This window comes from Streptomyces sp. NPDC002845 (assembly GCF_053591955.1).
Genome location: NZ_JBSFUU010000008.1, coordinates 114,361 through 171,384, shown reverse-complemented (window position 1 = coordinate 171,384; position 57,024 = coordinate 114,361). Strand labels below are relative to the sequence as shown.

Annotated in this window: 53 protein-coding genes (2 of these 53 cut by a window edge); 39 read left to right on the top strand and 14 right to left on the bottom strand. The window is 70.2% G+C overall.

Features of this window, described 5'->3' with window-relative positions:
• From ACWD3C_RS08305 to pgi, 14 genes are all read left to right on the top strand, one after another.
• Positions 1–711, top strand: the 3' end of a protein-coding gene (locus tag ACWD3C_RS08305; RefSeq protein ID WP_451141394.1) for a PAS domain S-box protein. Its footprint begins 1,983 nt before the window's first position; only the last 711 of its 2,694 coding nucleotides appear in the window; its start codon lies off the left edge, out of view; its stop codon occupies positions 709–711.
• A gap of 446 nt (positions 712–1,157) precedes the next feature.
• Positions 1,158–1,829: a response regulator transcription factor gene (locus ACWD3C_RS08300; RefSeq protein WP_451141392.1), complete on the top strand. Its 672-nt coding sequence runs from the start codon at positions 1,158–1,160 to the stop codon at positions 1,827–1,829.
• Positions 1,830–1,900: 71 nt separating this feature from the next.
• Positions 1,901–3,946, top strand: coding sequence for an excinuclease ABC subunit UvrC (gene uvrC / locus ACWD3C_RS08295; protein WP_451141390.1), 2,046 nt, complete (start codon positions 1,901–1,903; stop codon positions 3,944–3,946).
• Positions 3,943–4,959: an RNase adapter RapZ gene (rapZ, locus tag ACWD3C_RS08290; protein WP_451141388.1), complete on the top strand. Its 1,017-nt coding sequence runs from the start codon at positions 3,943–3,945 to the stop codon at positions 4,957–4,959. Before uvrC ends, rapZ begins: the two co-directional genes overlap by 4 nt.
• The gene (locus ACWD3C_RS08285; protein WP_451141386.1) at positions 4,956–6,023 is read left to right on the top strand and encodes a gluconeogenesis factor YvcK family protein; all 1,068 of its coding nucleotides are present in this window, start codon (positions 4,956–4,958) and stop codon (positions 6,021–6,023) included. The genes rapZ and ACWD3C_RS08285 overlap by 4 nt, the downstream gene beginning before the upstream one ends.
• Complete coding sequence (whiA, locus tag ACWD3C_RS08280) at positions 6,014–7,003, top strand: DNA-binding protein WhiA (protein WP_451141384.1); 990 nt, start codon at positions 6,014–6,016, stop codon at positions 7,001–7,003. The genes ACWD3C_RS08285 and whiA overlap by 10 nt, the downstream gene beginning before the upstream one ends.
• Positions 7,004–7,168: 165 nt before the next feature.
• Entirely contained in the window at positions 7,169–10,126 is a 2,958-nt protein-coding gene (locus ACWD3C_RS08275; protein ID WP_451141382.1) for a M14 family zinc carboxypeptidase, read from the top strand.
• 225 nt (positions 10,127–10,351) lie between these two features.
• On the top strand, positions 10,352–11,356 hold the full coding sequence (gap, locus tag ACWD3C_RS08270) for a type I glyceraldehyde-3-phosphate dehydrogenase (RefSeq protein ID WP_451141380.1): 1,005 nt from the start codon (positions 10,352–10,354) through the stop codon (positions 11,354–11,356).
• Between the two features lie 227 nt (positions 11,357–11,583).
• Positions 11,584–12,795: a phosphoglycerate kinase gene (locus ACWD3C_RS08265; protein WP_451141378.1), complete on the top strand. Its 1,212-nt coding sequence runs from the start codon at positions 11,584–11,586 to the stop codon at positions 12,793–12,795.
• A 6-nt stretch (positions 12,796–12,801) separates the two neighbouring features.
• A complete protein-coding gene (gene tpiA / locus ACWD3C_RS08260; protein WP_451141376.1) occupies positions 12,802–13,578 on the top strand; it encodes a triose-phosphate isomerase in 777 nt (258 codons plus the stop codon).
• A 102-nt stretch (positions 13,579–13,680) separates the two neighbouring features.
• Positions 13,681–13,911 (top strand): preprotein translocase subunit SecG, encoded by a 231-nt coding sequence (secG, locus tag ACWD3C_RS08255; protein ID WP_451141374.1) that lies wholly within the window; start codon positions 13,681–13,683, stop codon positions 13,909–13,911.
• Between the two features lie 233 nt (positions 13,912–14,144).
• Positions 14,145–14,480, top strand: coding sequence for an RNA polymerase-binding protein RbpA (locus ACWD3C_RS08250; protein WP_078066843.1), 336 nt, complete (start codon positions 14,145–14,147; stop codon positions 14,478–14,480).
• 158 nt (positions 14,481–14,638) lie between these two features.
• Complete coding sequence (locus ACWD3C_RS08245; RefSeq protein ID WP_451141372.1) at positions 14,639–15,883, top strand: MFS transporter; 1,245 nt, start codon at positions 14,639–14,641, stop codon at positions 15,881–15,883.
• A 72-nt stretch (positions 15,884–15,955) separates the two neighbouring features.
• Positions 15,956–17,662 carry a glucose-6-phosphate isomerase gene (gene pgi / locus ACWD3C_RS08240; RefSeq protein WP_451141370.1) on the top strand — a complete coding sequence of 569 codons (1,707 nt, stop codon included), beginning with the start codon at positions 15,956–15,958 and terminating at the stop codon, positions 17,660–17,662.
• Positions 17,663–17,760: 98 nt separating this feature from the next.
• Here the strand turns inward: pgi and pgl are convergent, their stop codons facing one another.
• From pgl to tkt, 5 genes are read right to left on the bottom strand one after another with little or no spacing between them, the layout of a single operon-like run.
• Positions 17,761–18,543, bottom strand: a complete 783-nt coding sequence (gene pgl / locus ACWD3C_RS08235) for a 6-phosphogluconolactonase (protein ID WP_451141368.1) — start codon at positions 18,541–18,543, stop codon at positions 17,761–17,763.
• Positions 18,540–19,877, bottom strand: a complete 1,338-nt coding sequence (opcA, locus tag ACWD3C_RS08230) for a glucose-6-phosphate dehydrogenase assembly protein OpcA (RefSeq protein WP_451141366.1) — start codon at positions 19,875–19,877, stop codon at positions 18,540–18,542. Before opcA ends, pgl begins: the two co-directional genes overlap by 4 nt.
• Entirely contained in the window at positions 19,874–21,397 is a 1,524-nt protein-coding gene (zwf, locus tag ACWD3C_RS08225; protein ID WP_451141364.1) for a glucose-6-phosphate dehydrogenase, read from the bottom strand. The genes opcA and zwf overlap by 4 nt, the downstream gene beginning before the upstream one ends.
• A gap of 6 nt (positions 21,398–21,403) precedes the next feature.
• Positions 21,404–22,522 carry a transaldolase gene (gene tal / locus ACWD3C_RS08220; RefSeq protein WP_451141362.1) on the bottom strand — a complete coding sequence of 373 codons (1,119 nt, stop codon included), beginning with the start codon at positions 22,520–22,522 and terminating at the stop codon, positions 21,404–21,406.
• A gap of 34 nt (positions 22,523–22,556) precedes the next feature.
• The gene (gene tkt, locus ACWD3C_RS08215; RefSeq protein ID WP_451141360.1) at positions 22,557–24,644 is read right to left on the bottom strand and encodes a transketolase; all 2,088 of its coding nucleotides are present in this window, start codon (positions 24,642–24,644) and stop codon (positions 22,557–22,559) included.
• A gap of 410 nt (positions 24,645–25,054) precedes the next feature.
• On the opposite strand from tkt, the gene ACWD3C_RS08210 reads away from it, so the two are divergent.
• From ACWD3C_RS08210 to ACWD3C_RS08195, 4 genes are all read left to right on the top strand, one after another.
• Positions 25,055–26,017, top strand: a complete 963-nt coding sequence (locus tag ACWD3C_RS08210) for a heme o synthase (RefSeq protein WP_451141434.1) — start codon at positions 25,055–25,057, stop codon at positions 26,015–26,017.
• A gap of 104 nt (positions 26,018–26,121) precedes the next feature.
• Positions 26,122–26,481 carry a hypothetical protein gene (locus ACWD3C_RS08205; protein WP_451141358.1) on the top strand — a complete coding sequence of 120 codons (360 nt, stop codon included), beginning with the start codon at positions 26,122–26,124 and terminating at the stop codon, positions 26,479–26,481.
• A gap of 151 nt (positions 26,482–26,632) precedes the next feature.
• Positions 26,633–27,739, top strand: coding sequence for an amidohydrolase family protein (locus tag ACWD3C_RS08200; RefSeq protein ID WP_451141356.1), 1,107 nt, complete (start codon positions 26,633–26,635; stop codon positions 27,737–27,739).
• A gap of 40 nt (positions 27,740–27,779) precedes the next feature.
• Entirely contained in the window at positions 27,780–28,532 is a 753-nt protein-coding gene (locus ACWD3C_RS08195; RefSeq protein WP_451141354.1) for a nucleotidyltransferase domain-containing protein, read from the top strand.
• A 1-nt stretch (position 28,533) separates the two neighbouring features.
• Here ACWD3C_RS08195 and ACWD3C_RS08190 read toward each other — a convergent pair whose 3' ends face one another.
• The 4 genes from ACWD3C_RS08190 to ACWD3C_RS08175 all read right to left on the bottom strand — a co-directional run bounded on the left by ACWD3C_RS08190 (position 28,534) and on the right by ACWD3C_RS08175 (position 32,157).
• Complete coding sequence (locus tag ACWD3C_RS08190; protein ID WP_451141432.1) at positions 28,534–29,526, bottom strand: COX15/CtaA family protein; 993 nt, start codon at positions 29,524–29,526, stop codon at positions 28,534–28,536.
• A gap of 87 nt (positions 29,527–29,613) precedes the next feature.
• A complete protein-coding gene (locus ACWD3C_RS08185) occupies positions 29,614–30,381 on the bottom strand; it encodes an ABC transporter permease (RefSeq protein WP_451141352.1) in 768 nt (255 codons plus the stop codon).
• Entirely contained in the window at positions 30,378–31,301 is a 924-nt protein-coding gene (locus ACWD3C_RS08180; RefSeq protein ID WP_451141350.1) for an ABC transporter ATP-binding protein, read from the bottom strand. The genes ACWD3C_RS08185 and ACWD3C_RS08180 overlap by 4 nt, the downstream gene beginning before the upstream one ends.
• Positions 31,302–31,311: 10 nt before the next feature.
• Positions 31,312–32,157 (bottom strand): aminoglycoside N(3)-acetyltransferase, encoded by an 846-nt coding sequence (locus ACWD3C_RS08175; RefSeq protein ID WP_451141348.1) that lies wholly within the window; start codon positions 32,155–32,157, stop codon positions 31,312–31,314.
• A 161-nt stretch (positions 32,158–32,318) separates the two neighbouring features.
• Here ACWD3C_RS08175 and ACWD3C_RS08170 point away from each other — a divergent pair, with 161 nt between their 5' ends.
• The 8 genes from ACWD3C_RS08170 to ACWD3C_RS08135 all read left to right on the top strand — a co-directional run bounded on the left by ACWD3C_RS08170 (position 32,319) and on the right by ACWD3C_RS08135 (position 38,982).
• A complete protein-coding gene (locus ACWD3C_RS08170) occupies positions 32,319–33,092 on the top strand; it encodes a helix-turn-helix transcriptional regulator (RefSeq protein ID WP_451141346.1) in 774 nt (257 codons plus the stop codon).
• Entirely contained in the window at positions 33,089–34,510 is a 1,422-nt protein-coding gene (gene sufB / locus ACWD3C_RS08165) for a Fe-S cluster assembly protein SufB (RefSeq protein WP_451141344.1), read from the top strand. Before ACWD3C_RS08170 ends, sufB begins: the two co-directional genes overlap by 4 nt.
• 87 nt (positions 34,511–34,597) lie before the next feature.
• Positions 34,598–35,815: a Fe-S cluster assembly protein SufD gene (sufD, locus tag ACWD3C_RS08160; RefSeq protein ID WP_451141342.1), complete on the top strand. Its 1,218-nt coding sequence runs from the start codon at positions 34,598–34,600 to the stop codon at positions 35,813–35,815.
• Positions 35,815–36,135, top strand: coding sequence for a non-heme iron oxygenase ferredoxin subunit (locus ACWD3C_RS08155; protein ID WP_451141340.1), 321 nt, complete (start codon positions 35,815–35,817; stop codon positions 36,133–36,135). Before sufD ends, ACWD3C_RS08155 begins: the two co-directional genes overlap by 1 nt.
• Before the next feature lie 7 nt (positions 36,136–36,142).
• Positions 36,143–36,907, top strand: coding sequence for a Fe-S cluster assembly ATPase SufC (gene sufC / locus ACWD3C_RS08150; protein ID WP_451141338.1), 765 nt, complete (start codon positions 36,143–36,145; stop codon positions 36,905–36,907).
• Entirely contained in the window at positions 36,904–38,160 is a 1,257-nt protein-coding gene (locus ACWD3C_RS08145; RefSeq protein ID WP_451141335.1) for a cysteine desulfurase, read from the top strand. The genes sufC and ACWD3C_RS08145 overlap by 4 nt, the downstream gene beginning before the upstream one ends.
• A 13-nt stretch (positions 38,161–38,173) precedes the next feature.
• Positions 38,174–38,653 carry a Fe-S cluster assembly sulfur transfer protein SufU gene (gene sufU, locus ACWD3C_RS08140; protein ID WP_451141333.1) on the top strand — a complete coding sequence of 160 codons (480 nt, stop codon included), beginning with the start codon at positions 38,174–38,176 and terminating at the stop codon, positions 38,651–38,653.
• Entirely contained in the window at positions 38,650–38,982 is a 333-nt protein-coding gene (locus ACWD3C_RS08135) for a metal-sulfur cluster assembly factor (RefSeq protein ID WP_451141331.1), read from the top strand. Before sufU ends, ACWD3C_RS08135 begins: the two co-directional genes overlap by 4 nt.
• Before the next feature lie 131 nt (positions 38,983–39,113).
• Here ACWD3C_RS08135 and ACWD3C_RS08130 read toward each other — a convergent pair whose 3' ends face one another.
• Positions 39,114–39,914, bottom strand: a complete 801-nt coding sequence (locus ACWD3C_RS08130) for an AbfB domain-containing protein (RefSeq protein ID WP_451141329.1) — start codon at positions 39,912–39,914, stop codon at positions 39,114–39,116.
• A 539-nt stretch (positions 39,915–40,453) separates the two neighbouring features.
• Between ACWD3C_RS08130 and ACWD3C_RS08125 the strand changes: the two genes are divergently transcribed.
• The 5 genes from ACWD3C_RS08125 to dapD all read left to right on the top strand — a co-directional run bounded on the left by ACWD3C_RS08125 (position 40,454) and on the right by dapD (position 44,149).
• Positions 40,454–40,774 (top strand): DMT family transporter, encoded by a 321-nt coding sequence (locus ACWD3C_RS08125; RefSeq protein ID WP_451141327.1) that lies wholly within the window; start codon positions 40,454–40,456, stop codon positions 40,772–40,774.
• Positions 40,774–41,331 carry a TetR/AcrR family transcriptional regulator gene (locus tag ACWD3C_RS08120; protein ID WP_451141325.1) on the top strand — a complete coding sequence of 186 codons (558 nt, stop codon included), beginning with the start codon at positions 40,774–40,776 and terminating at the stop codon, positions 41,329–41,331. Before ACWD3C_RS08125 ends, ACWD3C_RS08120 begins: the two co-directional genes overlap by 1 nt.
• A 107-nt stretch (positions 41,332–41,438) precedes the next feature.
• The gene (locus ACWD3C_RS08115) at positions 41,439–42,029 is read left to right on the top strand and encodes an RNA polymerase sigma factor (protein WP_451141323.1); all 591 of its coding nucleotides are present in this window, start codon (positions 41,439–41,441) and stop codon (positions 42,027–42,029) included.
• A 1-nt stretch (position 42,030) separates the two neighbouring features.
• Positions 42,031–42,996: a CU044_5270 family protein gene (locus ACWD3C_RS08110; RefSeq protein WP_451141321.1), complete on the top strand. Its 966-nt coding sequence runs from the start codon at positions 42,031–42,033 to the stop codon at positions 42,994–42,996.
• Between the two features lie 163 nt (positions 42,997–43,159).
• Positions 43,160–44,149, top strand: a complete 990-nt coding sequence (gene dapD / locus ACWD3C_RS08105) for a 2,3,4,5-tetrahydropyridine-2,6-dicarboxylate N-succinyltransferase (RefSeq protein ID WP_451141319.1) — start codon at positions 43,160–43,162, stop codon at positions 44,147–44,149.
• Between the two features lie 153 nt (positions 44,150–44,302).
• Here the strand turns inward: dapD and helR are convergent, their stop codons facing one another.
• A complete protein-coding gene (gene helR, locus ACWD3C_RS08100; protein ID WP_451141317.1) occupies positions 44,303–46,492 on the bottom strand; it encodes an RNA polymerase recycling motor ATPase HelR in 2,190 nt (729 codons plus the stop codon).
• A 129-nt stretch (positions 46,493–46,621) separates the two neighbouring features.
• Positions 46,622–47,857 (bottom strand): glycosyltransferase, encoded by a 1,236-nt coding sequence (locus tag ACWD3C_RS08095; protein WP_451141315.1) that lies wholly within the window; start codon positions 47,855–47,857, stop codon positions 46,622–46,624.
• 378 nt (positions 47,858–48,235) lie between these two features.
• On the opposite strand from ACWD3C_RS08095, the gene ACWD3C_RS08090 reads away from it, so the two are divergent.
• A complete protein-coding gene (locus ACWD3C_RS08090; protein WP_451141313.1) occupies positions 48,236–48,823 on the top strand; it encodes a SigE family RNA polymerase sigma factor in 588 nt (195 codons plus the stop codon).
• The gene (locus ACWD3C_RS08085) at positions 48,820–50,037 is read left to right on the top strand and encodes a WD40 repeat domain-containing protein (RefSeq protein WP_451141311.1); all 1,218 of its coding nucleotides are present in this window, start codon (positions 48,820–48,822) and stop codon (positions 50,035–50,037) included. Before ACWD3C_RS08090 ends, ACWD3C_RS08085 begins: the two co-directional genes overlap by 4 nt.
• Before the next feature lie 25 nt (positions 50,038–50,062).
• On the opposite strand, the gene dapA is transcribed toward ACWD3C_RS08085, so the two are convergent.
• Positions 50,063–50,980 carry a 4-hydroxy-tetrahydrodipicolinate synthase gene (gene dapA, locus ACWD3C_RS08080; RefSeq protein WP_451141309.1) on the bottom strand — a complete coding sequence of 306 codons (918 nt, stop codon included), beginning with the start codon at positions 50,978–50,980 and terminating at the stop codon, positions 50,063–50,065.
• Between the two features lie 174 nt (positions 50,981–51,154).
• Between dapA and ACWD3C_RS08075 the strand changes: the two genes are divergently transcribed.
• The 5 genes from ACWD3C_RS08075 to ACWD3C_RS08055 all read left to right on the top strand — a co-directional run bounded on the left by ACWD3C_RS08075 (position 51,155) and on the right by ACWD3C_RS08055 (position 54,338).
• Positions 51,155–51,307 carry a hypothetical protein gene (locus ACWD3C_RS08075; protein WP_451141307.1) on the top strand — a complete coding sequence of 51 codons (153 nt, stop codon included), beginning with the start codon at positions 51,155–51,157 and terminating at the stop codon, positions 51,305–51,307.
• Positions 51,304–51,993 carry a hypothetical protein gene (locus ACWD3C_RS08070; protein WP_451141305.1) on the top strand — a complete coding sequence of 230 codons (690 nt, stop codon included), beginning with the start codon at positions 51,304–51,306 and terminating at the stop codon, positions 51,991–51,993. The genes ACWD3C_RS08075 and ACWD3C_RS08070 overlap by 4 nt, the downstream gene beginning before the upstream one ends.
• A gap of 104 nt (positions 51,994–52,097) precedes the next feature.
• Positions 52,098–52,802: an antibiotic biosynthesis monooxygenase gene (locus ACWD3C_RS08065; RefSeq protein ID WP_451141303.1), complete on the top strand. Its 705-nt coding sequence runs from the start codon at positions 52,098–52,100 to the stop codon at positions 52,800–52,802.
• Between the two features lie 77 nt (positions 52,803–52,879).
• Positions 52,880–53,539 carry an ArsR/SmtB family transcription factor gene (locus ACWD3C_RS08060; RefSeq protein ID WP_451141301.1) on the top strand — a complete coding sequence of 220 codons (660 nt, stop codon included), beginning with the start codon at positions 52,880–52,882 and terminating at the stop codon, positions 53,537–53,539.
• A gap of 49 nt (positions 53,540–53,588) precedes the next feature.
• Entirely contained in the window at positions 53,589–54,338 is a 750-nt protein-coding gene (locus ACWD3C_RS08055) for an SRPBCC family protein (protein ID WP_451141299.1), read from the top strand.
• A 113-nt stretch (positions 54,339–54,451) separates the two neighbouring features.
• Here the strand turns inward: ACWD3C_RS08055 and ACWD3C_RS08050 are convergent, their stop codons facing one another.
• On the bottom strand, positions 54,452–56,275 hold the full coding sequence (locus ACWD3C_RS08050; RefSeq protein WP_451141297.1) for an endonuclease/exonuclease/phosphatase family protein: 1,824 nt from the start codon (positions 56,273–56,275) through the stop codon (positions 54,452–54,454).
• 521 nt (positions 56,276–56,796) lie between these two features.
• Here ACWD3C_RS08050 and ACWD3C_RS08045 point away from each other — a divergent pair.
• Positions 56,797–57,024 carry the 5' portion of a hypothetical protein gene (locus ACWD3C_RS08045; protein WP_451141295.1) on the top strand. 1,221 nt of this gene lie beyond the right edge of the window, so 228 of the gene's 1,449 nt are visible here — the first part of the coding sequence; the start codon lies at positions 56,797–56,799; its stop codon lies off the right edge, out of view.

Genomic DNA, 57,024 nt, shown 5'->3' with positions numbered 1-57,024 from the left:
GGAACCGAGTCGCGGCTCGCCGCCTTCACCGAACTCATCGCGACGGCCATCGCCAACGCCGACAGCCGCGCCCAGCTGACGGCTTCACGCGCGCGCGTGGTGGCCGCCGGGGATGCCTCCCGGCGCCGGATCGAACGCGATCTCCACGACGGTGTGCAGCAGCGCCTCGTCTCCCTCCGGCTCGACCTGCGGACGGCCGAGTCGATGCTGGAGGACCGCTCCTGCGAACTCGCCCAGCAGCTCACCCACGTCGGCAAGGGCCTCGACGACGCCTTCCAGGACCTGCTCCAGGTGGCGCGCGGCATCCACCCGGCCATCCTCTCCAGAGGCGGCCTGGGCCCCGCCCTGCGCGCCCTGGCCCGCCGTTCCTCCGTCCCCGTCGACCTCGACCTGCGGCTGTCCTCGGGCCGCCTGCCGGAACAGCTGGAGGTCGCCGCGTACTACGTGACCTCCGAGTGCCTCACCAACGCCGTCAAGCACGCGCGCGCGAGCGTGGTGAGCGTCGAGGCACGGGAACACGGCGGCACCGTGGAACTGACCATCCGCGACGACGGTGTCGGGGGAGCGGAACCGGGCAAGGGCTCGGGCCTGATCGGCCTCATCGACCGCGTCGAGGCGATCGGGGGCCGGCTGAGCGTCACCAGCCCACCGGGCAGCGGTACCACGCTGAAGGTACGCCTTCCGGTGACACCGCCCTCCACGCGCGCGTGAGGAGAGCTACGAAGTACGACGCGTTGAAGGTAGGAGGAGCCCGCCCTCCACGCGCGCGTGAGGAGCGCGTGGGAGGAGGCGCGCCCGGACACACCCGCCCGGGCAGACTCGTCCGTCCGGAGACGCCCGGACGTGCGGCGGGCCGCCCGGGGCGTACGCGGTGGCAGTCCATTCAAGGGGGGAGTCATGGACTTGGTGACGTTGCGTACGTTCCGGGCGGCCGGTTCGGACGGAGAGGCATCCGTCCGGCTCCAGGGGCGGCGGTTCCGTCGTGCGGTGTGCGCCGCGGCTGTTGCGTCTGCACTGGGTTCGAGCATCCCGCCGAAACGTTTCCGTGTCGTCAGGGCCACCCCCCAACCCTTCTTCCTGCTAGCCGTAAGTGGCCGGTTACGGCAGGCTGTTGCCGGCGCACCGCAGCGGATCGGGCAGAGCGGACGGGGGGCGACATGGACGCAGAGCAGCGGCCCATACGCAGGCGGGTGGTTCTCGCGGACGACGACGTCCTGCTGAGGGAGGGACTGGCCAGTCTGTGCGAGCGGGTCGGGTACGAGGTGACCGGCCAGGCAGGTGACGCCGTCCGCCTCCTGGAGCTGGTCGACAACGAGCCCCCCGACCTGGCGATCATCGACATCAGGATGCCGCCGAGCCAGTCCACCGAGGGACTGAAGGCGGCCCGCGTCATCCGCGAGTGCCACCCGGACCTGGGCATCCTCGTGCTGTCCGCGTACGTCGAGGTCGACGACGCCCTGGAACTGCTGGCCGGCGGCCGCGGCGTCGGCTATCTCCTCAAGAGCCGGATCACGGTGGTCGACGAGTTCATCGAGACCCTGGAGCGCATCCTGAGGGGCGGCTCGGTCGTCGACCCGTCCCTGGTGCAGGAGCTGGTCGCCGCCCAGCGCCGCGACGACCCGCTGAGCGTCCTCAGCAACCGCGAGCGCGAGGTCCTCGCCCTCATGGCCGAGGGCCGCTCCAACGCGGGCATCGCCAAGCGGCTGTGGGTCACCGAGGGCACCGTCGAGAAGCATGTGCGCAGCATTCTGGGCAAGCTGCGGCTGCCGGAGGACACCGACGATCACCGCCGCGTTCTCGCCGTGCTGACTTTCCTGGAGTCCCGCTGAGCGCTCCGTGAAGACCGCGGTCCCTCCACAGCCCCGCCGCGCTGTCACACCTCGCCAGTAGGGTGTGAGACATGGCCGACCCCTCCAGCTACCGCCCCAGGCCGGGACAGATCCCGGACTCACCCGGGGTCTACAAATTCCGTGACGAGCACCGCCGGGTGATCTACGTCGGGAAGGCGAAGAGCCTGCGCCAGCGCCTGGCCAACTACTTCCAGGACCTGGCGGGCCTCCACCCCCGTACGCGCTCGATGGTCACCACAGCCGCGTCCGTGGAGTGGACGGTGGTGTCCACGGAGGTCGAGGCGCTGCAGCTGGAGTACTCCTGGATCAAGGAGTTCGACCCCCGGTTCAACGTCAAGTACCGCGACGACAAGAGCTACCCGTACCTCGCGGTCACCCTGAACGAACAGTTCCCGCGCGTGCAGGTGATGCGCGGTCACAAGAAGAAGGGCGTGCGCTACTTCGGGCCGTACGCGCACGCGTGGGCGATCCGCGACACCGTCGACCTGCTGCTGCGCGTCTTCCCCGTGCGCACCTGCTCGGCCGGTGTCTTCAAGAACGCGGCCCGCACCGGCCGCCCCTGCCTCCTCGGCTACATCGGCAAGTGCTCGGCCCCCTGCGTCGAGCGGATCTCCCCCGAGGACCACCGCGAACTCGCCGAGGAGTTCTGCGACTTCATGGCCGGCCGCACGGGGACGTACCTGCGCCGCCTGGAGCAGCGGATGACGGCCGCGGCCGAGGAGATGGAGTACGAGCGGGCCGCGCGCCTGCGCGACGACATCGAGGCCCTGAAGAAAGCCATGGAGAAGAACGCGGTCGTGCTCGCCGACGCGACCGACGCCGACCTCATCGCCGTCGCCGAGGACGAGCTGGAGGCGGCCGTACAGATCTTCCACGTACGTGGCGGACGCGTGCGCGGCCAGCGCGGCTGGGTCACCGACAAGGTCGAGGAGATCACCACAGGCGCCCTCGTCGAGCACGCCCTCCAGCAGCTGTACGGGGAGGAGACCGGGGACGCCGTACCCAAGGAGGTGCTCGTTCCCGCGCTGCCCGACCCGGTGGAGCCCGTCCAGGAGTGGCTGGCCGAACGCCGTGGTTCGAACGTGTCGCTGCGCATCCCGCAGCGCGGCGACAAGAAGGCACTCATGGAGACCGTGCAGCGCAACGCCCAGCAGGCGCTCGTGCTGCACAAGACCAAGCGCGCCTCCGACCTCACGACCCGCTCGCGCGCCCTGGAGGAGATCGCCGACGCCCTCGACCTGGACAGCGCGCCCCTGAGGGTCGAGTGCTACGACATCTCGCATCTCCAGGGCGACGACGTCGTGGCCTCCATGGTGGTCTTCGAGGACGGACTGGCCCGCAAGAGCGAGTACCGCCGCTTCCAGATCAAGAGCTTCGAGGGCCAGGACGACGTCCGGTCCATGCACGAAGTGATCACCCGCCGCTTCAGGCGGTACCTCGCCGAGAAGGAGAAGACCGGGGAGTGGGCCGACGGCGAGGCGGCCCTCACCGAGGAGGACGGCCGCCCCAAGCGCTTCGCCTACCCGCCCCAGCTCGTCGTCGTCGACGGCGGGCAGCCGCAGGTCGCCGCCGCCCAGAAGGCCCTGGACGAGCTCGGCATCGACGACATCGCCGTGTGCGGCCTCGCCAAGCGCCTGGAGGAGGTCTGGCTGCCCGGCGACGACGACCCGGTGGTCCTGCCCCGCACCAGCGAGGGCCTCTACCTGCTCCAGCGCGTCCGCGACGAGGCCCACCGCTTCGCGATCACCTACCAGCGCACCAAACGGGCCAAGCGCTTCCGGGCCGGCCCCCTGGACGACGTACCGGGCCTCGGCGAGACACGCAAACAGGCGCTGATCAAGCACTTCGGTTCGGTGAAAAAGCTGCGGTCCGCGACAATCGACCAGCTCTGCGAGGTACCCGGCATAGGCCGCAAGACGGCCGAGACGATCGCCGCGGCACTCGCCCGGGCGGTACCGGCCGCACCCGCCGTGAACACGGCCACCGGAGAGATCATGGATGACATGGAAGACGAGAAGCCCGAGACGACGGCGGGCTCCTCGGGGGAGCCCGTGTCCGCGGGCGCCCCGGACGAACGACGGGGGCAGGAGAGATGAGCGAGCACGACAAGCAACCCACAGGGCAGCGAGATCAGTCGCAGAGGGAAACACGCGAGCATCCCGCACAGCCCGAAGCACGCCACGACGAACGCCACGACGACGGAGCACAGGTGAGTCAGGGCACCGACGCGAACGGAAACGCGGACGCGGCCATCCCCGAGCTGGTGATCATCTCCGGCATGTCCGGCGCCGGCCGGTCCACGGCCGCCAAATGCCTGGAGGACCTCGGCTGGTTCGTCGTCGACAACCTGCCGCCCGCGCTGATCCCCACCATGGTGGAGCTCGGCGCCCGCTCCCAGGGCAACGTGGCCAGGATCGCGGTCGTCGTCGACGTACGCGGCCGCCGCTTCTTCGACAACCTCCGCGAGTCCCTCGCCGACCTGGAGGCGAAGAGCGTCACCCGGCGGATCGTCTTCCTGGAGTCCTCCGACGACGCCCTGGTGCGCCGCTTCGAGTCCGTACGGCGTCCGCACCCCCTCCAGGGCGACGGACGCATCGTCGACGGCATCGCCGCCGAGCGGGAGCTGCTGCGCGAGCTGCGCGGCGACGCCGACCTGGTGATCGACACCTCCAGCCTGAACGTGCACGAGCTGCGCGCCAAGATGGACGCCCAGTTCGCGGGCGAGGAGGAACCCGAGCTGCGGGCCACGGTGATGTCGTTCGGCTTCAAGTACGGCCTCCCGGTCGACGCCGACCTGGTCGTCGACATGCGCTTCCTGCCCAACCCGCACTGGGTCCCCGAGCTGCGCCCGTACACCGGCCTGAACGAGGAGGTCTCCGCGTACGTCTTCAACCAGCCCGGCGCCAAGGAGTTCCTCGACCGCTACACCGAGCTGCTCCAGCTCATCGCCGCCGGGTACCGCCGCGAGGGCAAGCGGTATGTGACCATCGCGGTCGGCTGCACCGGCGGCAAGCACCGCTCGGTCGCCACCTCCGAGAAGCTGGCCGCACGCCTGGCCGCCCAGGGCGTGGAGACCGTTGTCGTGCACCGGGACATGGGCCGCGAATGAGCGGACGTCCACTGCGGCTGAGCAGGCTGCGCGGGATCACCCCCGGGGGCCGCGGGGGCAGGCCCGCCGAGGCGCGCGGCGGCCGGCCGCGCCGCCGGGGCGCCCAGCCCAAGGTCGTCGCGCTCGGCGGCGGCATGGGCCTGTCCGCCTCGCTCGCCGCCCTGCGCCGGATCACCGGCGACCTCACCGCCGTCGTCACCGTGGCCGACGACGGCGGCTCCAGCGGGCGGCTGCGCGACGAACTGGGCGTGCTCCCGCCCGGCGACCTGCGCAAGGCCCTGGCCGCGCTGTGCGGCGACGACGACTGGGGCCAGACCTGGGCCCGCGTCATCCAGCACCGCTTCGAGTCCAGGGGCGACCTGCACGACCACGCGGTCGGCAACCTGCTCATCGTCGCCCTCTGGGAGCAGCTCGGTGACCACGTCCAGGCCCTCGACCTGGTCGGCAGGCTCCTGGGCGCCCACGGCCGCGTCCTGCCCATGTCCGCCGTACCCCTGGAGCTCCAGGCGCTGGTCAAGGGGCACAACCCCGAGCGGCCGGACGACATGGACACCGTACGGGGGCAGGCGACCGTCGCGCTCACGCCCGGCGAGGTGCAGTCCGTGCACCTCGTGCCGCATGACCCGCCCGCCGTCCCCGAGGCCGTCGAGGCGGTCCTGGACGCGGACTGGGTGGTGCTCGGCCCCGGCTCCTGGTTCTCCTCGGTGATCCCGCACCTGCTCGTGCCCGAGTTGCTGGACGCCCTCACGGAGACGAAGGCGCGCCGGGTACTCTCCCTGAACCTCGCTCCGCAGCCGGGAGAAACCGATGGCTTCTCCCCGCAGCGTCATTTGGAGGTTTTGGGACGACACGCCCCTAAACTCGCCCTGGACGTGGTGCTGGCCGACGAGGCCGCCGTGCCCGACCGCGACTCACTCACCGATGCCGCCAAGCGGTTCGGCGCCGCGGTCGAGCTGGCGCCGGTGGCCCGGACCGACGGATCTCCGCGGCACGATCCGGAGCTGTTGGCCGCCGCGTACGACCGTATTTTTCGGATGCATGGAAGGATCGGCCCATGGCGATGACGGCAGCGGTGAAGGACGAGATCTCCCGGCTCCCCGTCACCCGGACCTGCTGCAGAAAGGCGGAGGTCTCCGCCGTCCTGCGGTTCGCCGGCGGCCTGCACCTGGTGAGCGGCCGGATCGTGATCGAGGCGGAGCTGGACACCGCGATGGCGGCCCGCCGCCTCAAGCGGGACATCCTGGAGATCTTCGGCCACAGCTCCGAGCTGATCGTGATGGCGCCCGGCGGCCTGCGCCGCGGCTCGCGCTATGTCGTACGGGTCGTCGCGGGCGGAGACCAGCTGGCCCGCCAGACCGGGCTCGTCGACGGCCGGGGCCGCCCCATCCGCGGCCTGCCCCCTCAGGTGGTCTCCGGGGCCACCTGCGACGCCGAGGCGGCCTGGCGCGGGGCCTTCCTGGCCCACGGCTCGCTGACCGAGCCCGGCCGCTCCTCCTCCCTGGAGGTGACCTGCCCCGGTCCCGAGGCCGCGCTCGCGCTCGTCGGCGCCGCCCGCCGGCTGTCGATCGCGGCGAAGGCCCGCGAGGTACGGGGCGTGGACCGGGTCGTCGTCCGCGACGGGGACGCCATCGGCGCCCTCCTCACCCGCCTCGGCGCCCACGAGTCCGTGCTGGCCTGGGAGGAGCGGCGGATGCGCCGCGAGGTCCGCGCCACGGCGAACCGGCTCGCCAACTTCGACGACGCCAACCTGCGCCGCTCGGCCCGTGCCGCCGTCGCCGCCGGTGCCCGCGTGGCCCGCGCCCTGGAGATCCTCGGTGACGACGTCCCCGAGCACCTCGCGGCCGCCGGACGGCTGCGCATGGAGCACAAGCAGGCCTCCCTGGAGGAGCTGGGCGCCCTCGCCGACCCGCCGCTGACCAAGGACGCCGTCGCGGGCCGTATCCGCCGGCTGCTGGCCATGGCCGACAAGCGCGCCTCCGACCTCGGCATCCCGGGCACCGAGTCCAACCTCACCGAGGAGATGGCCGACAACCTCGTGGGCTGACGTCCCGTCAGGTCCTCAACGCGCCGGTGCCGACGCCCACTTGGGCCGTCGGCACCGGCGTCTTATGTCTGCTCTGTTGTCCGTGAGGCGCCCTTGACGTGACCAGGATCTGTCATGAGCCTGGCTCTGTTCGCCGCTGTGGCGAACCACTGCAAGGGGGGGCTCATGAGTCGAAGAGCGAGATCGATCCTCGCTGCGGGCGCGCTCCTGCTGGGCGGCGTGGCCCTGGCGCCCATCTCCCAGGCCGGCGCGGCGGGCGGATCGCCCGACCCGACCGCGGAAGAGGTCAAGGTCTTCCGCGCCGAAGTCACGAAGGAGCAGATACCACTGCTCCTCGCGACCGGGCAGGACGGCCACGAACTCGGCGAGCAGGCGCCCGACAAGGGCACCGCCACCGTCGAGGTCTACCTCACCGACAAGCAGGCCGAAGACTTGGAGGACCAGGGCGTCGACCTCAAGGAGCACACACTCACGTCGAAGGCACGCGCACGCGTGGCCGCCGCCGGGGACGGCGTCTACCGCCCGTACGGCGGAGCGGGCAACCTGAAGGAGGAGATCCTCAGGACCGGGCAGAAGCACCCGTCCCTGACCAAGGTCGTCTCCATCGGCAAGTCCCTCCAGGGACAGGACATCCTCGCGCTCAAACTGACCAAGAACGCCAAGAAGACCAAGGACGGCGCCAAGCCCTCGGTCCTGTACCTGTCCGCCCAGCACGCGCGCGAGTGGATCACCCCGGAGATGACGCGCCGCCTGATGCACTACTACTTGGACAACTACGCCAAGAACAAGCGCATCAAGAAGCTCGTCGACTCGACCGAACTGTGGTTCGTCCTCTCCGCGAACCCCGACGGATACGACTGGACCCACGACCCCGACGGCGACCGCCAGTGGCGCAAGAACATGCGCGACAACAACGGCGACGGCGCCCACACCATCGGCGACGGCGTCGACCTCAACCGCAACTTCGCCTACAAGTGGGGTTACGACGACGAGGGTTCGTCCCCAAACCCCACCAGCCAGACCTACCGCGGCACGGGCCCGAACTCCGAACCCGAGACGAAGGCACTCGACGCCTTCCTGAAGAACATCGGCTTCGAGTACGGCATCAACTACCACTCCGCCGCCGAACTGATCCTCTACGGAGTCGGCTGGCAGGTGGCCACCCCCAGCCCGGACGACGTGCTCTACGAGTCCCTCGCCGGTACCCCCGAGAACCCGGCGATCCCCGGCTACCACCCTCAGCTCTCCTCCGAGCTCTACACCACCAACGGCGAGACGGACGGCCACGCGTCCAACCTCCACGGCGCGGCGATGTTCACGCCGGAGATGTCCACCTGCCAGACCGTGTCGAACCTCTATCCGGACGACGCCTGGGAGGCCGCGGACTGCGCGTCGATCTTCACCTTCCCGGACGACGAGAAGCTGATCCAGGAGGAGTTCGAGAAGAACATCCCGTTCGCGCTCTCCGTCGCCGAGTCCGCCGCCAGGCCCGACCGGCCGAAGTCCTCGGTCGGCGTCGACGCCCCCGACTTCACCCCGGCCCCCTTCACGACGTCGTACTCGCGCGGCGCGGACCAGGAGGTCTCCGTCGTCGTCCGAAAGTCCGTACGGGACAAGGAGCTCAAGTACCGCGTCAACGGCGGCCGTACGCACGACATGAGGCTCAGGCCCTGGAAGGGCGGCGAGACGTACGGCGGTGACGACAACCTGTACTTCGACGAGTACCGGGCCAAGGTCAAGGACGGTGCACCGGGCGACAAGGTCGAGGTCTGGTTCACCGGCGAGACCAAGCGCGGAAAGCGCACCTCCAGCGAGCACTTCACCTACACGGTCGCCGAGCGGCCGCGCGCCGACGTGCTCGTCGTCGCCGAGGAGGGCGCGGCCGCGACCCAGGCGCGGACCTACGTGGACGCGCTGAAGGCCAACCGCAAGCGAGCGATCGTCTGGGACGTCACCACCCAGGGCGCACCGGACGCGCTCGGCGTGCTCGACCACTTCAAGACGGTCGTCCACTACACGGGCGCCGTCCGCCCGGGCGTCGCCACCCAGCTCGAACTGCGCGCCTACCTCAACGAGGGCGGCAAGCTGATCGAGGCGGGCGAAACCGCCGGCGCCTCCGTCGACCTCGGCGGGGGCACCTTCTCGAACGACTTCAGCCAGTACTACCTGGGCGCCTACACCCGTACGACCATCCCGAACGTCACCGGCTTCGACGGCGTCGGCGGCCTCGCGGGCATCACGGCACCCCTCGGTGACGCGCCCGGCAACCCCCTGAACACGGCCGGGTCGTTCGGGGTCACCTCCGAGACCCTGCCCGTGGACAGGTTCCCGCAGTTCGAGAGCGCCGGCGCGGGCCAGTACCCCGGGACCGTCAACCCGTACGGCCCGTACGAGGGCGCCTCCATGGCGGCCGTCACGCACAGCGACTACGCCTGGAACCGCCTCACCCGCACCATCGACCTCACCTCGGTGAACGCGGCCGACGCGCCGACCCTGCGCACGCGGCTGCTGTGGGACACGGAGGACGGCTACGACCACGCCGTACTGGAGGCGCGCACCGCCGGGGCCGACGACTGGACCACGCTCCCGGAGAAGGGCGGCGCCACCGGCACCGCCGTACCCACCGAGTGCGAGGCCGGGTACTTCATCCAGGCGCACCCCGCCCTGACGCGGTATCTGACCCTGGGCGAGGACGGCTGCACCCCGGCCGGCACGAGCGGGGAGTGGAACAGCTTCACCGGGACCGCCGCCGGATGGCAGGAAGTCAACTTCGATCTCTCCGCGTACGCCGGAAGGACGGTGGAGATCTCGCTCAGCTACATCACCGACCCCGGTTCCGGCGGCCACGGCGTCCTCGCCGACAACGCGTCCGTCGTCATCGACGGCACGGCCGGCCGGACCGAGGGCTTCGAGACATCCCTCGGCGCCTGGAGCACCCCCGGACCGCCCGCGGGCAGCCCCGCGGTCGTGAAGGACTGGGGCCTGTCCGGTGAGCTGTTCAAGACGTACGGCGCGGTCACCACGGCCGACACCGTGCTGCTGGGCTTCGGCCTGGAGCACGTCGCCACGGCGGCCGACCGGACGGCACTCGTGGGCAAGGCGCTGGCCGCGCTCAAGGACTGATCCACCGGCCCTCATATCGGCTCATCAGGAGGGCTGAGATCAGGTAATCGGCACGCGGAACCAGGGTGGTCCGTACCCCTACTGGCTGGTACGGGCCGCCCTGCCGTGTATGGGGCATCTCGATGTCACCACGGAGGCCCGAGGGAGGTAGGGTCGTATGCGGTCGGGGACATCCCATACAGCTCGCCGGTCTCGAAACCGGCGTACCAACGAGGAGATCGGTTCGTGACGATCCGCGTAGGCATCAACGGCTTTGGCCGCATCGGTCGTAACTACTTCCGCGCGCTGCTGGAGCAGGGTGCAGACATCGAGATCGTGGCTGTCAACGACCTGGGTGACACTGCGACCACGGCCCACTTGCTGAAGTACGACACCATCCTGGGCCGCCTCAAGGCTGAGGTGTCCCACACCGCCGACACCATCACCGTCGACGGCCACACCATCAAGGTCCTGTCCGAGCGCAACCCCGCCGACATCCCGTGGGGCGAGCTGGGCGTCGACATCGTCATCGAGTCGACCGGCATCTTCACGAAGAAGGCCGACGCCGAGAAGCACATCGCCGGCGGCGCCAAGAAGGTCCTCATCTCGGCTCCGGCCACCGACGAGGACATCACCATCGTGATGGGCGTGAACCAGGACAAGTACGACCCGGCCAACCACCACGTCATCTCCAACGCCTCCTGCACCACCAACTGCGTGGCGCCGATGGCCAAGGTCCTCGACGAGAGCTTCGGCATCGTCAAGGGTCTGATGACGACGGTGCACGCGTACACGAACGACCAGCGCATCCTTGACTTCCCGCACAAGGACCTGCGCCGCGCCCGTGCCGCCGCCGAGAACATCATCCCGACCACCACGGGTGCCGCCAAGGCCACGGCCCTGGTCCTCCCGCAGCTCAAGGGCAAGCTGGACGGCATCGCCATGCGCGTCCCGGTCCCCACCGGCTCGGTCACCGACCTCGTCATCGAGCTCGACCGCGAGGTCACCAAGGACGAGATCAACTCCGCGTTCCAGAAGGCCGCCGAGGGCCAGCTCAAGGGCATCCTGGAGTACACCGCGGACCCGATCGTGTCCTCGGACATCGTCAACTGGCCGGCCTCCTGCACCTTCGACTCCTCCCTGACCATGGTCCAGGGCAAGTCGGTCAAGATCGTCGGCTGGTACGACAACGAGTGGGGCTACTCCAACCGCCTCGTCGACCTCACGGTCTTCGTCGGCGGCCGGCTCTGAGCACCGGAGCGGGCACTTCGATGTGAGAGCAGGGCTCGGGTCGCGCACCGCCGCGCGGCCCGAGCCCTGTGGCTGCCTTTGCGGCTGAACGCCGCCGCTCTCGCGGGCACCTTTTTGCGCCTAAGCCGACGCCGCTCTCGCGGAGGTGGTTGCTCGCCATCGTGGTTCCTCAATTGATGGCTGAGGCATTCGCGGGAAACACTCAGAGCCCCCTCAGGAGTCACCCAATGAAGACGATCGACGAACTCCTCTCCGAAGGGGTCGGCGGCAAGCGGGTCTTCGTCCGCGCCGACCTCAACGTGCCGCTGGACGGCACCACGATCACCGACGACGGCCGCATCCGCGCCGTGCTGCCCACCGTCCAGGCGCTCGCCGGAGCGGGCGCGCGGGTGGTCGTCGCCTCCCACCTGGGCCGCCCCAAGGGCGCCCCGGACCCGGCCTTCTCGCTCGCCCCGGCCGCCGCGCGCCTCGGTGAACTCCTGGGCATCGACGTCCGGTTCGCCACCGACACGGTCGGCGAGTCCGCCACGTCCACGGTCGCGGGCCTGGCCGACGGCCAGGTCGCGGTCGTCGAGAACCTGCGCTTCAACGCCGGGGAGACGTCCAAGGACGACGCCGAGCGCGGCGCCTTCGCCGACCGGCTGGCCGCCCTCGCCGACGTCTACGTGGGCGACGGCTTCGGCGCCGTGCACCGTAAGCACGCCTCCGTCTTCGACCTCCCGGCCCGCCTGCCGCACTACGCCGGCTATCTGATCGCCACCGAGGTCGGCGTCCTGAAGAAGCTCACCGAGGACGTCCAGCGGCCCTACGTCGTCGCGCTCGGCGGCGCCAAGGTCTCCGACAAGCTCGCCGTCATCGACCAGCTGCTCGGCAGGGCCGACCGGATCCTCATCGGCGGCGGCATGGCGTACACCTTCCTCAAGGCCAAGGGGTACGAGATCGGCAAGTCCCTCCTCCAGGAGGACCAGGTCCCCGCCGTCGTCGAGTACATCGAGCGCGCCGAGAAGACTGGCGTCGAGCTGGTCCTTCCGGTCGACGCACTGGTCTCGACCGGCTTCCCGGACCTGAAGACCAAGGCCCCCAGCAACCCCACCACCGTCGCCGCGGACGCCATCCCCGCCGACCAGCAGGGCCTGGACATCGGCCCGGAGACCCGCAAGCTGTACGCCTCGAAGCTCGCCGACGCCGCCACCGTCTTCTGGAACGGCCCCATGGGCGTCTTCGAGCACCCCGACTACGCCGAGGGCACCAAGGCGGTCGCCCAGGCCCTCCTCGACTCCCCGGGCTTCACGGTGGTGGGCGGTGGCGACTCCGCCGCGGCCGTGCGCACCCTGGGTTTCGACGAGAACGCATTCGGCCACATTTCGACCGGCGGCGGTGCCTCCCTCGAATACCTCGAGGGCAAGACGCTCCCCGGCCTCGCCGCACTGGAGGACTGACCCCGCATGACCACTCGCACGCCGCTGATGGCGGGCAACTGGAAGATGAACCTCAACCACCTCGAGGCCATCGCCCACGTCCAGAAGCTCGCCTTCGCCCTCGCGGACAAGGACTACGAGGCCGTCGAGGTCGCCGTCCTGCCGCCGTTCACCGACCTGCGCTCCGTGCAGACCCTGGTCGACGGCGACAAGCTCAAGATCAAGTACGGTGCCCAGGACATCTCGGCCCACGACTCCGGCGCCTACACCGGCGAGATCTCCGGCCCGATGCTGGCCAAGCTCAAGTGCACGTTCGTGGCGATCGGCCACAGTGAGCGCCGCCAGTACCACGCGGAGAGCGACGAACTCGTCAACGCCAAGGTCAAGGCCGCCTACAAGCACGGCCTGACCCCGATCCTGTGCGTCGGCGAGGAACTGGAGGTCCGCGAGGCGGGCAACCACGTCACGCACACGCTCGCCCAGGTCGAGGGCGGCCTCAAGGACCTCCCCGCCGAGCAGGCCGAGTCCGTCGTCATCGCGTACGAGCCCGTGTGGGCCATCGGCACCGGCAAGGTCTGCGGCGCCGAGGACGCCCAGGAGGTCTGCGGGGCCATCCGCGGCAAGCTCGCCGAGCTGTACTCCCAGGAACTGGCCGACCAGGTCCGCATCCAGTACGGCGGCTCCGTCAAGGTCGGCAACGTCGCCGAGATCATGGCCCAGCCCGACATCGACGGCGCCCTGGTCGGCGGCGCGTCGCTGGACGCGGACGAGTTCGTCAAGATCGTGCGGTTCCGGGACCAGTGAGTATGCGGTAGCGGCGTTACGTCGTACCCTTGCGGGGCACAGTGGGTATCCGCTGTGCCCCGTCGTCTATCCAGATCCGAGGAAGTTGGTCCAGCCGTGGTTATGGGGTTCTCGATCGCCCTGATCGTATTCAGCCTGCTGCTGATGCTGCTGGTGCTGATGCACAAGGGGAAGGGCGGCGGCCTCTCCGACATGTTCGGTGGCGGCATGCAGTCGTCCGTCGGCGGCTCCTCCGTCGCCGAGCGCAACCTCGACCGGATCACCGTGGTGGTCGGTCTCATGTGGGTCGCGTGCATCGTCGTACTCGGCATCATGATGAAGGTCAGCAACTGACCGACAGGTCCATTGCCGTACGGCAATGCGTCACAGACGCACCAATCCGCACGTAAAGCCCCATGACCGGTACGCGACTTGAAGCGCCGCCTATCATGGGGCTTGCGTCTGGGGGCGGGGTCCAGGTAACTCCAATCACTGGACGCGCGTTGGGCCTTACGTAGACTGAGGCGCTCGCAGCGAAGCGTCACGCCGACTCGCTTCGCGGCACCATCACGCAGGGAGTTACGACCGTGGCAAGTGGCAACGCGATCCGAGGAAGCCGGGTCGGGGCGGGGCCGATGGGTGAGGCCGAGCGCGGTGAGTCCGCGCCGCGCCTGCGCGTCTCCTTCTGGTGCTCCAACGGGCACGAGACCCAGCCCAGCTTCGCCAGCGACGCGCAGGTTCCCGACACCTGGGACTGCCCGCGCTGCGGCTTTCCAGCCGGTCAGGACCGGGACAACCCGCCGGACCCGCCGCGCACCGAGCCCTACAAGACGCACCTCGCTTACGTGCGGGAGCGCCGCAGCGACGCGGACGGCGAGGCGATCCTCGCCGAGGCGCTCGCCAAACTGCGGGGCGAGATCTAGGAGTTGAGGTCCGGCCGGGCACCGAGGGGTGCCCGGCCGGATGCGTATCGTCCACCGGGCTCCACCTCGTCCGGGATCGATTGTCAGTGGTGACCTCTACGGTTCTTGAAGCGACGGAATCGTGAGGGGGAGCTGTGGCGACGGTAGAGGTGCGGGACATGCGGGCGCCCGCATGGCGCGGGGGATTCGGACGGTTATGGAGCGCCGCCGTGCTCTCCAGCTTCGGGGACGCGCTGCGTACGGCCGCGCTGCCGCTGCTCGCCGTGACACTGACCGACGAGCCGCTGCTCGTCGTGGCGGTCACCGCGTGCGGCTATCTGCCGTGGATCGTGTTCGGGCTGCTCGGCGGGGCCGTCGCGGACCGGGTGGACCAGCGGCGCGCCATGTGGACCGTGGACGTGGTGCGGGGGCTGCTGGTGGCGGGCTTCGCGGTGGCCGTGGCCACCGGCCACGCCTCGATCGCCCTGCTGACAGCGCTGGCCTTCGCGCTGACCACCCTCCAGACACTCTTCGACAACGCGGCCACGGCCCTCTTGCCCGCCTTGGTGGGCCGCGAGTCCCTGGGCAGCGCGAACGCTCGCCTGATGACCGGCCAGCGGATCGCGGGTGGCCTGCTGGCGGGGCCCGTCGTCCCGCTGCTCCTGGCCGTCGGCGTCGCCGCCCCGTTCGCCGTGGACGCCCTGACCTACCTGGTGGGCGCCGCTCTGCTGGCCTCCCTGCGGACCGCCGCACCCGAGCGTGCGCCCAGACCGGCGGGCAGCACCCTGCGCGCGGAGATCGCCGCCGGACTGCGGGCCCTGTGGCGCGACCGTGCCCTGCGTGGCCTGTGCGCCGCCACCGCGCTGTGCAACATCGGCATGGGTGCCCTCATCGCCACGCTGGTGCTCCTGGTGACGGACTGGCTCGACGCGGGCACCGTGGGCTACGCGGCGGCGATGACCGCATACACGGTCGGCAGCCTGGTGGGCGGAGTGGCGAACCGCAGGGTGGTCGGTGGGCTGGGGCGGGTACGGAGCGTGCTGCTGGCCGGTGCGGTGCAGATCGGGGCGCTGGTGGCGATGGGCTCGGTGCGGAGCCCGGCCGCGCTGGTCGCGAGTCTGTATGTCTTCGGGTTCATGGGGATGCTGTGGAACGTCAACACGACAACCCTGATGCAGGAGCGCGCTCCCACCGACATGCTCGGCCGGATCAGCTCCGCGTTCCGGACCCTCGGCGTCGCCGGGGCACCGCTGGGTGCGTTGCTGGGCGGCGCGGCGGTCATGCTCTGGGGGCCGAACACCCCGGCCCTGCTCGCGGCCGTGTTCTTCGCCCTTTCCGTCGCCGCGCTGATACCCGGGCTCAGGGCGGACGTATCTGTTGTCGAGCCGGAGGACGACGGGACGACAGCTCACGTCGCGCCCTGATCAATTAGGTTGGGACCGGCAGCGGGGCAAGGTACGCAGCAGGACAGGTAGGAAAGAAGGCTGAAGTCCGAGATGAACGCAGAAGAGGGGTTTGCGCGAAGCGCTCCGTACAAGGGTGGTGGTGGGAGACGGGTGGGCCGTACCAGGCTCAACCAGACGCCCGAGTGGACGGCGCTGGCCAAGCACCGGGAGGAGCTGGGCGACGTCCAGTTGCGCGAGCTGTTCGCCGCCGACCCCGGACGCGGCACGGGGTACACGCTCGAAGTAGGCGATCTGCACGTCGACTACTCCAAACACCTGGTCACCGACGAGACGCTGCGGCTGCTGCGCGAGCTGGCCGCCGCGACCGACGTGTCCGGGCTGCGGGACGCCATGTTCCGTGGCGAGAAGATCAACACCACCGAGAACCGGGCAGTGCTGCACACCGCGCTGCGGGCGCCCCGGGACGCGGTGATCGAGGTCGACGGTGAGAACGTCGTGCCCGGTGTGCACGCCGTGCTCGACAAGATGAGCGCCTTCGCCGACCGCGTCCGCTCCGGCGAGTGGACCGGCCACACCGGCAAGCGCATCAAGAACATCGTCAACGTCGGCATCGGTGGCTCCGACCTCGGCCCGGCGATGGCGTACGAGGTGCTGCGCTCCTACACCGACCGCGACCTGGTGCTCCGCTTCGTGTCCAATGTGGACGGCGCCGACCTGCACGAGGCGGTGCGGGACCTGGACGCGGCCGAGACGCTGTTCATCATCGCCTCGAAGACGTTCACCACCATCGAGACGATCACCAACGCGACCTCGGCCCGCGACTGGCTGCTCACCGAGCTGAAGGCCGGTCAGGACGCCGTCGCCAAGCACTTCGTGGCGCTGTCGACGAACGCCGAGAAGGTCGGCGACTTCGGCATCGACACGGCGAACATGTTCGAGTTCTGGGACTGGGTCGGCGGGCGGTACTCGTACGACTCGGCGATCGGCCTGTCGCTGATGATCGCCATCGGCCCTGACCGATTCCGTGAGATGCTCGACGGCTTCCGGCTGGTCGACGAGCACTTCATGACCGCGCCCGCCGAGTCCAACGTGCCGTTGCTGCTCGGCCTGTTGGGCATCTGGTACGGCAACTTCCACGACGCCCAGTCGCACGCGGTGCTGCCGTACAGCCACTACCTGTCCAAGTTCACGGCCTACTTGCAGCAGCTGGACATGGAGTCCAACGGCAAGTACGTCGGCCGGGACGGGCAGGAGGTGGACTGGCAGACGGGGCCGGTGGTGTGGGGCACGCCGGGTACCAACGGGCAGCACGCGTACTACCAGCTCATCCACCAGGGCACGAAGTTGATCCCGGCGGACTTCATCGGCTTCGCCGAGCCGGTCGCCGATCTGCTGCCCGGCCTCGTCGCCCAGCACGACCTGCTGATGGCCAACTTCTTCGCGCAGACGCAGGCACTGGCCTTCGGCAAGACGCCGGACGAGGTGCGGGCGGAGGGGGTGCCGGAGGAGCTGGTGCCGCACAAGGCGTTCAAGGGCAACCACCCGACGACCACGATCCTCGCACGCGAGCTGACTCCGTCGGTGCTGGGGCAGTTGATCGCGCTGTACGAGCACAAGGTGTTCGTACAGGGCGCCGTCTGGAACATCGACTCCTTCGACCAGTGGGGCGTCGAACTCGGCAAGGTCCTCGCCAAGCGCGTCGAGCCCGCGCTGACCGAGGGGGCCGAGGTCGCCGGTCTGGACGAGTCGACGAAGGCGCTCGTCGCCAAGTACCGGGAGTTGCGCGGCAGGAAGTAGGCGGTGGTCGCCCGGTGAGACGTCCGCGCGCCGAGTTGGAAAGCTCGGCGCGCGGCACCCGGGGCTCAAAGGGCAGGGCAGGGCTCAGCGTTCAGGGCTCAGGGCGAAGCCGGTGGGTACAGCGACCTCGGCAGCTGCGAGGCCGCCGCCGCGTCCAGGAGCCACAGCGTGCGGGCGCGGCCGTAGGCACCCGCTGCCGGGGCCTGGATCTCGCCCGCGCCCGAGAGGGCGATCGCCGCGGCCCGGGCCTTGTCCTCACCGGCCGCGAGGAGCCAGACCTCGCGGGCGGCGCGGATCGCGGGCAGGGTGAGGGTGACGCGGGTCGGCGGGGGCTTCGGGGCGCCGTGGACGCCCACCACTGTGCGGTCGGTCTCGCGGACCGCGGGCAGTTCGGGGAACAGCGACGCCACGTGCGTGTCCGGGCCGACACCGAGCATCAGCACGTCGAAGGTTGGCACGGCCCCATGGTTCTCCGGGCCCGCGGCCCGCGCCAGCTCCTCCCCGTACCCGGCGGCCGCCGCGTCCACGTCCGCGCCGTACGGGCCGTCCGACGCGGGCATGGCGTGCACGCGCTTCGGGTCCAGGGGTACGGAGTCGAGGAGCGCTTCGCGGGCCTGGGTGACGTTGCGGTCCGGGTCGCCCTCGGGCAGGAACCGCTCGTCGCCCCACCACAGGTCCAGACGGCTCCAGTCGATGGCGTCCCGGGCAGGGGCGGCGGCCAGCGCGGCCAGCAGGCCGTTGCCGTTGCGGCCACCGGTGAGGACCACCGAGGCGTGGCCGCGCGAGGCCTGTGCGTCCACGACCTTGGTGATCAGGCGGGCAGCCGCGGCCTGGGCCATCAGCTCCTTGTCGTGGTGGACGACCAGTTGCGGGGTACTCACTTCGTGGCCGCCTTCTTCGAGGCCTTCTTCGCGGCGGCCCGCTTCGCCGAGGCGGCGGCGGAAGCGGCGGCCGAGGCCGCGCTCGCCGAGGCGTCGGCCGAAGTCGAGGCCGGGGCGGGGGCCGGAGCAGCGGCCGTCGTCGTGGCGGCCGCCGCCGAGGCCGCCGCCTTCACCGCCGCCCGCGCCGGAGCCGTGGCATCGGCACCCGAAGGACCCGCAGCGCCCGTAGCCCCCGAAGGCCCCGTAGCTCCTGAAGAATCTGCAGCACCTGCAGACCCTGAAAGCCCTGCGGCCCCTGAAGAACCCTCAGCGCCCGCAGACCCCGAAGGCCCCGCAGCTCCTGAAGAACCCGCAGCACCCGCAGACCCCGAAAGCCCCCCGGCCCCCGAAGAACCCGCAGCCCCCGGAAGACCCGCCAGCTTCTCCACCCCGTACCGCAGCGCGGACGCATACGTGTCGTCCGGGTCCAGCCGCCGCAGCTCCTCCGCGATCAGCTCCGACGTGTCCCGCCGCTTCAGCGCCACCGCCCGGTCGGGCTGGCCCTGGATGGACAGGGTCGCCAGCGAACCGTCCGCGCGGTCCAGCGTGATCGGGCCGCAGCTCGTGGACATGCGGACCGCGGTGAGGCCGGGGCCGGAGGACAGGGAGCGCTTGACCGGGACGGCCAGGCGGTCGGCGAGCCACATCGCGAGCAGTTCGCAGCTCGGGTTGTACTCCTCGCCCTCGACCTCGACCGCCTCGACCTCGCAGGTGACCTGGTCGAGGGCCGCGGCCAGCATCGAGCGCCAGGGCGTGATGCGGGTCCACGACAGATCCGTGTCGCCGGGGGTGTAGACCGCGGAGCGGGCGTCCAGCTCGCGGATGGGCTGCTCGGCGGCGTAGGTGTCGGTGACGCGGCGCTGCGCCAGGGCGCCCAGCGGGTCCTTGGCCGGGTCCAGCGGCGCGTTGACCGGCCACCAGACGACGACCGGGGCGTCCGGCAGCAGCAGCGGCAGGACCACCGACTGGGCGTGGTCGACGACCTCGCCGTACAGCCGCAGGACGACCGTCTCGCCGGTGCCCGCGTCGGCGCCCACGCGGACCTCCGCGTCGAGGTGCGACTTCGTGCGGTCGCGAGGCGAGCGCGAGACGCGCTTGATGACCACGAGCGTGCGCGAGGGATGCTCGTGCGAGGCGTCGCTCGCGGCCTTCAGGGCGTCGTAGGCGTTCTCCTCGTCGGTGACGATGACCAGGGTGAGTACCATGCCCACGGCGGGAGTGCCGATCGCCCGGCGCCCCTGCACGAGCGCCTTGTTGATCTTGCTGGCCGTGGTGTCCGTGAGGTCTGTTTTCATGGCCGACGCCAGCTCCGTCCGTCTCGTTCGAGCATCTCGTCCGCCTCGACGGGACCCCACGTGCCGGACGGGTACTGCGCCGGCTTGCCGTGCTGGTCCCAGTACTCCTCGATCGGGTCGAGGATCTTCCAGGACAACTCGACCTCCTCGGTGCGCGGGAAGAGGTTCGAGTCGCCGAGCAGGACGTCGAGGATCAGCCGCTCGTACGCCTCCGGGCTGGACTCCGTGAACGACTCGCCGTACGCGAAGTCCATGGACACGTCCCGGATCTCCATGGACGTGCCCGGCACCTTGGAGCCGAAGCGGACGGTGACGCCCTCGTCGGGCTGGACGCGGATGACGATCGCGTTCTGCCCCAGTTCCTCGGTGGCGGTGGTGTCGAAGGGGGAGTGCGGGGCGCGCTGGAAGACCACCGCGATCTCCGTCACCCGGCGGCCCAGGCGCTTGCCGGTGCGCAGGTAGAAGGGGACTCCGGCCCAGCGGCGGTTGTCGATCTCCAGCTTGATCGCCGCGTATGTGTCGGTCTTCGACTTGGGGTCGATGCCGTCCTCTTCGAGGTAGCCGACCGCCTTCTCGCCGCCCTGCCAGCCGGCCGCGTACTGACCGCGCACGGTGTCCCGGCCCAGGTCCTTCGGCAGCTTGACCGCGCCGAGCACCTTGGTCTTCTCGGCGGCGAGCGCGTCCGCGTCGAAGGACGCGGGCTCCTCCATGGCGGTGAGGGCCATCAGCTGGAGCAGGTGGTTCTGGATGACGTCACGGGCGGCACCGATGCCGTCGTAGTAGCCGGCGCGGCCGCCGATGCCGATGTCCTCGGCCATGGTGATCTGCACATGGTCGACGAAGGACCGGTTCCAGATCGGCTCGAACATCTGGTTGGCGAAGCGGAGCGCCAGGATGTTCTGGACGGTCTCCTTGCCCAGGTAGTGGTCGATGCGGAAGACCTGGTCCGGGGCGAAGACCTCGTGGACGATCGCGTTCAGCTTCTCGGCCGACTCCAGGTTGTGACCGAAGGGCTTCTCGATGACGGCACGCCGCCAGGAGCCGCTGGTCTGGTCGGCCAGGCTGTGCTTCCTCAGCTGCTGGATGACCACGGGGAAGGCGGACGGCGGCACGGACAGGTAGAAGGCGAAGTTGCCGCCCGTCCCCTGCGCCTTGTCCAGTTCGTTGATCGTCTCGCGCAGCCGCTCGAAGGCGTCGTCGTCGTCGAAGGTGCCCTGGACGAAGCGCATGCCCTGGATGAGCTGCTGCCAGACCTCCTCCCGGAAGGGAGTGCGGGCGTGTTCCTTGACCGCGTCGTGGACCTCCTGCGCGAAGTCCTCGTCCTGCCACTCACGGCGGGCGAAGCCGACGAGCGAGAAGCCCGGTGGCAGCAGTCCGCGGTTGGCGAGGTCGTACACGGCAGGCATCAGCTTCTTGCGTGACAAATCACCCGTGACGCCGAAGATGACCAGGCCCGACGGCCCCGCGATACGCGGGAGCCGTCGGTCCGCGGCGTCACGCAGCGGATTGCTGCTTGACAAGGTGGATCAGCCCTCCGAGGGTGCGAGGCGCTTCAGTTCCGCCTCGGTCGACTTGAGCAGGTCAATCCAGGACGCCTCGAACTTCTCGACGCCCTCGTCCTCCAGGAGCTGGACCACGTCGTCGTAAGCGATCCCGAGCTTCTCGACCGCGTTCAGGTCGGCACGGGCCTGCTCGTACGTCCCGGCGACGGTGTTGCCGGTGATCTCGCCGTGGTCCTCGGTGGCGAACAGGGTCGCCTCCGGCATGGTGTTGACGGTGTTCGGCGCGACCAGGTCGTCGACGTACAGGGTGTCCTTGTACGCCTTGTCCTTGACGCCCGTCGAGGCCCACAGCGGGCGCTGCTTGTTGGCCTGCGCCTTGTCGAGCTCCAGCCAGCGCGCCGAAGAGAAGACCTCCTCGTACGCCTGGTAGGCGAGCCGCGCGTTGGCGAGGGCCGACCTGCCGCGCAGGGCGAGCGCCTCGTCCGTGCCGAGCGCGTCGATGCGCTTGTCGATCTCGGTGTCCACGCGGGACACGAAGAAGGACGCGACGGAGTGGATCTTGGAGAGGTCCAGGCCCCGCTCCTTCGCCTTCTCCAGACCCGCCAGGTACGCGTCCATGACCTCGCGGTAGCGCTCCAGCGAGAAGATCAGCGTGACGTTGACGCTGATGCCGAGCCCGATGGTCTCGGTGATCGCCGGCAGGCCCGCCTTCGTCGCCGGGATCTTGATGAGGGTGTTCGGGCGGTCGACGAGCCAGGCGAGCTGCTTGGCCTCGGCGATGGTCGCCTTGGTGTTGTGTGCCAGTCGCGGGTCGACCTCGATGGAGACCCGGCCGTCCTGGCCGCCGGTGGCGTCGAAGACCGGGCGCAGGATGTCGGCGGCGTCACGGACGTCCGCCGTCGTGATCATGCGGATGGCCTCTTCCACGGTGACCTGGCGGGCGGCGAGGTCGGCGAGCTGCTGCTCGTAGCCGTCACCGCTGGAGATCGCCTTCTGGAAGATCGACGGGTTGGTGGTGACGCCCACGACGTGCTGCTCGTCGATCAGTTCGGCGAGGTTGCCGGACGTGATGCGCTTGCGCGACAGGTCGTCCAGCCAGATCGCGACGCCTTCCTCGGAGAGGAGCTTCAGTGCGTCTGTCATGGAAATTGCAACTCCTACGTGTCGTATGTGAGCGTCAGCGCTGGGCGGCCGTCAGGGATTCCCGGGCGGCGGCGGCCACGTTGTCGGCAGTGAAACCGAACTCGCGGAAGAGGACCTTGCCGTCGGCCGAAGCGCCGAAGTGCTCCAGCGAAACGATGCGGCCGGCGTCCCCGACGAACCGGTGCCAGGTCAGACCGACCCCGGCCTCGACCGCCACGCGCGCCTTGACGGCCGGCGGCAGAACGCTGTCCCGGTACCCCTGGTCCTGCTCCTCGAACCACTCCACGGACGGCATGGAGACCACCCGGGTCGGCACGCCCTGCGCCTGGAGCTGCTCACGCGCCTCGACCGCGACATGCACCTCGGAACCGGTGGCGATGAGGACGACCTGCGGCTCGCCGCCTTCAGCCTCGAACAGCACGTAACCGCCCTTCGCCGCACCCTCGTTGGGCTCGTACGTCGGCACGCCCTGGCGGGTCAGCGCGAGGCCGTGCGGGGCGCCCTTGCCGAACTCCTTGGTGTAGCGCTTGAGGATCTCGCGCCAGGCGATCGCGGTCTCGTTGGCGTCGGCCGGACGGACGATGTTCAGGCCGGGGATGGCGCGCAGCGTGGCGAGGTGCTCGATGGGCTGGTGGGTCGGGCCGTCCTCGCCGAGGCCGATGGAGTCGTGCGTCCAGACGTACGTCACCGGCAGGTGCATCAGCGCGGACAGGCGGACCGCGTTGCGCATGTAGTCGGAGAAGACGAGGAACGTGCCGCCGTAGATACGGGTGTTGCCGTGCAGCGCGATGCCGTTCATCTCCGCGGCCATGGCGTGCTCGCGGATGCCGAAGTGGATCGTGCGGCCGTAAGGGTCGGCCTCCGCCAGCGGGTTGTCCGCCGGGAGGAACGAACTCGTCTTGTCGATGGTGGTGTTGTTCGAGCCGGCGAGGTCGGCGGAGCCGCCCCACAGCTCGGGGATCACCGCGCCGAGCGCCTGGAGCACCTTGCCGGAGGCGGCACGCGTGGCGACGCCCGTGCCCGCCTCGAACACCGGCAGGTGCGACTCCCAGCCCTCCGGGAGCTCACCGGTGACGACGCGGTCGAACTCGGCGGCGCGCTCGGGGTTGTTGTTGCGCCACTCCTGGAGCTGCTTCTCCCACTGGGCGCGGGCGTCGCGGCCGCGCTCGGCGAGCGCGCGCGTGTGGCCGATGACCGCGTCGGAGACCTCGAAGTCCTGCTCCGGGTCGAAGCCGAGGACGCGCTTGGTGGCGGCGACCTCCTCGGCGCCGAGCGCCGAGCCGTGCGCGGCCTCGGTATTCTGCGCGTTCGGCGCGGGCCAGGCGATGATCGAGCGCATCGCGATGAACGACGGCTTGTCCGTGACCGCCTTCGCGGCCTCGATCGAGGCGAAAAGGGCGGCCGGGTCCAGGTCGCCGTTCGCCAGCGGCTCCACGCGCTGCACATGCCAGCCGTAGGCCTCGTACCGCTTCACCGTGTCCTCGGAGACGGCCGTCTCCGTGTCGCCCTCGATCGAGATGTGGTTGTCGTCCCACAGCAGGATCAGGTTGCCGAGCTTCTGGTGACCGGCCATGGAGGACGCCTCGGCGGAGATGCCCTCCTGGAGGCAGCCGTCACCGGCGATCGCGAAGATGTGGTGGTCGAACGGGGACTCGCCCTCGGGGGCGTCCGGGTCGAACAGACCGCGCTCGTAGCGGGCGGCCATCGCCATGCCCACCGCGTTGGCGACACCCTGGCCGAGCGGCCCGGTCGTCGTCTCGACGCCCTTGGTGTGCCCGTACTCGGGGTGGCCCGGGGTCTTCGAGCCCCAGGTACGGAAGGCCTTCAGGTCGTCCAGCTCCAGGCCGAAGCCGCCCAGGTACAGCTGGATGTAGAGGGTCAGGGACGAGTGGCCCGCGGACAGCACGAACCGGTCGCGGCCGGTCCAGTCCGGGTCCGCCGGGTCGTGGCGCATCACCTTCTGGAACAGCGTGTACGCGGCCGGCGCGAGGCTCATCGCCGTACCCGGATGGCCGTTGCCGACCTTCTGTACGGCGTCGGCGGCCAGGACGCGGGCGGTGTCGACGGCCCGCTGGTCCAACTCGGTCCACTCGAGGTCTGTAGTGGTCGGCTTGGTGCTCACCCTGGGTCAGGGCTCCTCTCCACATGTCGAAGGCCGGTGTACTGGGCGTCTGCCCACCGGCTGCCGGTGCACTGGGTGCCCACCGGCCGCTGTCGAGCCTATCCCGTAGGAACGTGTGTTTTTTCGAGCCATTCCAGACTGCCGGGACCAACCGGCATCTGTCTCCCGACTAGGGATTCCGCATGGTGAGACCAGGCACGTTCCGTATTCGACATCTGAATACGGAGGCATGCATCCGAGTGCTCAATCGAGAGTGATCCGGCTCTTTGATCGGCCCCTCACGCGGGCCTCTCAACACGACCCCACCCCCACGAAGGACGCGGTTCGGGCAGCGGATACAGTTCCGTGAGTACGCGCGAGCCTTTACCGGGAGTTCACACCGGGGGCTTGCTGGGATGTCTCTGTCAGGGGTGTGCGTGACGGCCGTCGAATCCCGTCCAGCGGGGGTGCTTGGCGCGAGCGGCGCGAGCAGCAGCCGGGGCCAGCGGCCGTTCGGGGCCCGCGTCAAAGCGTTCGTGGCGCTGACCAAGCCGCGGATCATCGAGCTTCTGCTGATCACCACGGTTCCGGTGATGTTCCTCGCCGAACAGGGCGTGCCGGACCTGAAGCTGGTACTGCTCACCTGCGTCGGCGGCTACCTCTCCGCGGGCGGCGCCAACGCGCTGAACATGTACATCGACCGCGACATCGACGCGCTGATGGACCGCACCTCGCAGCGTCCGCTGGTCACCGGCATGGTCAGCCCGCGCGAATGCCTCACCTTCGGTATCACCCTCGCCGTCGTCTCCACCCTGCTGTTCGGCCTGACCGTCAACTGGCTGTCCGCCTGGCTCGCCCTCGGCGCGCTCCTCTTCTACGTCGTCGTCTACACGATGATCCTGAAGCGCCGTACGTCGCAGAACATCGTGTGGGGCGGCATCGCCGGCTGTCTCCCCGTGCTCATCGGTTGGTCGTCCGTCACGAATTCCATGTCCTGGGCGCCGATCGTCCTCTTCCTCGTCATGTTCTTCTGGACGCCGCCGCACTACTGGCCGCTGTCCATGAAGGTCAGGGAGGACTACGCGCGCGTGGGCGTGCCGATGCTGCCGGTCATCGCCTCCAACAAGGTGGTCGCCCGGCAGATCGTGATCTACAGCTGGGTGATGGTCGCCGTGTCGCTGCTGCTGACCCCGCTCGGCTACACGGGCTGGTTCTACACGCTGGTCGCGCTGCTGGCGGGCGGATTCTGGCTGTGGGAGGCACACGGGTTGCAGAACCGGGCGAAGGCCGAGGCGACGGGGGCCAAGCTCAAGGAGATGCGGCTGTTCCACTGGTCGATCACGTATGTGTCGATCCTGTTCGTGGCGGTCGCGGTGGACCCCTTCCTCCGGTAGGCACGTCGGTCGGGTACGTCGGTCTCCGTTCGGGAGGGGTGCGTGGTCAAGGCCACGCACCCCTCCCGTCGCCGTTCGATCTACCCGTCGGTAGCATTTTGGTCATGGCAGACACGCAGCAGGTTGACGAGACGGCCGACGACGCCAAGCGGGCCGCCAGGGCGGAGCGCAAGGCGGCCAGGCTCGCCAAGGAGATCAGTGCCTTCGCCAAGGCGCACGGCGGGGCCGAGGGCCAGATCGCGTACGTCGGGCAGCGCGGCGCCCGGATCGTGCTCGTCGGCGAGGACGGCGGCTGGGGCGACCTCATGGCCCCGACGTACGCCGTCGCCGAGCAGGCCGTCAAGAAGGCCGGGATCACCGTGCACGAGAACTTCGACGGCGACTTCGCGGCCAAGGTGAGGACCGGGCCGTACGAGTGGTCGCGGATGGCGGGAATCCAGGTGGGCGGTCCCGGCAACGACTGAGGCCCTGGAGCCTATGAGGCATATGGGGCGGCATGGGGCCTTCGGCCGACAACCGTCGGTCGTTCGGACGGGGTGCGTGAGAGCAACACCTCGCGCCCGGTTCACCCGTTAGGACGTGTGGGAGTCACACGGTCCAACGCGGGGAGTCCGGATGATCGAAACGCCGTCCCTGGTGGACCAGTACTGCCACGGCGTCCTGCGAACGGAGCTGGGCCTCGGCACCTTCGAGGCCCACCTCGCCCGCAGCGAGGGTCCACCGGCCCCCGGCACCACCTTCTTCGACACCCAGACGGGCTTCGCGGTACGCCGCTGGTGCCCGCCCCTGCTCGGCCTGGAACCCCACTGTCCTCCCGCCCGCTACCTGGCCCGGCGCCGCGAACTGGGCGTCCTGGAGGCGGGCCGCAGGCTGCTGCGGGGCAGCGGCATCACGACGTACCTCGTCGACACCGGGCTGCCCGGCGACCTCACCGGACCCGGCGAGATGGCCTCCACGGGCGCCGCCGACGCCCACGAGATCGTCCGCCTGGAACTCCTCGCCGAGCAGGTCGCCGACACCTCCGGCACGGTCGAGTCCTTTCTCGCCAATCTCGCGGAGTCGGTGCACGGGGCCGCCGCGAACGCCGTCGCCTTCACGTCCGTGGCCGGCGTACGGCACGGTCTGGCGCTCGCGCCCGAACCGCCGGGGCCGGGGGAGGTGCGGGGCGCGGCCGGACGCTGGCTCGCGGGCCGCCGGGTCGGCGGCACCCTCACCGACCCGGTCCTGCTCCGGCACCTGCTCTGGATCGCCGTCGCCTCCGGCCTGCCCCTCCAGCTCCACGCCGGCCTCGGCGGGCCCGGCCCGCGCATCGACCACACCGACCCCGCCCTCCTCACGGACTTCGCCCGCGCCACGGCGGGCCTCGGCACCGACCTGGTCCTGCTGCACGGCTACCCGTACCACCGCCACGCGGCCCACCTCGCCGGGGTCTTCCCGCACGTCTACGCCGACCTGGGCGCCGAACTCGTCCGCACGGGAGCCAGGGCCGCCGCCGTCCTCGCCGAGGTGCTGGAGCTGGCCCCCTTCGGCAAGCTGCTCTTCTCCAGCGGCGCGCAGGGACTGCCCGAACTCCACGTCGTGGCCGCCCGACTGTTCCGCGAGGCCCTGGCACGGGTGCTGGGGACCTGGGTGGCCGAGGGCTCCTGGTCGCTGGCGGACGCGCAGCGGGTGGCCGGGCTGATCGCGGTGGGAAACGCGCGGCGGGTGTACGGGCTGGAGTAACTGTCCAGACTGTGCACATGACCGACAGGAGACCGTGCACATGACCGACAGAGACACGACCGACGCATTGCTCGACCGCTTCCTCGCCGAACTGCGGGACCTCGCTCCCGTCGCTGTATGGGCCCATGGATCACTGGCCGGGGGCGACTACCAGGAGGGCCGCAGCGACCTGGACCTGATCGCGGTCCTGGACGACCCGATCACGGCGAGGACGGTCTGGCGGGTGGCCCGGCTGCACGCCCGCCTGCGTGCCGAACCGCTTGTCGACAAGCTGCACTGCGCCTACCTGACACCCGGCACGGCGGCAGGCGCGGAGCGACGGCACCTCATCCGGAGACACCAGCACCTGGTCAAGTTCCCCGTCACCCCGGTGACGCGGCGCGAACTGCACACTTTCGGGCTGGTCCTGCACGGCGAGTCGCCCCAGGGCCTGCTGCCGCCCGTCCCGGACGGTGAGCTCGCCGAGTTCGTGGTGCGCGACCAGCGGGACTTCTGGCGGCGGGAGGTCGACCGGGTCGGCAACTGGACGCGGGACGTCTGGGTGGACATGGGGCTCGTCACGTACGCCCGTGCCGCGGTCACCCTGAACGAGGGGCGGCTGATCACCAAGAGGGAGGCCCTCGACCTGCTGCCCGGCCTCGGCGCGCCCGTGGAGGTGGTCGAGGACGTCAGGCGGCGACGGTACAACGGCCCCGGGCCGGCGCCGAACGAGCGGTGGACGGCTCGCAGGGCCGAGCTGACCAGGGCCTACCTCGCCCCGGCGATCGATGCCCTGGTACGGGCCCACACGTGACTCACGCGCGCGTGGCCACCGGTGTCTCCGCCGCCGGACCCGGCAGGTCCACCCCGGCCTCCGGACGCTCCCGCAGGGAGAGCAGCACCCGGAGCGTGAAGATCCACACCAGGCAGGAGCCGAGCATGTGCGTGCCGACCAGGACCTCGGGGAGGTCGGTGAAGTACTGCACATATCCGACGAAGCCCTGCGCGAGCAGGATCAGGATCAGGTCGCGGGTCTGAGCGAGAGGGAGCCTGGGGGCGTCGACCGCCTTGAGGACGATCCACAGGGCGAAGGCCAGCGTCACCACGACCCAGGCGAGGGCGGCGTGCAGCTTGGTGACGTTCTCCCAGTCCAGCGGCATGCGCTCGATGTCGCTGGAGTCGCCCGCGTGCGGACCCGCGCCGGTGACCACCGTGCCGACCGCGATCAGCAGCACGGTGGCGCCGACCAGCACCCACACCAGTTGCCGCACGGCCTTGCCGACCAGCGGACGCGGCTCCCCGTCGCCCTCGCGCGTGCGCTGCCACATGACCGTGGCGACCGCGATGAGGGCCGAGGAGAGCAGGAAGTGGGCCGCGACCGTGTACGGGTTGAGGCCGACCAGGACCACGATGCCGCCGAGGACCGCGTTGCCCATGACGACCCAGAACTGCGCCCAGCCGAGCCGGGTGAGGCTCCGCCGGTACGGCTTCTGCGAGCGCGCGGCGATGATCGCCCAGCCGACGGCCGCGCACAGTACGTACGTCAGCATGCGGTTGCCGAACTCGATGACGCCGTGGATGCCCATCTCGCTGGTGTTGGTGAGCGAGTCCTCGGTGCACTTGGGCCAGGTCGGGCAGCCGAGCCCGGAACCGGTCAGCCGGACGGCACCGCCGGTGACCACGATGACCACCGACATGACGAGCGCGGCGAGGGCGGCCCGCTGAACCGTCCGGGGGTCCGGGGTCCAGCGTGCGGCGATGAAGGCGAGGGGGCTGCGCACGGCGGCTGCGGCGTCGGCGCGGGTCACGTTTGGCACGGGCCCATGGTAGGCGTGGGGCTTGTGCACGTTTTCACGAGGGTGCCCTCGAAAAACGTGCGGGTCACCGAGCCCGCATCACTCCCACCGGAAGAACCGCGCCGCCGCCCCCAGCCCCAGCACCGCCCACACGGCCAGGACCCCGAGGTTCCCCCACGGCATCCCGGCCCCGTGCTGGAGCACGTCCCGCAGCCCGTCCGACAGCGCCGCGATCGGCAGCAGCCCCAGCGCGCTCTGGGCCGCGTCCGGGAACTTGTCCAGCGGCACGACGACCCCGCCGCCGACCAGGAGCAGCAGGAAGACCAGGTTCGCGGCGGCGAGGGTCGCCTCCGCCTTGAGCGTGCCCGCCATCAGCAGGCCGAGGCCCGAGAAGGCGGCCGTGCCGAGGATCAGGAGCAGGAGTACGGCGAAGGGGTTGCCCTGCGGGGACCAGCCCAGCGCGAAGGCGATCACCGTGAGGAGGGCGATCTGAAGGACCTCCGTGACCAGCACGGCCAGCGTCTTCGCGGTCATCAGGCCCCAGCGGGGGAGCGGCGAGGAGGCCAGGCGCTTGAGGACGCCGTAGCGGCGTTCGAAGCCGGTGGCGATGGCCTGGCCGGTGAAGGCTGTGGACATCACCGCGAGGGCGAGGATGCCGGGGGCGAGGAAGTCCACGGCTTCGCCGGATCCCGTGTCGACGATGTCCACCGAGCTGAACAGGACCAGCAGCAGCGTCGGGATCACGACCGTCAGGAGCAGCTGCTCGCCGTTGCGGAGCAGCATCTTCGTCTCCAGCACCGCCTGCGCCGCGATCATGCGGGGCAGCGGGGCGGCGCCCGGCTTCGGCGCGTACGTACCGGCGCTCATGAGCGCAGCTCCTTGCCGGTCAGCTCCAGGAAGACATCCTCCAGGGTGTGCCGCTCCACCGAGATCCTGTCCGGCATCACCCCGTGCTGGGCGCACCAGGACGTGACGGTCGCGAGGAGCTGGGGGTCGACCTTGCCGCTGACCCGGTACACGCCCGGTGTCAGTTCGGCGGCGGCGCTGTCCGCGGGGAGCGCCTTGAGCAGGGAGCCCACGTCGAGACCGGGGCGGCCGGTGAAGCGCAGGGTGTTCTCGGCGCCGCCGCGGCACAGGTCCTCGGGGGAGCCCTGGGCGATGACCCGGCCGGCGTCGATGATCGCGACGTCGTCGGCGAGTTGCTCGGCCTCGTCCATGTAGTGGGTCGTGAGGATGACGGAGACGCCGTCGGCGCGCAGGTCGCGTACGAGTTCCCAGGTCGCCCGGCGGGCCTGGGGGTCCAGTCCGGCGGTGGGCTCGTCGAGGAAGACCAGCTCCGGCCGGCCGACCACGGCCATGGCCAGCGCCAGGCGCTGCTGCTGGCCGCCGGAGAGCCGCCGGTAGGTCGTGCGGCCGCAACCGGCGAGGCCCAGGCGCTCGATCAGCGCGTCCACGTCCAGCGGGTGCGCGTGCAGCCCGGCCACGTGGCGCAGCATCTCGTCGGCGCGGGCACCCGAGTAGACGCCGCCGGACTGGAGCATCACGCCGACGCGGGGGCGCAGGTCGCGGCCCTGTCGGACGGGGTCGAGGCCCAGGACGCGGACCGTGCCCGAGTCCGGCCTGCGGTACCCCTCGCAGGTCTCCACCGTGGTCGTCTTGCCCGCGCCGTTGGGGCCCAGTACGGCGGTGACGCCCGCCCCGGCCACCAGATCGAGGCCGTCGACCGCGGTCTTGTCTCCGTACCGTTTCACCAGGGCCCGGACCTGTACCACGGGGTCACTTCGCATGGGCCAGAGTCTAGGTAGGCGACCGGGTGCCGAGGTGGGCGGGGGCGGAGATCTCTCCCTCGGTCTCCTCCTCGCGGGGTCGGTGCATCGCCAGCCAGCGCCCGGCGTACGCCACCGCGTCCGCGACGTGGAACAGGCGCGCGTCCGCCGCGCCCACCCTGCCGCGTACCACCGGGTTGTCCCGCTCGAAGTCGTGGCCCAGTTCGTCGAACCGGTCCGAGGAGATCGACACCTCGGTCACCACCTCCCAGCCGTCCGGGCCCGGCCGCCCCACCTCGACCAGCGGTGACGCGATCCGGTACTCGGCCAGGTGGAAGCTCGTGCACGCGTCCCAGCCCGCGCCGAGCAGGAGCACCCGGGCGTCCATCGCCTCCAGGCGGGCCAGCGGGCTGCGCTCGCCGAGACGGCAGTCGAGTGCGTGGCCGTCGACGACCGCCGCCGCGCGCGGGCCGATCGCGGCGAAGGACGTCTGCGGGTGCGCGCTGCGCAGGGCGCCCGGCCAGGTGCGTACGGTCTCGGGGACCACGCCGACCCCGCGCGTCGGCGTGACCCGCGGGTCGTACGCGGGCATCGACGCGCGGATGTCCTCCCACCACTCCTCGGGCACCGGCGGATTGGCCCACAGCGCCGGATCGGAGAGTTCGCCGGACTGCGTGGGCACCACCAGCGTCCCGTGCGGGCCGAGCGCGTCGAGCAGTCCCTGAACGACCGCGACGGCCCCTCCGCACACCCAGCCGAGGGAGCTGAGGGAGGAGTGGACGAGGAGGGCCTCGCCGGGGTCCACACCCAGGGAGCGCAGCTCCGCGGCGAGGGTGCTCCGGGTGACGAGTGGGCCGGTCGGAGGGGGTGTCGACATGGTTCGGAAGTCTCCCGGAGCGGCTCGCGCGGCGCCACCGATTTGATCGATCGATGATCGTTTCCGCAGGTCGGATTAGGTATGCCTAAGTGATGCACGGCACCGCCCGGTGATCCGGACGCGGCTTGCCTGCCTCTGAGGAATTACGCAACAATGGCGTTGTGAAAAACGTCGGCGAGGCTCAGGAGACTCCCGTGGGGGCCCCTCACGAGGAGCTGGCGACCGGTGAGCGTTCGACGCGCAACCGGGTCGCGCGGTCCGTCCTGGACCACGGCCCGTCGACCGTCGCCGAACTCGCCGGACGGCTCGGGCTCACCCAGGCGGCCGTACGGCGGCACCTCGACGCGCTCGCCGCCGACGATGTGGTCGAGGCCCGTGAGCAGCGGGTCTACGGCGCGCGTACGCGCGGTCGGCCCGCCAAGGTGTTCGCCCTGACGGACTGCGGACGGGACGCCTTCGACCAGTCCTACGACAAGCTCGCCATGGACGCCCTGCGCTGGATCGCCGAGCGCGAGGGCGGGGACGAGGCGGTCGCCGCCTTCGCCCGCGCCCGGATCGCCGCCCAGGCGGTCGCGTACCGGAAGGCCGTCGAGGCGGCCACCCCCGACCAGAAGACCGAAGCCCTGGCCAAGGCCCTGAGCGTGGACGGGTACGCTGCTACGGCGCGCAGCGCGCCGCACCCCCACGAGGGTGAGCAGCTCTGCCAGCACCACTGCCCGGTCGCCCATGTCGCCGAGCAGTTCCCGCAGCTGTGCGAGGCGGAGACGGAGTTCTTCGCCGAGCTCCTCGGAACGCACGTCCAGCGGCTCGCCACCATCGCGCACGGCGACGGTGTCTGCACGACGTTCATCCCCGGGACGTCGAAGACCTCCAAGATTTCCAAGTCGATTTCCCACAACGCATCTGCAAGCACGGCCGGGAGGAACCCCGCATGACTCTCCCCACGGAGACTGCTCACCCCGAACTCGAGGGCCTGGGCAAGTACGAATACGGCTGGGCCGACTCCGACACGGCCGGCGCCTCTGCCAAGCGCGGCATCAACGAGGACGTCGTCCGCGACATCTCCGAGAAGAAGAGCGAGCCGGAGTGGATGACCAAGCTCCGCCTCAAGGGCCTGCGCCTGTTCGAGAAGAAGCCCATGCCGAACTGGGGCTCGGACCTGTCGGGCATCGACTTCGACAACATCAAGTACTTCGTACGCTCCACGGAGAAGCAGGCGGAGTCCTGGGAGGACCTGCCCGAGGACATCAAGAACACGTACGACAAGCTCGGCATCCCGGAGGCGGAGAAGCAGCGCCTCGTCGCCGGTGTCGCCGCCCAGTACGAGTCGGAGGTCGTCTACCACCAGATCCGCGAGGACCTGGAGGAGCAGGGCGTCATCTTCCTCGACACCGACACGGCCCTGAAGGAGCACCCGGAGCTCTTCAAGGAGTACTTCGGGACCGTCATCCCGGTCGGCGACAACAAGTTCGCGTCGCTGAACAGCGCCGTGTGGTCGGGCGGCTCCTTCATCTACGTGCCGCCGGGCGTGCACGTCGAGATCCCGCTCCAGGCCTACTTCCGCATCAACACGGAGAACATGGGCCAGTTCGAGCGGACCCTGATCATCGTCGACGAGGGTGCCTATGTGCACTACGTCGAGGGCTGCACCGCCCCGATCTACAAGTCGGACTCGCTGCACAGCGCCGTGGTCGAGATCATCGTCAAGAAGAACGCCCGCTGCCGCTACACGACCATCCAGAACTGGTCGAACAACGTCTACAACCTGGTCACCAAGCGCGCCGTCGCCTACGAGGGCGCGACCATGGAGTGGATCGACGGCAACATCGGCTCCAAGGTGACGATGAAGTACCCGGCCGTCTACCTGATGGGCGAGCACGCCAAGGGCGAGACCCTCTCCATCGCCTTCGCGGGCGAGGGGCAGCACCAGGACGCCGGTTCCAAGATGGTCCACATGGCGCCGAACACGTCCTCCAACATCGTGTCGAAGTCCGTGGCGCGTGGTGGCGGCCGTACCTCCTACCGCGGTCTGGTCGAGATCGGCGAGGGCGCCGCGGGCTCGAAGTCCAACGTGCTCTGTGACGCGCTGCTCGTCGACACCATCTCCCGCTCGGACACGTACCCCTACGTGGACGTACGCGAGGACGACGTCTCCATGGGCCACGAGGCCACCGTCTCCAAGGTCTCCGAGGACCAGCTCTTCTACCTGATGAGCCGCGGTCTGAGCGAGTTCGAGGCGATGGCCATGATCGTGCGCGGCTTCGTCGAGCCCATCGCGAAGGAGCTGCCCATGGAGTACGCACTTGAGCTCAACCGGCTGATCGAGCTGCAGATGGAAGGCGCGGTCGGCTGACCGGCCGTCCGTCCCAGCACCCGGCGGCCCGCCCTTTCCCGGCGGGCCGAGGACCGCAACACGTAGGAAGAGAGCAGACCGACAGCCATGGCTGAGGCTCAGAACTCCCCCACCCTCGAATCCGCTCGGGCGGGGGGACCCCCACCGCTGGGATCCACCACCGCCGGCCAGATCGCGGTGGCCGCCGAGTCGACCGTCGCCACGCGCATGAGCGCGCCCCCGTCCTTCGACGTGGCGGACTTCCCGGTCCCGCACGGCCGCGAGGAGGAGTGGCGGTTCACCCCGCTGGAGCGGCTGCGCGGGCTGCACGACGGCACCGCCACCGCCACCGGCACCGGCGTGAAGGTGGACGTCCAGGCCCCCGAGGGCGTCATCGTCGAGACCGTCGGCCGCGACGACGCGCGCCTCGGCAGGGCGGGCACCCCCGTGGACCGCGTCGCCGCCCAGGCGTACTCGGCGTTCGAGAAGGCCGGCGTGGTCACCGTCCCCAAGGAGACGGTGCTCACCGAGCCGATCCGTGTCGCCGTGCACGGCGAGGGCGGGGTCGCGTACGGCCACCAGGTCATCGAACTGGGCGCCTTCGCCGAGGCCGTCGTCGTCATCGACCACACCGGTGACGCGGTACTCGCCGCCAACGTCGACTACCTCCTGGGCGACGGGGCCAAGCTGACCGTCGTCTCCGTCCAGGACTGGGACGAGAAGGCCGTCCACGTCGCCCAGCACAACGCGCTGGTCGGCCGCGACGCCTCCTTCAAGTCCGTGGTCGTCACCTTCGGCGGCGACCTCGTACGCCTGCACCCGCGCGTCCGGTACGCCGGCCCCGGCGGCGAGGCCGAGCTCTTCGGGCTCTACTTCACCGACGCCGGCCAGCACCAGGAGCACCGCCTCCTGGTCGACCACAACACCCCGCACTGCAAGTCGAACGTCGCCTACAAGGGCGCGCTCCAGGGCGACGACGCGCACGCGGTGTGGATCGGCGACGTGCTGATCGAGGCCAAGGCCGAGGGCACGGACACGTACGAGATGAACCGGAACCTGGTCCTCACCGACGGCGCCCGCGTCGACTCGGTGCCGAACCTGGAGATCGAGACCGGCGAGATCGTCGGCGCCGGTCACGCGAGCGCCACCGGCCGTTTCGACGACGAGCAGCTCTTCTACCTGATGGCCCGCGGCATCCCGGCCGACGAGGCCCGCCGTCTGGTGGTCCGCGGCTTCTTCGCCGAACTGGTCCAGCAGATCGGCGTCGACGACATCGAGGAGCGCCTGCTCGTGAAGATCGACGAGGAGCTGGAGGCGTCGGTCTGATGGCCGCTTTCGTACGCGCCTGTGGGCTGAGCGAGCTGGAGGAGGACACCCCGAAGCGGGTGGAACTCGACGGCACGCCCGTCTCGGTCGTCCGTACCGAGGGGGAGGTGTTCGCGATCCACGACATCTGCTCGCACGCGAACGTCTCGCTCTCCGAGGGCGAGGTGGAGGACGGCCAGATCGAGTGCTGGCTGCACGGTTCCTGCTTCGACCTCCGCACCGGCAAGCCGTCCGGCCTTCCCGCGACGCGCCCCGTCCCCGTATACCCCGTAAAGATCGAAGGGGACGACGTGCTCGTCTCCCTCACCCAGGAGTCCTGAGGCACCCATGGCAACGCTTGAAATCCGAGACCTGCACGTCACCGTCGAGGTCGAGAACGGCACGAAGGAAATCCTCAAGGGTGTCGACCTCACCGTGAAGCAGGGCGAGACGCACGCCATCATGGGCCCGAACGGCTCCGGCAAGTCGACCCTCGCCTACTCCCTCGCGGGTCACCCGAAGTACACGATCACCGGCGGCACCGTCACCCTCGACGGCGAGGACGTCCTGGAGATGTCCGTCGACGAGCGCGCCCGCGCGGGTCTCTTCCTCGCCATGCAGTACCCGGTCGAGGTCCCCGGCGTCTCGGTCTCCAACTTCCTCCGTACGTCCGCCACCGCGATCCGTGGCGAGGCCCCCAAGCTGCGCACCTGGGTGAAGGAGGTCAAGGAGACCATGGAGCGTCTCAACATGGACCCCGCCTTCGCCGAGCGCAACGTCAACGAGGGCTTCTCCGGCGGTGAGAAGAAGCGCCACGAGATCCTCCAGCTGGAGCTGCTCAAGCCGAAGATCGCGATCCTCGACGAGACCGACTCCGGTCTGGACGTCGACGCCCTGCGGGTCGTGTCGGAGGGTGTGAACCGCGTCCGTGAGACGGGCGAGGTCGGCACCTTGCTGATCACGCACTACACGCGCATCCTGCGCTACATCAAGCCCGACCACGTCCACGTGTTCGCGGGCGGCCGTATCGCCGAGTCCGGCGGCCCGGAGCTCGCGGACAAGCTGGAGAACGAGGGCTACGAGGCATACACGAAGGGTGGCGTATCAGCGTGACACAGCTGCCGGGCCTCCTCGACACCGAGGCGATCCGCAAGGACTTCCCCATCCTGGACCGCCAGGTCCACGACGGTCAGAAGCTCGTGTACCTGGACAACGCGGCCACCAGCCAGAAACCGCGCCAGGTGCTGGACGCCCTGAACGAGTACTACGAGCGCTACAACGCCAACGTCCACCGCGGTGTGCATGTGCTCGCCGAGGAGGCCACGGCGCTGTACGAGGGCGCCCGTGACAAGGTCGCGGAGTTCATCAACGCGCCCAGCCGCGACGAGGTGATCTTCACCAAGAACGCCTCCGAGTCGCTCAACCTCGTGGCCAACATGCTCGGCTGGGCCGACGAGCCCTACCGGGTGGACCACGAGACCGAGATCGTCATCACGGAGATGGAGCACCACTCCAACATCGTCCCCTGGCAGCTGCTGGCGCAGCGCACGGGCGCGAAGCTGAAGTGGTTCGGCCTGACCGACGACGGCCGCCTGGACCTGTCCAACATCGACGAGATCATCACGGAGAAGACGAAGATCGTCTCCTTCGTACTGGTGTCGAACATCCTGGGCACGCTGAACCCGGTCGAGGCGATAGTGCGCCGGGCGCAGGAGGTCGGCGCCCTGGTCTGTATCGACGCCTCGCAGGCCGCGCCGCACATGCCGCTGGACGTACAGGCCCTGCAGGCCGACTTCGTGGCCTTCACCGGCCACAAGATGTGCGGCCCGACCGGCATCGGTGTCCTCTGGGGCCGCCAGGAGCTGCTGGAGGACCTGCCTCCGTTCCTGGGCGGCGGTGAGATGATCGAGACGGTGTCGATGCACTCGTCGACGTACGCCCCGGCGCCGCACAAGTTCGAGGCGGGCACCCCGCCGATCGCGCAGGCGGTCGGCATGGGCGCGGCGATCGACTACCTGAGCTCGATCGGCATGGACAAGATCCTCGCCCATGAGCACGCGCTCACCGAGTACGCGGTGAAGCGGCTGACAGAGGTCCCGGACCTGCGGATCATCGGCCCGACCACGGCCGAGGACCGGGGCGCGGCGATCTCCTTCACTCTCGGCGACATCCACCCGCACGACGTGGGCCAGGTCCTCGACGAGCAGGGCATCGCGGTCCGGGTCGGTCACCACTGCGCACGGCCGGTCTGCCTGAGGTACGGAATTCCTGCGACCACGCGAGCGTCGTTCTATCTGTACTCCACGCCGACCGAGATCGACGCGCTGGTCGACGGCCTGGAGCACGTACGGAACTTCTTCGGCTGAGGGGCTGCAGGTCGTGAAGCTTGATTCGATGTACCAGGACGTCATCCTGGACCACTACAAGAACCCGCACGGGCGGGGCTTGCGGGACGGCGACGCCGAGGTGCACCACGTCAACCCGACGTGCGGCGACGAGATCACGCTGCGCGTGAAGTACGACGGCACGACGATCAGCGACGTGTCGTACGAGGGCCAGGGCTGCTCGATCAGCCAGGCGAGCGCCTCCGTACTGAACGAGCTGCTCGTCGGCAAGGACCTGGCCGACGCGCAGAAGATCCAGGAGACCTTCCTGGAGCTGATGCAGTCCAAGGGCCGGATCGAGCCGGACGACGCGATGGAGGAGGTGCTGGAGGACGCGGTCGCGTTCGCCGGCGTCTCCAAGTACCCGGCGCGGGTGAAGTGCGCCCTGTTGAGCTGGATGGCGTGGAAGGACGCGACGGCCCAGGTGCTGGGCGGAGCGGACACCGGAGCCGACGCCGAAAGGAAGACGGCATGACTGAGACCGTGGAGATGAAGCCGGCCTCGGAGGAGGAACTCCGTGAGGCGCTGATGGACGTCGTCGACCCCGAGCTGGGCATCGACGTCGTCAACCTCGGCCTCATCTACGGCATCCACGTCGACGACGCGAACATCGCGACCGTCGACATGACCCTGACGTCCGCGGCCTGTCCGCTCACCGATGTCATCGAGGACCAGGCCAAGTCCGCCACGGACGGCCTCGTCAACGAACTGCGCATCAACTGGGTCTGGATGCCGCCGTGGGGCCCGGACAAGATCACGGACGACGGGCGCGAGCAGCTGCGGGCGCTCGGGTTCAACGTCTGAGGTTCGAGCGTCTGACCTTCGAACGTCCGAAGTTCGAGCGTCTGACCTTCGCGCATATGTGACTGTGGCCCCCGGCAGTATGCCGGGGGCCACAGTTGTCTCCTGGGCTCAGCTCCACTGTTTCCCCGGGTTCAGTCAAACCCCTTCACCAGCCGGAACGCCGCGTCCGCCCAGTAGACGTAGTTGTTCTCGACCGGACCGAGGCGCAGCTCGAAGTTCTTGTGGCGCAGGAAATAGCCCGGGTAATTGACCGACTCCAGCATCACGGCACCGGAGTGGAAGGACTGCCGTGCGCAGAAGGTGGCGTCCTGCTTGAAGAGCGCCGAGCCGTCGTTGCGGTCGGCGCGGAGCCGGAAGCTCTCGTGGCGCAGAAAGCTGCCGTCCTTCATGACGAAGGAGTGGCAGGAGGAGTCGGCGAGGCCGGGGACGACCTTGAAGGTGGAGTCCTCCCTGGTCTCGCTCCCGCTGCGGGAACTCACCTGGTCGAGCCGGATGGCGCCGCGACTCAGGTGCCAGTAACGGTCGGGGTAATTGACCGACTGGACGGACTTCCACGGGTCCGAGGGTTTTTCGGCGGGCGGCTTGGAGGCCGACGGCTTGCTGGCGGACGCCGAGGGCTCGGAGGCCGGCGTCGGCTTGACACCGCCCTGCTGGGTGGACGAGCCGCCGGAACCTTCCGAGTTCCCAGAGTTCCCCGAGTTCCGCGTGGGGCTGGGGGAGGGCTGGGGAGAGGACAGGCCGCTCTTCCCGCTGGGAGGCGTCGGAGGCAGGGAGACAGCGGGGACGACCGGCCGGTCGGCGGATGTGGTCTGCCCCGTACGCCGCTCGGAGTCGTCAGACGACTGTTCTTGTAAAACGATGGCGGCCACGCTCGTGACCAGGACTCCTACGGCAAGCCCACCGGCCAGCCAGAGTCTTCGTGTGCCGGGCACCCGGGAATCATCCGGCGTTTCGCCGGTTTCCCACACTTTCGGAGGCGCGCTCCAAGCGGGCGGAGCGGGCCGGGCCGGAGTAGATCCGGGCTTCTCTTCTGGCATGCGCGGTTCCCTCAGCGTCGCCAAAGGCGAACGCGAATTCGTCATTCGGCACAGGAGGAATCAACGTCACAGACACACGCGGAACGGCTGTGGCCGCGGAAGCCGGGTGTGTTGACCGTTGAAACAGTAGTGGAACCAGTGGTCTCCGAGCAGCTCTTTCCCGACGCGGTTTGGTTGCGAATTCAGTGCTTCGGCGGCCGAGTTGAGGCTTTGGGCCGGATTCACGTCCTTTTCGATCGGCGTCCGGGACGCGATGGCTCACCCCGGGCCGGAAGCGCCAACCCGTGGGTGGGCGGGTGGCCCTTCCTCCCCGGCGGGTACGTCCGCACCGGCCGCCGCCCCGGGCCCCTCGCACTGTTCCGCTTCTACCGGCTGTAAGCCTTGGCGAATTCTTGATGTGTACGGCCGTACGTATGATGTGTACGCTTGTACGCATGGGATACGTTCTGCTCGCCGGAGCCATCGCCGCCGAAGTGGCCGCGACGACCGCCATGAAGTACAGCGAGGGCTTCAGCAGGCTGGCGCCCTCGCTGGTGACCGCCGTCGGCTATGTCGTCTCGTTCGTGCTGCTCGCCCAGACCCTCAAGACCGTGTCGGTCGGCACGGCCTACGCGATCTGGGCCGGGGTCGGCACCGCGGCCGTCGCCGCCCTCGGGCTGGTCCTGTTCGAGGAGGAGCTGGGCCTCGCGAAGGCCGCCGGGATTGCGCTGATCATCGTCGGGGTGGTGGTGCTGAACCTCGGAGGTGCGCACTGATGGCCCGCCGGTACGACCCCGACCGGCGCCAGCGGATCATCGACGCGGCGATCCGGGTCGTAGGGGAGAAGGGCATCGCCGGACTGAGCCACCGTTCCGCGGCAGCCGAGGCGGATGTGCCGCTCGGCTCGACCACGTACCACTTCAAGACCCTCGACGAACTCCTGGTCGCCGCGCTGCGGCAGGCGAGCGAGGGCTTCGCGAAGGTCGTCGCCGCGCACGGTGCCCTGGAGGACCCCGGCGTCGACCTAGCCGCCGAACTGGCCACGCTGACCGGCGAATGGCTCGCCGGCGACCGTACGGGCGTGGAACTGGAGTACGAGCTCTACCTCGCCGCCCTGCGCCGCCCCGCCCTCAGGCCCGTCGCCGCCGAGTGGTGCCAGGACCTCGCCGACCTGCTCGCCCGGCGCACCGACCCGGTCACCGCCCGGACCCTGGTCGCGCTCATCGACGGGATCTGTCTCCAGGTGCTGCTGACTGGCGTGCCGTACGACGAGGAGTGGGCGCGGGAGGCGCTGGCGCGGGTGATTCCCCGAAGGCCACCGGGTGATTCCTGAAGGCCCCGCGGAGTCCTCGCCCGGACCGTGAACCCTTCCCGGCCGACCGGGGAACAGGGGGGTGACAGGCTCACGACGAGGCAAGGACAAAACATGGGGGAGGCCTTGTGACCGGACCACCACCGGACATGCGGCTGGAGGACGACGGTGACGTCGTCGCCCAGTCGCTGGAAGAGCCGGAGCTGTTCGCCCGGCTCTACGACCGGTACGCGCCCGACATCCACCGGTACGTGGCCCGGCGCCTCGGCGACGGCATGGCCGACGACATCACCGCGGACACGTTTCTCACGGCCTTCCGCATCCGCGCCCGCTACGACGTGACGCACGGCAACGCGCGCCCCTGGCTGTACGGCATCGCGGGCAACCTCATCGGCAAGCACCGCCGTACCGAGGTACGGGCGCTCAAGGCGCTGGCACGCACCGGGCACGACCCGGTCGCCGCGTCCTGGGTCGAGGACACCGAGACCAGGGTCGTGGCACAGAAGGAACTCGCTGGTGCGCTGGCGGCGCTGCCGGCCGGGGACCGGCACGTACTGCTGCTCGTGGCCTGGGCGGACCTCACCTACCAGGAGGTCGCCGAGGCGCTGGGCATCCCCGTAGGAACGGTCCGCTCGCGGCTCAACCGGGCGCGGCGCAAGGTGCGTACGACGCTCGGGGCGAACCCCGCGTTCGTACCCGATACCCCGGAGGTGATCTGACATGGACGAGATGACCCAGGTGCGGGACTTCCGCGCGGACGCGCCCGAGCCGGACCGGGCACGGCTCGCCCCCGGACGGCAGCGGCTGATGGACGCGTCGGCGTCGGCCGGACGCGGCCGGGTCCGCCGGCTGCGCACCGACTGGCGGTTCGCGGCGACCGGAGCCGTCGCCGCGGTCGCGGCGGCCGCGCTGCTCGTCGTCGGCGTCGTCGGGAACGACGGCTCGCCGAACGAGGTGCGGCCGGGTGCCTCGCAGACGGTGCTGGGCAGCGCCGCGGAGGTCCTCGGGCGGGCCGCGGACACCGTCGAACGGTACGAGCCCGTCGCCGAGCCCGGCGACACCCAGTGGATCTACTCCAAGTCGACGACGCAGTCGAGCGGTGGCTGGCCGGGCGGTGAGACGGAGCCCCCGCAGACCAGCGAGGGCTGGACCAAGTACGCCGACCCGGAATTCGAGAACTGGCGGGAGGGCGACGACCACTCGCCCCGGGAGCGGTTCCGGTACATCCAGGACCTGCCGTCCGACCCGGAGAAACTCCTGGCGAAGGCGCGGGAGTTCTACCCCTCCGGTGAGGGGGACGAGGAGACGACCCTCTGGCACAACTTCCGTGCCCTGGGCGTGCTCCTCGACACCTACCCCATGCCCCCGCAGGGGCTGGCCAAGATGTACCGGGCGCTCGCCACACTGCCCGGCGTGTCGGTCCGCGACCGGCTGGTCCAGGACGTCTCCGGACGCGACGTCATCGCCGTCTACATCGACGGGGGCGCGGACGCGAACATCCGTACCGAGGTCCTCATCGACCCGCTCACCTACGAGCCCGTGGGGCAGCGCTGGATCGTCGTGCGCGACCACGAGGAGGAGTACCCCGGGGACACCCCGCCCCGGCCGAGGAAGGCGGGCGACATCATTCTCGAGACCACGCGCCTGGCCGGGGCCGTGGTCGACGGGGACGGGCAGCAGCCCTGAGGGGGAGTGGGGCCGACCGGGCTGACCCGGGCTGACCGGAGGGGCCGTGGGACACGGGGGTGCCCACGGCCCGCCGGTCCGCCCGGCACCCGGTCCGCCCGGCACCTGAGACGCCCCTCCCGCTGGTTGGCCTCCGTGGGCCCCGGCCGGTTAGGTTGCCCCCATGACCGACACGACTGCTCTCAGCACCACCGGCGCGGTGGCGGCGGGCCTTGCCACCATCGCCGCCGACGGCACCGTTCTCGACACCTGGTTCCCCGCGCCCGAGCTCTCCGCCGAACCCGGCCCGTCCGGTACGGAGCGGCTGTCGGCCGAGCGGGCCGTGGAACTGCTCGGCGAGGGCGCGGCGAAGGCGATCGGGCCGGACGCGCGCCGGGGCGTCGAGGTCGTCGCGGTCCGCACGGTCATCGCCTCGCTCGACGAGAAGCCGACCGACGCGCACGACGTCTACCTGCGCCTGCACCTGCTCTCGCACCGCCTGGTCAAGCCGCACGGCCAGAGCCTGGACGGCATGTTCGCCTTCCTCGCCAACGTCGCCTGGACCTCGCTCGGCCCGGTCGCCGTCGACGACGTCGAGAAGGTCCGGCTGAACGCGCGCGCCGAGGGCCTGCACCTCCAGGTGACCTCGATCGACAAGTTCCCCCGCATGACCGACTACGTGGCCCCCAAGGGCGTCCGCATCGCCGACGCCGACCGGGTCCGCCTCGGCGCCCACCTCGCCGAGGGCACGACCGTCATGCACGAGGGCTTCGTGAACTTCAACGCGGGCACGCTCGGCACGTCGATGGTCGAGGGCCGCATCTCCGCCGGTGTCGTGATCGGCGACGGCTCGGACATCGGCGGCGGCGCCTCCACCATGGGCACGCTGTCCGGCGGCGGCAACGTCCGCATCATCATCGGCGAGCGCTGCCTGATCGGCGCCGAGGCGGGCGTCGGCATCGCCCTCGGCGACGAGTGCGTGGTCGAGGCCGGCCTCTACGTCACCGCCGGAACCCGCGTCACCATGCCCGACGGCCAGATCGTCAAGGCCCGCGAACTCTCCGGCGCCTCCAACATCCTCTTCCGCCGCAACTCGGTCACCGGCACGGTCGAGGCCCGCCCGAACAACGCGGTCTGGGGCGGCCTGAACGAGATCCTCCACAGCCACAACTAGGACCGCGCAGCACACCCGTGTGCCCTCCCGAAGCACGACTCGCGGGAGGGCACACGGCTGTGCGGGCACAGTTGCGCGGGCCGGGCCTGGCCGGTGTCGCGCGGCCACGAACGCCACCGACCCGGCCGGGAGCGGGCGTTCGTCCGGCCGGCGTCAGGAGCTTGTGAGGACGACGAGTTGCCGGGTTGCCCGGGTCATCGCGACATAGCGGTCGACGCCTCCCTCGATGCCCTCGCCGAACTCCTCCGGGTCGATGAGGACGACCAGGTCGAACTCAAGCCCCTTCGCCAGCTCCGGGGTCAGCGACCGGACACGGGACGTCGCCCGGAACGTGCCAACTCCGATGTCACCAGTACCGATGACGCAGGCGATCCCGGCGGCATGAGCGGCGAGCCAGCTGTCGAGGACCGAACTCAGCTCCGAAACGGACCCGTGTACGACGGGGACGCCGCCGCTGCGGATGGAGGTCGGCACGTTGGCATCCGGGAGCACGGCCCGGATGACCGGCTCGGCTTCCGCCATGATTTCCTCCGGCGTCCGGTAGTTGATGCTCAGAGAGGCCAGGCTGATCCGGTCGAACCCGGTCCGCTCCAGCCGCTCCTGCCACGACTCCGTGAACCCGTGCCTGGCCTGGGCGCGGTCCCCGACGATGGTGAAGCTCCGGGACGGGCACCGCAGCAGCAGCATCTGCCACTCCGCGTCGGTCAGTTCCTGGGCCTCGTCCACGACGATGTGCGCGAACGGGCCGGCGAGCAGGTCCGGGTCGGCGGTGGGCAGTTCGGACTCGTCGACCAGACTGACCTGGGCGTCCTCGCCGCGCAACATCGTCACCAGGCCTTCGCCGTCGTCACCGTCGGCGCCGGAGTCGGCCACGGCCCCGATCAGGTTGTCGACGACCTGTGCCATGCGCTCGCGCTGGGCGGCGAGGACGGCCTCGTGCCGGCGCTTGCGCACGGCCGTCTCCGGGTCACCGAGCCGCTGCCGTGCCGCGTCCAGGAGCGGTAGGTCGGACACCGTCCAGGCCTGGGGGTCCTCCTTGCGCTGCAGCTTGCGGACCTCGTCGGGGCCGAGCCAGGGAGCACACATCCGCAGATAGGCGGGTACCGACCACAGGTCTCCGACGAGGTCGGCCGCTTCGAGCAGCGGCCACGCGCGGTTGAAGGTCGTGACCAGCTCCCTGTTCTGCTTCAGCGACTTGCGGAGCAGGTCGGGCGAGACGTCTTCGCCGTCGTGCTTGTCCACCAGGATCGTGAGCAGCTCCTCCCAGACCTGGTGGCGCGCCTCGTTGTGCGGCGTACCGGGTTCCGCCGCCTCGAACGCCACGGCCCAGTCGCCCGCGCTCAGCCGGATGTCGGACCAGTGGGTCGTGACCGTCATCCCCTTCGCGGGCGGCTCCTCGTAGAACCTGACGGCCGTCTCGATCGCCTTCACCAGGTTCGCGGACGACTTCAGGAGGGCCACGTCCGGGTCGGCCTCGACCGCTGCTCCGGCTCCCTCGGCGACGAGGTCCCGCAGGGTGCAGGTCTGCACGCCCTCCTCTCCGAGGCTGGGCAGGACATCGGCGACGTAGGCCAGGTAGGGCCGGTGCGGACCGACGAACAGCACACCGCCCCGGCGGTGACCGAGGCGAGGGTCGGAGTGGAGGAGGTAGGCGGAGCGGTGCAGGGCGACGACGGTCTTCCCCGTACCCGGACCGCCGTCGACGACGAGAGCGCCGCGGGACCCCGCCCGGATGATGGCGTCCTGGTCGGCCTGGATGGTGCCGAGCACGTCTCGCATCCGTGCCGACCTGTTGCTGCCCAGGCTGGCGATGAAGGCGGACTGGTCGTCGAGCGCGGCGTGCCGTTCGAGCCCGGCCGGGGTGAACACCTCGTCCCAGTAGTCGCTGATCCGGCCGCGGGTCCAGCGATACCTGCGGCGGCTCGCCAGACCCATCGGGTTGGCGTGGGTGGCCCCGAAGAACGGCTCGGCCGCGGGGGAGCGCCAGTCGACCAGCAGCCGACGACCCGTGCGGTCCGTCAGGCTGAGTCGTCCGACGTACACCGGCTCGGATCTGTCCGCGCCGACCATGTGTCCGAGGCACAGGTCCAGACCGAAGCGACGCAGTGCGCGCAGGCGAGTGGTCAGCCGGTGGATCTCCGCGTCCCGGTCCATCGCCTGCCGGCCCATGCCGCCGGGCGCCATGCGCTCGGCATCGAGGCGGTCGGACAGTTCGGCGATCGTCTGATCGAGGCACTCCGCGATGGCCGCGAAGTGCTCCTCGTCGCCGGCGATCAGCGTCGGGTCGGCCTTGGGGGAGAGGCGGTCGGGAAGGTCGAACACGCTGGTGGTCAGGGGGTTCACGTCATCAGCTCCGATATGGGGTCGCTTGCGACCATTGCGTGCGGCAAGGCGTCTGGACCGGTGTGACGAACCTGGTGGCCATGTGCAGGTTCTCGTGTTCCGGGTCCCGGCTCGGTGATCCCGCGTGGTTCACGCGGGCACGGGCGGCCTTTCGTGGCTGACCATGTCCAGCAGCAGCTTCGCGGCCACCGTCGCCCCGTCGGTGCGGATCGTGCCCGCCACGGCCCTCGCCCGTGCGCGGGTCTCGGGGGTCAGGGCCGTCCTGAGCGCGGCCGACAGGGACTCGAAGGTCGGGGTCGGACCGTCGTGTGCCGCGCCGATGCCCAGGTCGGCCACCCGGCCGGCCCAGTATGGCTGGTCCACCGACTGAGGTACGACCACCTGGGGCACACCGGCCCGGGTGGCCGTCGTCGTGGTGCCCGCGCCGCCGTGGTGCACGACGGCGGCCACGCGGCCGAACAGTGCCTGGTGGTTGACCTCGCCGACGGCGAAGCAGTCCTCCTGGTCGTCGATCAGGCTCAGGTCGGCCCAGCCGCGAGCGACGAGTACGCGGCGGCCCTGCGCGCGCACCGCCTCGACGGCCACCCGGGCGACATCCTTCGAGGCGAGCATGGGCATGCTGCCGAAGCCCACGTACACCGGCGGTTCGCCGGCCTCCAGGAACGCCACCAGCTCGTCCGTGAGCGGGCGCTCGTCCGGCAGAATCCACGCGCCGGTCTGTACGACGTCGAGATCAGGCCCCTCCTGCCACGGGTCCAGGACCGGGTCCGTCGCCAGCCACGGCTGGTCGCCGATGACGTAGTCACGGACGTTGCCCACCGGGGGCAGACCGATCGACGCCCGGTTGGTGTTGAGCGCCTCACCGAACAGCGCGTTGACGCTCTGGGCGTCCAGGTCCCACAGCACCCGGTTGTCGGTCACGTCCGGCGGCAACGGGCGGCCCGGATACGCCAGCGGCGGGCGCCGCGGCGACGGCAGGGTGAGCTGCTGGAAGGTCGCGTGCACAGAGCGGATGCCCAGTTTGTCGGCCACCGACCGCGCGCCGGCCACGGCCGGGTACACCCCGGTCGCCACCAGCGCGTCACATCCCTCGGCTGCCGCGGTGACCGAGGCGAACTGGCCGGCGATCATCTCGGCCGCACGCTGGGGCAGGGAAGCCGGCGGCGACGCCGCCTTGGTCAGCGCGCGCGCCGACTGGCCGAAGGACACCATCGGCACGCCGACACCGGCCAGCCGCTGCGCGAAGTCCTCGTCCGGCGGCGCGCACACCCGCACCTCCGCGCCGAGTTCCCGCAACCGCACCGCGAGCCCCACCAGCGGTTCGACGTCCCCGCGCGACCCATACGTCGACAACAACACACGCACTTGGCGACTCCCGTTTTTCGCAGATTCCGGCCTCGGCCGGTGATTCTGCGGCACGACAGGGGCCTTGCCGCAAGCCCCCCAGTGCGCTATACGTTGAGAGTGGCAAGGAGTGGGTGACCTCCTTGCCTTTCTCTTTTGCCGTCCATTCGTCCGCCGGTCCGCTGGTCGGCTCATCCGCTGTGGACGGACAGCCTCCTCGCGAAGCGGCGGCGCGCCGCGTACGCCGTCACGGCGATCCGCGTGCCGGGGCACCAGCCACGACGTGGCGGACGGCCGGGTGAAATTCTTCTGAGGCCGTGGCATAGCGGGGCGCGGGCCCGCGCGTCACAAGGGGTACAGGGGCGGGGCACAGAGTCCGCCGGGGAAGAGAAGGTGACGATGGATGCCGAAGGGCTGGAGAGTTTCCGACAGTTCGTGGCGGGGCGGTCGTCGGCGCTGTTGAAGACAGCAGTGCTGCTGAGTGGCGGGGACCGGCACGCTGCCGAGGACCTGCTGCAGAACGCGCTGGTCAAGGCGGCGGGGCGGTGGCAGCGGATCGACGAGCCCGAGGCGTACGTACGGCAGATCCTGTACCGGCAGCAGGTCAGCCGGTGGCGGCTGAGGTGGCCACGGCGGGAGGTCAGTGTCGCGGAGCCGCCCGAGGGCGACGTCGGCACGGGGGACGGGACGGCCGCCACCGAGCTGCGGCTGCTGATGCGGGGCGCGCTGGCACGGCTCACCGCGCGGCAGCGGACCGTGCTGGTGCTGCGGTACTTCGAGGATCTGCCCGAGGCCGACGTGGCCCGGATTCTGGGGTGCTCGGTCGGGACCGTCCGCTCCACCACGCACCGCTCGCTCGCCCGGCTGCGCGTCGTCGCGCCCGAACTGGCCCCTTCGTCGGCCGGCAAAGACACCGCCGCGCTCGGCCCGGCCGATGTCGAGCAGCCTCTGTCCCGTGACCTGTCGCCCGTGGAGGTGCGCCCGTGAACGTCGAGGAACTGATTCGTGACTCCCTGCGGGAACAGGCCACCGAACAGCCGCCCCTGGAGCCGGGCTTCGCCGACCGCGTGCTGACGACCAGGCGCCGCCGCAGGACCCGTACGCTCGCGACCGTCGCCGCGGCCACCGCCGCCGTGGTCGCCGTCGCCGTGGGCGTACCGCTGCTCGACGGCGGCGAGGAGGGCGCACGGATCGCCAGCGAGATGAACAGGAGCGACATCATCGCCCACCCGGACCAGTCGCCGCCGCGCGACCTGATCGCGGCCGGAAACACAGCCCTCGCCGCGTACTACGTCCGGGACACCGTCAAGGAGACGAACGACCGCGGCACCTCCGTGCGCACCTACTGGCTCCTCGACCAGGAGACCGGGAAGTACGAGAAGACCACCAAGTGGTCCTTCGTCGACGTCGCCCCCGGCATGCGCACCGCCGCCGTCCTGGAACAGGGCCTGCCGGCCAAGCGCATCGGCCTGCTCGACCTGCTCACCGGCAAGGTCGAGCGCTGGATTCCGGTCGACCACGGCGTCGCGGCCGTGGAGTTCTCGCCCGACGGCAGCAAGCTCGTCGCCACGACGTACAGCGAGAACCCCGACCTGCTGTACCGGGCGGACTACGACAGCGACGGCGACGGCAAGAACAACGACTGGATCTCCAAGTTCGGTGAGTCGGACCGGACCGGCTTCTACGTCATCGACGTCGGCTCCGGCAACGGCTCCTGGAGCGAGGTCTCCACCGACGCCCAAATCCTCAACGTACGCCAGGACTTCTCCTTCAGCCATGACGGCAAGCTCGTCGCCTCCGGGATCATCATGGACCCCGGGGTGCAGTACTACGACTTCAAGGGCAACGAGGTGCCCCCGCCCGCGAACGAGAAGCACCTGGAGTGGTACGTCGAGGCGGGCCTGTCCCCCGACGGCAAGCTGGCCGCGGGCGGCTTCGCGGGCGGCGCCACGACGACCGCCTCGTGGATCCTCGACCCCTCGACCGGTGAGCAGGTCCGCAAGGTGCCCGGTCAGCAACTGCTCGCCTGGGTCGACAACAAGCGGCTGATCGCCTGGGACATCGCGTCGGGCGCGAACGAGTTCCACAACGGGCTCGTGCTCGTCACCATCGGCAACGACAAGACGGTCCCGCTGAGCGGCCCTCGCAAGGGCAACGACGGCGCGGCCGGGCGCTGGTCGCCGGTCTTCGCCGAACGCTGACCGCTTGGCCGCTTGATCGCTCCGGTCAGGCGGCGGTGAGCCGCTCGTACGCCGCCAGCAGCCCGTCGGCCGTCTCCCGGCCGGCGGGCCGCAGCGGTGCGCGGACCGGACCGGAGGGCAGACCGAGCCGGGCGAGGAGCGCCTTCGCCGTGACCGTGCCCGGCAGGCCCGACGCCATCATCAACTCCGTGAGCTCGATGGCCTGTTGCTGCAGATGGGCCGCCTGTGCCGTGTCACCCGCGTCGAACGCGTCGAGAATCGAGCGGAAGTGACGGGGAGCCACATTGGCGACCGTGCTGATGTATCCCGCGCCGCCCACCGCGTACAGCGCCAGCACGTACTCGTCGCAGCCCGTGTAGTACGCCAACTCCGTGGCCGCCAGCCCCTTCTGGGTGCCGAGGAGGTCGTACGCGCAGTCCTTGACGGCCACGATCCGCGAATGCTCCGCCAGCCGGATCATGGTGTCCGGCTCGATGCGGGTACCGGTCCGGCCGGGGATGTCGTACAGGGCGAGGGGGAGTCCGCAGGAGTCGGCGATCTCGCGGAAGTGGGCCTCGACCGCGTCCTGCGGGGGCCTGCTGTAGTACGGCGTGACCACCAACAGGCCGTCCGCGCCGGCCTTTTCGGCCGCCAGCGCCAGTTCGACCGTGTGCCGCGTGTCGGCGGTGCCGACGCCCGCCACGATCGAGCCCCGGTCGCCGATCGCCTCGCGGACCGCGCGCACCAGATCCGCCTTCTCCGCGTCCGTCGTGGTCGGCGACTCTCCCGTCGTACCGGACAGGACCAGGCCCTCGCAGCCCTCATCGACCAGCCGTGCGGCGAGTCGCTGCGCGCCGTCGAGGTCCAGGGTGCCCGACTCGGTGAAGGGCGTGATCATCGCGCAGAGGGCACGGCCGAAAGGGGCAGCGGTGCGGTGGGTGGTCCGGGTGGCCTGGGTGGTCATGGAGGTAGTCTCGGCACGGTCGACCGCGAAGTTCCACTTAATTCTTCTACGAGGTGTTGCTTAGCTTTGCTACGGGGAGGAGTCGAGGTGCCGTGACAGACACTAGTGCCAACTCGCCCCCTTATGGGCCACCATGGCGAGGACGGTCATCGACGGCAGGTCATGGGAGGCGTCATGAGGCTCGGCAAGGCACTCGCCACCGGAGTCGCGGAGGAGAGGCCCCAGTCGTACGAGTCGGTTGAGTCGTACGAGGAGCAGCCGCAACTTCCCGAAGTGGCTGAGGAGCTGGAGGCGGCCGCGGTCGAAGAGGTCCCGGTCGCGCGATGAGGCTGCGGCTCCCCGAGGAACGTCCGGCGGAGCCGCCGACCGGATACAAGATCGCCCACCCGATGCTGTCCCAGGACGGCACCCGGGCCGGGTTCACCGGAGTCTCGCTGGGCGGCGCGCTGCCGTACGGCGTCCTCGACGAGGCCCGCTGCGTCTACGGGCGGCGGCACCGGCCGCCCGCCCGCCTCTGCGACTGCGGTTTCCACTGCGTGCACGACCGTGCGGCCGCCGAGGCACTGCTGTGCACCGCCGAGCACCGCGCGGCCGCGCTCCTCGAAGTCTCCGTCCTCGGTGCCTACATCCGCTTCGAGCGCGGCTTCCGGTACGCGCGCCAGCGGGTCCGCCACGCGACCGTCGGGCCGTGCGCCTGCGGTGCGGCAGCCGTGGCGCTGGCCGACGCGGGGTGGGGGCGGCCGGGGTGGCGTGGGCTGGCCGGCTCCTGCGCGGGATGCGCTCGCGGTCGTACGTCGGTGTCGCTCGCCTCTTTCGCGCAGCTGGCGGGGGAGGGGCTGAGGGTACGTGCGGGGGGCGGTACGGCCCTGGGGCAGGCCGGCGAGCTCGCGGGCGACCTCGGAGTGCCCGAACTCGTCGCCGAGGCGGCTCTGCTGCAGGCCCGGCTCGACTGGTTCCAGAGCCAGCTGGCCCGGCTCGGGGAGCGCGGGCGCGGGGGGCCGTCGAAGGGGTAGGCGCCCCTGAACCCAGGCCGCGAAATCGCGCGTTTGACCTGAATCATGGTTGAGGTTGAAGGGTGGTGGGTGCACACACCGACCGGCAATCCGTGGAGAGCGACATGACCCGTCGTACCGAAGCCCACCCCGTGCTCGACCGCACCGAAGTCGGCGCCCCCTTCTTCAGCACCTGGCGGGTGGGGGCGCCCCTGCGGCAGCGGCAGACCGTGGAGGCCATCGCCGACACCTGGGAGCGGCGGCCCTGGCCCACCGACGGCCTGCTCGGCTACTACGTCTACACCGGCGACGACGCCTCCAGCCTCCTGCACTACTCGCAGTGGACCAGCGAGCAGGCGTACGAGTCCTTCGTGAAGGTGCACCGGCAGGAGCGCAACGACGAGATCGACACCGCCGTACCCGGTATCGAGCGGGTGGCGCTCGGACGGTACCGGCACTACCGCAGCGTCGGCCCGGCGGACCGCGGCGGGCGGGTGCCGGGGTGTGTCGTGATCGTCGACATCGAGTTCGACGGCCCCGACCCCGGCCGGCAGCGCGCCTGGGTGGACGCCGTCCTCAAGGCGCTGGAGGCCGAGCCGAACCCGCACCCCGGCGGCATCTCCGCCCACTTCCACCTCAGCACCGACGGCACGAGGGTTCTCAACTATGCCGAGTGGGACAGCGCCGAGGCGCACATCGAGGCCCTCGCCGCCCCCGGCGACGGAATCGGCTCGGCCATGGCCGAGTGGGAGCGCGTACAGAACTGGCCCGGACTGAAGGGCAGCACGGTCAGCCGGTACAAGTACGCCCTCGGCCTCGTGCCCGACTGAGCCCCGCGAACTCACCGACCCTCACCGAAAACTCCAACCGTCTGGACAAAAAAAGTTTTCGGTGCGATGGTGGACGCATGTTGGACGTGACCGTGATCGAGGACCCGGCGGCCGCCGCCGCCTCGCTGGACCCCATAAGGGGCCGGCTGCTCGCCGAGCTGGCGGCCGGCCCCGCGTCGGCCGCCATGCTGGCCGGCAAGGTCGGCCTGCCGAGGCAGAAGGTGAACTACCACCTCAAGGCCCTGGAGCGGCACGGCCTGGTCGAGCTGGCGGGCGAGCGCCGCAAGGGCAACGTCACCGAGCGGCTGATGCGGGCGACGGCCATGTCGTACGTCATCTCGCCGCTCGCGCTCGCCGCGGTGCAGCCCGACCCGGACCGCTTCCGGGACCACCTCTCCGCCCGCTGGCTGCTCGCGCTCGGCGCCCGGCTCGTGCGTGATGTCGGCACGCTGATCACGGGTGCGGCGAAGGCCCGCAAGCGGCTCGCGACCTACGCGCTCGACGGCGAGGTGACCTTCGCCTCGGCCGCCGACCGGGCCGCGTTCATCGAGGAGCTGACGGCGGGCGTCGGCGCGCTCATCCGCAAGTACCACGACGGGAACGCGGAGGGCGGCCGCCCGCACCGGATCGTCGTCGCCGTCCATCCCACGGTCAAACCCCAGGCCGCCGACGTACCGCCGCAGGCCACCGAGCCCCCGGCTGCCGAAGCCGCCGAAGCCCCCGAACTCACCGATTGACCCGCCCACTTGCGCCCACTCGCGCACGCTTGACGCTCAGGAGCTCACCATGACGAAGGAAGCCAGGGAATTCGAGATCGCCCGCGAGATCGAGGTCGACGCCACGCCCGAGCAGGTGTGGGAGGCCGTCACCAGCGACACCGGGGGCTGGCTGTGGCCCATGGAGGCACCCGAGCCACGGGTGGGCGGCACCGGCCCCTGGGGGTCCACGGTCACCGCCTGGGACCCACCGCACCACTACACCAACCGAGTCGAGGACGTCGAGGGGATCTCGCAGCAGACGCTCAACCAGCTCGACTACACCATCGAGCCGCGCGACGACGGCCGCCGCGCCTGGGTGCGGTACGTGCACAGCGGCATGTTCGTCGAGGACTGGGACAACCAGTACGACGGCGCCGGCAAGCACACCGACTTCTACCTGCACACCCTGAGCCAGTACCTGAAGCACTTCAAGGGCCGCCCGGTCGCCTTCGCCTCCTTCGAGGACGGCCCCGAGGCGTCCACGGCCGCCGACGCCTTCACCGCCGTCGGCCGGGCGCTCGGCCTCGCGGACGACACCGCCGAGGGCGCGCGGGTCCAGGCCCGGGGACCCGAAGGCCAACTCCTTGACGCCGTGGTCGACTTCCGCAACCCGTACTTCATCGGGCTGCGCACCGACAGCGCGCTCATCCGCTTCTTCGGCCGCAACCACTGGGGCGGCCCGGTCGGCATCAGCGTCCACGACTTCGCGCCGGACGCCGACGCCAAGAGCAACGAACTCGCCTGGCGGGACTGGCTGAACGGCGTATTCGCCGCCTGAGGCCCACGCTTTCGTTCCGCTCCCTTCCGCGAACGCCCCCGCCTCCCGGCACGACTGAGCCCGGCCCCCCTGACGAGGGCCGGGCTCAGTGACGTACGGCATCTCCCAGCGGGTTACGGCCTGAAGCGCAGCACCTGCGGGTCGTGGTCGCTGATCTGGTCGTGGAACTCAGAGTTGATGTGCACGCTGTCGTACGCGAGGCCGAAGCTCCAGCGGATCGACGGGCTGACCAGGATCTGGTCCAGGACCTGGGCGTTGCCCTGGAAGACGTACGAGTAACGCTCGCTCTTCGGCAGCGACTTGAACGCCGACCAGAGGGCGCCGCCCTTCTCCAGGAGCTTGGTGGTCTCGGAGAACTCGAAGTCGTTGATGTCACCGAGGGTGACGACGTCCGCGTTCCTCTGCTTTGCCAGGATGTCCTTGACGAACGCGTTCACCGAGGCCGCCTGCAGATGGCGCTGGGTCTCCGAGCCGCGCGCCGGCGGCTGGAACTGGGAGTGCAGCGCCTGGTCGCCGCCCTTCGACGCGAAGTGGTTCGCGATCACGAAGACCGTCTTGCCGCGGAAGACGAACTCACCGACGAGCGGCTTGCGGCTGTCCTCCCAGGCGTCGCCCGTCGGGTCGATGCGGCCCGGAGACGCGGTCAACCGCGCCTTGCCGTACACCTTCTTGACGCCGACGGCGGTCGTCGCGTCACCGCCCGCGCGGTCGGTGAAGGAGACCCGCTCGGGGTTGAACAGGAACACCTGGCGGATGTTGCCGCCCGGCTGCCCGCCGTCCTCGCCGTCGACCGGGTCGATGCCGCGCCACTCGTACGCCGGGCCGCCCGCGGCCGAGACCGCGTCGATCAGCTTCCGCACCGTCTGGTCGGCGGCGACCGTGCCGTCGTTCGTTGTGCCGTTGTTGTCCTGGATCTCCTCCAGGGTCACGATGTCCGGCGACCGGAGGTTGTTCACGATCGCGGCGGCGTGGTCCGCGAAGGAGTCGTCGGACGGGTCCAGGTTCTCGACGTTGTACGTCGCCACCGCGAGTTCGCCGCGCTTCTGCTTGCGGGTCGTCTCGCGCTCCAGGCCGCCCTGCTTCAGGGCGCCGAGCTCGTTCGCGACCAGCGTGTAGCCGCCGAACTGGTTGTAGTCCATCGGGCCCGTGGTGGTGCCCGTCAGCACGTCACCCACGTTCGCGTCCGGGAAGTCGGTGGTCGAGCCGAGGGACTGGATCTTCAGCCGCCCGGTGTTCTGCGAGGTGTAGGAGCCGTAGACGGTGCCGCCGCGGCGGTTGGCGTGCTCGCGCGGCTTCACCGTGACCCACAGTTCGGTGAACCGGTTGCTGGCGGTGACCACGCGGGTGTCTGAGACCTGGACGTTCATGCCCTCCAGGGACTCGTAGTAGTCCAGGGCGTACTTGGCGGGGTCCAGAGCGAGGCCGTTGACGGAACCGTTCGTGGCCGTGTCGCCGGCCGGGGTGTACTCGCCCGGCACGGACTTGGCGTTGACGACCTTCGGGGCCGGGACGGCGTTGCCGCTGGAGACCACGGTCACGGTGGGCCGGGTGATCTGCGTGATGGACTGGTTTCCGGACGAAGTGCCGCCCGGAACGAACTCGGTCACCGTGCCCGAGACCGTGACGGAGTCGCCGACCACGACCTCAGGCGTGGAGCCGGTGAAGACGAAGACGCCCTCACTGGTGGCCGGGTTGTTGTCCGCCTGCGGGTCCTGCATCCAGAAGCCACGGGACCCGTAGGTCCGCACGCCCGTGACGATTCCGGCCACGTCCGTGACCTGCCGGCCCGCGAGCGGGGATATCCGGGCGCTGCCCTGGATGTCGTGAATGCGTATGACGTCTGCCTCGGCGGACGAGGTGAAGACCACGGCGGACACCGTGGAACAGGCGGCGGCGACGGTGAGCGCGGCGAGACGCGCGGTTTTCTTGCTCGGCAACGGGATCCCTCCGGGGATATACGTGAGCGCCGGGACGAGGGTGGAACGAAGGGTGAGTGCAACCGGTTGGGGTCCGGTGGCGACGCGCGTAGAAGACGGGCCAGCAGCCGTGCGGAGCTACTCCTGGGTTTCTACGCGCGTCAATCTCCTGCCTGGTCAGTCACCTTGTCAAGGTTTCAGCCATGTACAGCTCCTGACGGGGACGTGAACCGGGCGGCATGGGTGGAAATCCGTCTAGGCTGAGCGGTTGTCACGAGGTGGCGCCTGGCATGGTGTCGCGGGATGCGTGCTGGTCGCTGGGCGGCTGGCGGATCCTGCGGGTTCGCGCGGGGTCCGCACAGGGTTTGCGCGGAGGGCCGTACGGGGTCTGCACGGGGTCCGTACGGGTCCGCATCGGGTCCCGGTGCGGGTCCGGTGCAGGGTTCGCGCGGAGTCCCCCGGGGCCCCGGCGTCCCGTACCTCTTGCGCCGCATATCCTGCTTGTCCCGCCCGCATCGCTTGTCCGGAGGAGAAACCAGCCGATGTCCCAGAGCTCGCCCCTGCCCCCGGTGCGGCTGCACTCCGAAGCGGAGCTGGCGCGGGACGCGCTCGCCACTCCGCTGCTCTCCCGCGCCGTGCGGCTCGCCCGCTGGGCCGGACCGGACACCCGTTTGGGCGCCGGCGGCGAACTCGTGGACGAGCAACTCCCGCAGGCAGCAGCCGAGTTGGGGCTCTCCGGCGAGGACGCTGCCGCGTTCGCGAGCGAGGCC

What these genes read in the sequence shown, in the direction of transcription:
- ACWD3C_RS08300 (WP_451141392.1), top strand. Translation starts at nt 1,158, where the DNA reads ATGGACGCAGAGCAGCGGCCCATACGCAGGCGGGTGGTTCTCGCGGAC.
- uvrC (WP_451141390.1), top strand. Translation starts at nt 1,901, where the DNA reads ATGGCCGACCCCTCCAGCTACCGCCCCAGGCCGGGACAGATCCCGGAC.
- rapZ (WP_451141388.1), top strand. Translation starts at nt 3,943, where the DNA reads ATGAGCGAGCACGACAAGCAACCCACAGGGCAGCGAGATCAGTCGCAG.
- ACWD3C_RS08285 (WP_451141386.1), top strand. Translation starts at nt 4,956, where the DNA reads ATGAGCGGACGTCCACTGCGGCTGAGCAGGCTGCGCGGGATCACCCCC.
- whiA (WP_451141384.1), top strand. Translation starts at nt 6,014, where the DNA reads ATGGCGATGACGGCAGCGGTGAAGGACGAGATCTCCCGGCTCCCCGTC.
- ACWD3C_RS08275 (WP_451141382.1), top strand. Translation starts at nt 7,169, where the DNA reads ATGAGTCGAAGAGCGAGATCGATCCTCGCTGCGGGCGCGCTCCTGCTG.
- ACWD3C_RS08265 (WP_451141378.1), top strand. Translation starts at nt 11,584, where the DNA reads ATGAAGACGATCGACGAACTCCTCTCCGAAGGGGTCGGCGGCAAGCGG.
- tpiA (WP_451141376.1), top strand. Translation starts at nt 12,802, where the DNA reads ATGACCACTCGCACGCCGCTGATGGCGGGCAACTGGAAGATGAACCTC.
- secG (WP_451141374.1), top strand. Translation starts at nt 13,681, where the DNA reads ATGGGGTTCTCGATCGCCCTGATCGTATTCAGCCTGCTGCTGATGCTG.
- ACWD3C_RS08245 (WP_451141372.1), top strand. Translation starts at nt 14,639, where the DNA reads ATGCGGGCGCCCGCATGGCGCGGGGGATTCGGACGGTTATGGAGCGCC.
- pgi (WP_451141370.1), top strand. Translation starts at nt 15,956, where the DNA reads ATGAACGCAGAAGAGGGGTTTGCGCGAAGCGCTCCGTACAAGGGTGGT.
- opcA (WP_451141366.1), bottom strand. Translation starts at nt 19,877, where the DNA reads ATGAAAACAGACCTCACGGACACCACGGCCAGCAAGATCAACAAGGCG.
- tal (WP_451141362.1), bottom strand. Translation starts at nt 22,522, where the DNA reads ATGACAGACGCACTGAAGCTCCTCTCCGAGGAAGGCGTCGCGATCTGG.
- ACWD3C_RS08205 (WP_451141358.1), top strand. Translation starts at nt 26,122, where the DNA reads ATGGCAGACACGCAGCAGGTTGACGAGACGGCCGACGACGCCAAGCGG.
- ACWD3C_RS08200 (WP_451141356.1), top strand. Translation starts at nt 26,633, where the DNA reads ATGATCGAAACGCCGTCCCTGGTGGACCAGTACTGCCACGGCGTCCTG.
- ACWD3C_RS08195 (WP_451141354.1), top strand. Translation starts at nt 27,780, where the DNA reads ATGACCGACAGAGACACGACCGACGCATTGCTCGACCGCTTCCTCGCC.
- ACWD3C_RS08185 (WP_451141352.1), bottom strand. Translation starts at nt 30,381, where the DNA reads ATGAGCGCCGGTACGTACGCGCCGAAGCCGGGCGCCGCCCCGCTGCCC.
- ACWD3C_RS08180 (WP_451141350.1), bottom strand. Translation starts at nt 31,301, where the DNA reads ATGCGAAGTGACCCCGTGGTACAGGTCCGGGCCCTGGTGAAACGGTAC.
- ACWD3C_RS08175 (WP_451141348.1), bottom strand. Translation starts at nt 32,157, where the DNA reads ATGTCGACACCCCCTCCGACCGGCCCACTCGTCACCCGGAGCACCCTC.
- sufB (WP_451141344.1), top strand. Translation starts at nt 33,089, where the DNA reads ATGACTCTCCCCACGGAGACTGCTCACCCCGAACTCGAGGGCCTGGGC.
- sufD (WP_451141342.1), top strand. Translation starts at nt 34,598, where the DNA reads ATGGCTGAGGCTCAGAACTCCCCCACCCTCGAATCCGCTCGGGCGGGG.
- ACWD3C_RS08155 (WP_451141340.1), top strand. Translation starts at nt 35,815, where the DNA reads ATGGCCGCTTTCGTACGCGCCTGTGGGCTGAGCGAGCTGGAGGAGGAC.
- sufC (WP_451141338.1), top strand. Translation starts at nt 36,143, where the DNA reads ATGGCAACGCTTGAAATCCGAGACCTGCACGTCACCGTCGAGGTCGAG.
- ACWD3C_RS08135 (WP_451141331.1), top strand. Translation starts at nt 38,650, where the DNA reads ATGACTGAGACCGTGGAGATGAAGCCGGCCTCGGAGGAGGAACTCCGT.
- ACWD3C_RS08125 (WP_451141327.1), top strand. Translation starts at nt 40,454, where the DNA reads ATGGGATACGTTCTGCTCGCCGGAGCCATCGCCGCCGAAGTGGCCGCG.
- ACWD3C_RS08120 (WP_451141325.1), top strand. Translation starts at nt 40,774, where the DNA reads ATGGCCCGCCGGTACGACCCCGACCGGCGCCAGCGGATCATCGACGCG.
- ACWD3C_RS08110 (WP_451141321.1), top strand. Translation starts at nt 42,031, where the DNA reads ATGGACGAGATGACCCAGGTGCGGGACTTCCGCGCGGACGCGCCCGAG.
- dapD (WP_451141319.1), top strand. Translation starts at nt 43,160, where the DNA reads ATGACCGACACGACTGCTCTCAGCACCACCGGCGCGGTGGCGGCGGGC.
- ACWD3C_RS08090 (WP_451141313.1), top strand. Translation starts at nt 48,236, where the DNA reads ATGGATGCCGAAGGGCTGGAGAGTTTCCGACAGTTCGTGGCGGGGCGG.
- dapA (WP_451141309.1), bottom strand. Translation starts at nt 50,980, where the DNA reads ATGACCACCCAGGCCACCCGGACCACCCACCGCACCGCTGCCCCTTTC.
- ACWD3C_RS08075 (WP_451141307.1), top strand. Translation starts at nt 51,155, where the DNA reads ATGAGGCTCGGCAAGGCACTCGCCACCGGAGTCGCGGAGGAGAGGCCC.
- ACWD3C_RS08070 (WP_451141305.1), top strand. Translation starts at nt 51,304, where the DNA reads ATGAGGCTGCGGCTCCCCGAGGAACGTCCGGCGGAGCCGCCGACCGGA.
- ACWD3C_RS08065 (WP_451141303.1), top strand. Translation starts at nt 52,098, where the DNA reads ATGACCCGTCGTACCGAAGCCCACCCCGTGCTCGACCGCACCGAAGTC.
- ACWD3C_RS08060 (WP_451141301.1), top strand. Translation starts at nt 52,880, where the DNA reads ATGTTGGACGTGACCGTGATCGAGGACCCGGCGGCCGCCGCCGCCTCG.
- ACWD3C_RS08055 (WP_451141299.1), top strand. Translation starts at nt 53,589, where the DNA reads ATGACGAAGGAAGCCAGGGAATTCGAGATCGCCCGCGAGATCGAGGTC.